Source organism: Streptomyces sp. NPDC005408 (assembly GCF_040606445.1).
GTDB lineage: Bacteria > Actinomycetota > Actinomycetes > Streptomycetales > Streptomycetaceae > Streptomyces.
Genome location: NZ_JBEXEX010000053.1, coordinates 1 through 48,368 on the forward strand (window position 1 = coordinate 1; position 48,368 = coordinate 48,368).

The 48,368-nt window shown below is 69.1% G+C and carries 48 protein-coding genes, 2 tRNA genes and 1 pseudogene; 25 read left to right on the forward strand and 26 right to left on the reverse strand.

What is annotated here, in order from left to right; all coding sequences use genetic code 11:
* Nucleotides 1–111: 111 nt before the first annotated feature.
* From ABZS64_RS32320 to ABZS64_RS32350, 7 genes are all read right to left on the reverse strand, one after another.
* On the reverse strand, nucleotides 112–990 hold the full coding sequence (locus ABZS64_RS32320) for a carbohydrate kinase family protein (protein ID WP_355837488.1): 879 nt from the start codon (nucleotides 988–990) through the stop codon (nucleotides 112–114).
* 119 nt (nucleotides 991–1,109) lie between these two features.
* A complete protein-coding gene (locus ABZS64_RS32325) occupies nucleotides 1,110–1,730 on the reverse strand; it encodes a TetR family transcriptional regulator C-terminal domain-containing protein (protein WP_355837404.1) in 621 nt (206 codons plus the stop codon).
* 4 nt (nucleotides 1,731–1,734) lie between these two features.
* Nucleotides 1,735–4,035, reverse strand: coding sequence for an acetate--CoA ligase family protein (locus tag ABZS64_RS32330; protein ID WP_355837406.1), 2,301 nt, complete (start codon nucleotides 4,033–4,035; stop codon nucleotides 1,735–1,737).
* Nucleotides 4,032–5,213, reverse strand: a complete 1,182-nt coding sequence (locus tag ABZS64_RS32335) for a Glu/Leu/Phe/Val dehydrogenase dimerization domain-containing protein (RefSeq protein ID WP_355837408.1) — start codon at nucleotides 5,211–5,213, stop codon at nucleotides 4,032–4,034. The genes ABZS64_RS32330 and ABZS64_RS32335 overlap by 4 nt, the downstream gene beginning before the upstream one ends.
* Nucleotides 5,210–7,009 (reverse strand): thiamine pyrophosphate-dependent enzyme, encoded by a 1,800-nt coding sequence (locus ABZS64_RS32340; protein WP_355837410.1) that lies wholly within the window; start codon nucleotides 7,007–7,009, stop codon nucleotides 5,210–5,212. Before ABZS64_RS32340 ends, ABZS64_RS32335 begins: the two co-directional genes overlap by 4 nt.
* A 1-nt stretch (nucleotide 7,010) precedes the next feature.
* Nucleotides 7,011–8,168, reverse strand: a complete 1,158-nt coding sequence (locus ABZS64_RS32345) for an acyl-CoA dehydrogenase family protein (RefSeq protein ID WP_355837412.1) — start codon at nucleotides 8,166–8,168, stop codon at nucleotides 7,011–7,013.
* A gap of 148 nt (nucleotides 8,169–8,316) precedes the next feature.
* The gene (locus ABZS64_RS32350; RefSeq protein ID WP_355837414.1) at nucleotides 8,317–8,895 is read right to left on the reverse strand and encodes a carboxymuconolactone decarboxylase family protein; all 579 of its coding nucleotides are present in this window, start codon (nucleotides 8,893–8,895) and stop codon (nucleotides 8,317–8,319) included.
* A gap of 135 nt (nucleotides 8,896–9,030) precedes the next feature.
* Between ABZS64_RS32350 and ABZS64_RS32355 the strand changes: the two genes are divergently transcribed.
* The 7 genes from ABZS64_RS32355 (at nucleotide 9,031) to ABZS64_RS32385 (ending at nucleotide 16,007) form a co-directional block, all read left to right on the forward strand.
* The gene (locus ABZS64_RS32355; protein ID WP_355837416.1) at nucleotides 9,031–9,468 is read left to right on the forward strand and encodes a PPOX class F420-dependent oxidoreductase; all 438 of its coding nucleotides are present in this window, start codon (nucleotides 9,031–9,033) and stop codon (nucleotides 9,466–9,468) included.
* 51 nt (nucleotides 9,469–9,519) lie between these two features.
* Complete coding sequence (locus ABZS64_RS32360) at nucleotides 9,520–10,701, forward strand: MBL fold metallo-hydrolase (RefSeq protein ID WP_355837418.1); 1,182 nt, start codon at nucleotides 9,520–9,522, stop codon at nucleotides 10,699–10,701.
* A 1,044-nt stretch (nucleotides 10,702–11,745) separates the two neighbouring features.
* Nucleotides 11,746–13,128, forward strand: a complete 1,383-nt coding sequence (locus ABZS64_RS32365; protein WP_355837420.1) for an ATP-binding protein — start codon at nucleotides 11,746–11,748, stop codon at nucleotides 13,126–13,128.
* A gap of 54 nt (nucleotides 13,129–13,182) precedes the next feature.
* The gene (locus tag ABZS64_RS32370; RefSeq protein WP_355837422.1) at nucleotides 13,183–13,569 is read left to right on the forward strand and encodes a roadblock/LC7 domain-containing protein; all 387 of its coding nucleotides are present in this window, start codon (nucleotides 13,183–13,185) and stop codon (nucleotides 13,567–13,569) included.
* Nucleotides 13,566–13,937 (forward strand): DUF742 domain-containing protein, encoded by a 372-nt coding sequence (locus tag ABZS64_RS32375; protein WP_355837424.1) that lies wholly within the window; start codon nucleotides 13,566–13,568, stop codon nucleotides 13,935–13,937. The genes ABZS64_RS32370 and ABZS64_RS32375 overlap by 4 nt, the downstream gene beginning before the upstream one ends.
* Complete coding sequence (locus tag ABZS64_RS32380; protein ID WP_355837426.1) at nucleotides 13,918–14,541, forward strand: ATP/GTP-binding protein; 624 nt, start codon at nucleotides 13,918–13,920, stop codon at nucleotides 14,539–14,541. The genes ABZS64_RS32375 and ABZS64_RS32380 overlap by 20 nt, the downstream gene beginning before the upstream one ends.
* Nucleotides 14,538–16,007 carry a cytochrome P450 gene (locus tag ABZS64_RS32385; RefSeq protein ID WP_355837428.1) on the forward strand — a complete coding sequence of 490 codons (1,470 nt, stop codon included), beginning with the start codon at nucleotides 14,538–14,540 and terminating at the stop codon, nucleotides 16,005–16,007. Before ABZS64_RS32380 ends, ABZS64_RS32385 begins: the two co-directional genes overlap by 4 nt.
* 66 nt (nucleotides 16,008–16,073) lie before the next feature.
* On the opposite strand, the gene ABZS64_RS32390 is transcribed toward ABZS64_RS32385, so the two are convergent.
* The 4 genes from ABZS64_RS32390 to ABZS64_RS32405 form a co-directional block, all read right to left on the reverse strand.
* Entirely contained in the window at nucleotides 16,074–17,276 is a 1,203-nt protein-coding gene (locus ABZS64_RS32390; protein ID WP_355837430.1) for an aminotransferase class I/II-fold pyridoxal phosphate-dependent enzyme, read from the reverse strand.
* Nucleotides 17,277–17,281: 5 nt separating this feature from the next.
* Nucleotides 17,282–18,292: a tryptophan dimethylallyltransferase family protein gene (locus ABZS64_RS32395; protein ID WP_355837432.1), complete on the reverse strand. Its 1,011-nt coding sequence runs from the start codon at nucleotides 18,290–18,292 to the stop codon at nucleotides 17,282–17,284.
* 387 nt (nucleotides 18,293–18,679) lie between these two features.
* A complete protein-coding gene (locus ABZS64_RS32400) occupies nucleotides 18,680–19,831 on the reverse strand; it encodes an enolase C-terminal domain-like protein (protein ID WP_355837434.1) in 1,152 nt (383 codons plus the stop codon).
* Nucleotides 19,831–20,883: a LacI family DNA-binding transcriptional regulator gene (locus ABZS64_RS32405; protein ID WP_355837490.1), complete on the reverse strand. Its 1,053-nt coding sequence runs from the start codon at nucleotides 20,881–20,883 to the stop codon at nucleotides 19,831–19,833. Before ABZS64_RS32405 ends, ABZS64_RS32400 begins: the two co-directional genes overlap by 1 nt.
* A 188-nt stretch (nucleotides 20,884–21,071) precedes the next feature.
* On the opposite strand from ABZS64_RS32405, the gene ABZS64_RS32410 reads away from it, so the two are divergent.
* Genes ABZS64_RS32410 through ABZS64_RS32420 form a run of 3 tightly spaced genes read left to right on the forward strand, consistent with a single transcriptional unit; the run spans nucleotide 21,072 to nucleotide 23,824 of the window.
* Nucleotides 21,072–21,935, forward strand: a complete 864-nt coding sequence (locus ABZS64_RS32410) for an ABC transporter permease (RefSeq protein WP_355837436.1) — start codon at nucleotides 21,072–21,074, stop codon at nucleotides 21,933–21,935.
* A 36-nt stretch (nucleotides 21,936–21,971) separates the two neighbouring features.
* On the forward strand, nucleotides 21,972–22,991 hold the full coding sequence (locus tag ABZS64_RS32415) for an ABC transporter substrate-binding protein (protein ID WP_355837438.1): 1,020 nt from the start codon (nucleotides 21,972–21,974) through the stop codon (nucleotides 22,989–22,991).
* A 2-nt stretch (nucleotides 22,992–22,993) separates the two neighbouring features.
* Entirely contained in the window at nucleotides 22,994–23,824 is an 831-nt protein-coding gene (locus ABZS64_RS32420) for an ABC transporter ATP-binding protein (RefSeq protein ID WP_355837440.1), read from the forward strand.
* Here ABZS64_RS32420 and ABZS64_RS32425 read toward each other — a convergent pair.
* From ABZS64_RS32425 to ABZS64_RS32455, 7 genes are all read right to left on the reverse strand, one after another.
* Nucleotides 23,821–24,222 carry a DUF6087 family protein gene (locus tag ABZS64_RS32425; protein WP_355837442.1) on the reverse strand — a complete coding sequence of 134 codons (402 nt, stop codon included), beginning with the start codon at nucleotides 24,220–24,222 and terminating at the stop codon, nucleotides 23,821–23,823. The two genes, ABZS64_RS32420 and ABZS64_RS32425, sit on opposite strands and share 4 nt — an antisense overlap.
* Entirely contained in the window at nucleotides 24,117–24,560 is a 444-nt protein-coding gene (locus ABZS64_RS32430; protein WP_355837444.1) for an NUDIX hydrolase, read from the reverse strand. The genes ABZS64_RS32425 and ABZS64_RS32430 overlap by 106 nt, the downstream gene beginning before the upstream one ends.
* 53 nt (nucleotides 24,561–24,613) lie before the next feature.
* Nucleotides 24,614–25,372, reverse strand: coding sequence for a hypothetical protein (locus ABZS64_RS32435; RefSeq protein ID WP_355837446.1), 759 nt, complete (start codon nucleotides 25,370–25,372; stop codon nucleotides 24,614–24,616).
* Nucleotides 25,369–25,875 (reverse strand): hypothetical protein, encoded by a 507-nt coding sequence (locus tag ABZS64_RS32440; RefSeq protein WP_355837448.1) that lies wholly within the window; start codon nucleotides 25,873–25,875, stop codon nucleotides 25,369–25,371. The genes ABZS64_RS32435 and ABZS64_RS32440 overlap by 4 nt, the downstream gene beginning before the upstream one ends.
* Nucleotides 25,868–26,506, reverse strand: a complete 639-nt coding sequence (locus tag ABZS64_RS32445) for a thymidylate kinase (protein ID WP_355837450.1) — start codon at nucleotides 26,504–26,506, stop codon at nucleotides 25,868–25,870. Before ABZS64_RS32445 ends, ABZS64_RS32440 begins: the two co-directional genes overlap by 8 nt.
* Nucleotides 26,503–27,528 carry a radical SAM protein gene (locus ABZS64_RS32450; RefSeq protein ID WP_355837452.1) on the reverse strand — a complete coding sequence of 342 codons (1,026 nt, stop codon included), beginning with the start codon at nucleotides 27,526–27,528 and terminating at the stop codon, nucleotides 26,503–26,505. The genes ABZS64_RS32445 and ABZS64_RS32450 overlap by 4 nt, the downstream gene beginning before the upstream one ends.
* Before the next feature lie 337 nt (nucleotides 27,529–27,865).
* Nucleotides 27,866–28,084, reverse strand: a complete 219-nt coding sequence (locus ABZS64_RS32455; protein ID WP_355837454.1) for a hypothetical protein — start codon at nucleotides 28,082–28,084, stop codon at nucleotides 27,866–27,868.
* 239 nt (nucleotides 28,085–28,323) lie between these two features.
* Here ABZS64_RS32455 and ABZS64_RS32460 point away from each other — a divergent pair.
* The 3 genes and pseudogenes from ABZS64_RS32460 to ABZS64_RS32470 form a co-directional block, all read left to right on the forward strand.
* Nucleotides 28,324–28,506: pseudogene (locus tag ABZS64_RS32460) on the forward strand (helix-turn-helix transcriptional regulator); the annotation flags it as partial.
* Nucleotides 28,507–28,590: 84 nt separating this feature from the next.
* Nucleotides 28,591–29,580, forward strand: a complete 990-nt coding sequence (locus tag ABZS64_RS32465; RefSeq protein WP_355837492.1) for a transcriptional regulator — start codon at nucleotides 28,591–28,593, stop codon at nucleotides 29,578–29,580.
* A gap of 16 nt (nucleotides 29,581–29,596) precedes the next feature.
* Nucleotides 29,597–29,953 carry a hypothetical protein gene (locus ABZS64_RS32470; protein ID WP_355837456.1) on the forward strand — a complete coding sequence of 119 codons (357 nt, stop codon included), beginning with the start codon at nucleotides 29,597–29,599 and terminating at the stop codon, nucleotides 29,951–29,953.
* Nucleotides 29,954–30,046: 93 nt separating this feature from the next.
* Here the strand turns inward: ABZS64_RS32470 and ABZS64_RS32475 are convergent, their stop codons facing one another.
* Both ABZS64_RS32475 and ABZS64_RS32480 read right to left on the reverse strand, forming a co-directional pair.
* On the reverse strand, nucleotides 30,047–30,907 hold the full coding sequence (locus ABZS64_RS32475; RefSeq protein WP_355837458.1) for a sugar phosphate isomerase/epimerase: 861 nt from the start codon (nucleotides 30,905–30,907) through the stop codon (nucleotides 30,047–30,049).
* Between the two features lie 13 nt (nucleotides 30,908–30,920).
* Nucleotides 30,921–34,412 (reverse strand): ThuA domain-containing protein, encoded by a 3,492-nt coding sequence (locus tag ABZS64_RS32480; RefSeq protein ID WP_355837460.1) that lies wholly within the window; start codon nucleotides 34,410–34,412, stop codon nucleotides 30,921–30,923.
* Between the two features lie 175 nt (nucleotides 34,413–34,587).
* Here ABZS64_RS32480 and ABZS64_RS32485 point away from each other — a divergent pair, with 175 nt between their 5' ends.
* The gene (locus ABZS64_RS32485; RefSeq protein WP_355837462.1) at nucleotides 34,588–34,956 is read left to right on the forward strand and encodes an MmcQ/YjbR family DNA-binding protein; all 369 of its coding nucleotides are present in this window, start codon (nucleotides 34,588–34,590) and stop codon (nucleotides 34,954–34,956) included.
* Nucleotides 34,957–35,136: 180 nt separating this feature from the next.
* Here the strand turns inward: ABZS64_RS32485 and ABZS64_RS32490 are convergent, their stop codons facing one another.
* Both ABZS64_RS32490 and ABZS64_RS32495 read right to left on the reverse strand, forming a co-directional pair.
* Nucleotides 35,137–36,045 carry a transketolase gene (locus ABZS64_RS32490; RefSeq protein ID WP_355837464.1) on the reverse strand — a complete coding sequence of 303 codons (909 nt, stop codon included), beginning with the start codon at nucleotides 36,043–36,045 and terminating at the stop codon, nucleotides 35,137–35,139.
* A 31-nt stretch (nucleotides 36,046–36,076) separates the two neighbouring features.
* Nucleotides 36,077–36,781, reverse strand: a complete 705-nt coding sequence (locus ABZS64_RS32495) for a transketolase (RefSeq protein WP_355837466.1) — start codon at nucleotides 36,779–36,781, stop codon at nucleotides 36,077–36,079.
* A gap of 176 nt (nucleotides 36,782–36,957) precedes the next feature.
* On the opposite strand from ABZS64_RS32495, the gene ABZS64_RS32500 reads away from it, so the two are divergent.
* The 3 genes from ABZS64_RS32500 to ABZS64_RS32510 all read left to right on the forward strand — a co-directional run bounded on the left by ABZS64_RS32500 (nucleotide 36,958) and on the right by ABZS64_RS32510 (nucleotide 39,225).
* Nucleotides 36,958–37,034 (forward strand) — tRNA-Pro (locus ABZS64_RS32500).
* Between the two features lie 83 nt (nucleotides 37,035–37,117).
* The gene (locus ABZS64_RS32505) at nucleotides 37,118–37,873 is read left to right on the forward strand and encodes a sulfite exporter TauE/SafE family protein (protein ID WP_355837468.1); all 756 of its coding nucleotides are present in this window, start codon (nucleotides 37,118–37,120) and stop codon (nucleotides 37,871–37,873) included.
* 128 nt (nucleotides 37,874–38,001) lie between these two features.
* Nucleotides 38,002–39,225, forward strand: a complete 1,224-nt coding sequence (locus ABZS64_RS32510) for a cytochrome P450 (protein ID WP_355837470.1) — start codon at nucleotides 38,002–38,004, stop codon at nucleotides 39,223–39,225.
* A 106-nt stretch (nucleotides 39,226–39,331) separates the two neighbouring features.
* Here ABZS64_RS32510 and cobF read toward each other — a convergent pair whose 3' ends face one another.
* Nucleotides 39,332–40,087, reverse strand: coding sequence for a precorrin-6A synthase (deacetylating) (cobF, locus tag ABZS64_RS32515; protein WP_355837472.1), 756 nt, complete (start codon nucleotides 40,085–40,087; stop codon nucleotides 39,332–39,334).
* A gap of 72 nt (nucleotides 40,088–40,159) precedes the next feature.
* Between cobF and ABZS64_RS32520 the strand changes: the two genes are divergently transcribed.
* The 3 genes from ABZS64_RS32520 to ABZS64_RS32530 are packed head-to-tail and all read left to right on the forward strand — an operon-like array spanning nucleotide 40,160 to nucleotide 42,914.
* Nucleotides 40,160–40,870, forward strand: a complete 711-nt coding sequence (locus tag ABZS64_RS32520) for a (Fe-S)-binding protein (RefSeq protein ID WP_355837473.1) — start codon at nucleotides 40,160–40,162, stop codon at nucleotides 40,868–40,870.
* The gene (locus tag ABZS64_RS32525; RefSeq protein ID WP_355837475.1) at nucleotides 40,867–42,285 is read left to right on the forward strand and encodes a LutB/LldF family L-lactate oxidation iron-sulfur protein; all 1,419 of its coding nucleotides are present in this window, start codon (nucleotides 40,867–40,869) and stop codon (nucleotides 42,283–42,285) included. Before ABZS64_RS32520 ends, ABZS64_RS32525 begins: the two co-directional genes overlap by 4 nt.
* Nucleotides 42,282–42,914 carry an LUD domain-containing protein gene (locus tag ABZS64_RS32530; RefSeq protein WP_355837477.1) on the forward strand — a complete coding sequence of 211 codons (633 nt, stop codon included), beginning with the start codon at nucleotides 42,282–42,284 and terminating at the stop codon, nucleotides 42,912–42,914. The genes ABZS64_RS32525 and ABZS64_RS32530 overlap by 4 nt, the downstream gene beginning before the upstream one ends.
* Here the strand turns inward: ABZS64_RS32530 and ABZS64_RS32535 are convergent.
* Together ABZS64_RS32535 and ABZS64_RS32540 are read right to left on the reverse strand one after the other, a co-directional pair.
* The gene (locus ABZS64_RS32535) at nucleotides 42,903–43,376 is read right to left on the reverse strand and encodes a DUF309 domain-containing protein (protein ID WP_355837479.1); all 474 of its coding nucleotides are present in this window, start codon (nucleotides 43,374–43,376) and stop codon (nucleotides 42,903–42,905) included. The two genes, ABZS64_RS32530 and ABZS64_RS32535, sit on opposite strands and share 12 nt — an antisense overlap.
* 62 nt (nucleotides 43,377–43,438) lie before the next feature.
* A complete protein-coding gene (locus ABZS64_RS32540) occupies nucleotides 43,439–44,827 on the reverse strand; it encodes a DHA2 family efflux MFS transporter permease subunit (protein WP_355837480.1) in 1,389 nt (462 codons plus the stop codon).
* 124 nt (nucleotides 44,828–44,951) lie between these two features.
* Between ABZS64_RS32540 and ABZS64_RS32545 the strand changes: the two genes are divergently transcribed.
* On the forward strand, nucleotides 44,952–45,485 hold the full coding sequence (locus ABZS64_RS32545) for a helix-turn-helix domain-containing protein (RefSeq protein ID WP_355837482.1): 534 nt from the start codon (nucleotides 44,952–44,954) through the stop codon (nucleotides 45,483–45,485).
* 106 nt (nucleotides 45,486–45,591) lie between these two features.
* Nucleotides 45,592–45,665, forward strand: a tRNA-Pro gene (locus tag ABZS64_RS32550).
* An 83-nt stretch (nucleotides 45,666–45,748) separates the two neighbouring features.
* Here the strand turns inward: ABZS64_RS32550 and ABZS64_RS32555 are convergent.
* On the reverse strand, nucleotides 45,749–46,912 hold the full coding sequence (locus tag ABZS64_RS32555) for a hypothetical protein (RefSeq protein ID WP_355837484.1): 1,164 nt from the start codon (nucleotides 46,910–46,912) through the stop codon (nucleotides 45,749–45,751).
* Nucleotides 46,913–47,146: 234 nt separating this feature from the next.
* Between ABZS64_RS32555 and ABZS64_RS32560 the strand changes: the two genes are divergently transcribed.
* The 3 genes from ABZS64_RS32560 to ABZS64_RS32570 all read left to right on the forward strand — a co-directional run bounded on the left by ABZS64_RS32560 (nucleotide 47,147) and on the right by ABZS64_RS32570 (nucleotide 48,306).
* Nucleotides 47,147–47,335 carry a DUF6381 family protein gene (locus ABZS64_RS32560; protein ID WP_355837485.1) on the forward strand — a complete coding sequence of 63 codons (189 nt, stop codon included), beginning with the start codon at nucleotides 47,147–47,149 and terminating at the stop codon, nucleotides 47,333–47,335.
* Nucleotides 47,336–47,467: 132 nt separating this feature from the next.
* Nucleotides 47,468–48,001 carry a type 1 glutamine amidotransferase domain-containing protein gene (locus tag ABZS64_RS32565; RefSeq protein WP_355837494.1) on the forward strand — a complete coding sequence of 178 codons (534 nt, stop codon included), beginning with the start codon at nucleotides 47,468–47,470 and terminating at the stop codon, nucleotides 47,999–48,001.
* Nucleotides 48,002–48,129: 128 nt separating this feature from the next.
* Nucleotides 48,130–48,306, forward strand: coding sequence for a CsbD family protein (locus tag ABZS64_RS32570; protein ID WP_355837487.1), 177 nt, complete (start codon nucleotides 48,130–48,132; stop codon nucleotides 48,304–48,306).
* The last annotated feature ends 62 nt before the right edge of the window (nucleotides 48,307–48,368 follow it).

Genomic DNA, 48,368 nt, shown 5'->3' on the forward strand with positions numbered 1-48,368 from the left:
GCCTTCGGCGGGGGGACCCCCATCCTCCGGCCTGCGATGCACCACGCCAGACCCCGCTCACTGATCCAGCCTGATCGACCGGACAGGACCTAGCCGGGCAGCCCGCCGGTGTCAGGTCTGGGCCCCCTGGAGGTCCGCCGGGCCGATCAGTGCCGTGCTGCCCTCGCCCGTACAGGCGTGTGCGCCCGCCAGCGCGCCGAGCCGGGCGCTCTCCTCCAGGCCACGGCCTGCCAGCCGCCCGTACAGAAAGCCGCAGACATACGCGTCGCCCGCGCCGTTGGAGTCCACCACCGGAGCGGGCGGCACCACCGCCGGGACCGGGCGAGGGGTGCTGCTGCCGTCCCGGGTCAGCAGATACGAGCCTCCCGCACCGGCCGTCGCGACCACCGCCTCGGCCCGTCCGTCGCGCAGGATCTCCCGCATCACCGACGCTATCCGCTCACCCGCGCCCGCCGCGCTGAGGAAGACCAGGTCCGAGCGGAGCGCGAACTCCCGGTGGTGGTCGGCCAGTCCGTCCCAGTCGTGCAGATCGGTGGAGACCGGGACGCCCAGCTCCTCGATGTCGTCGAAGAGGAACCGCGCGAAGTTCACGATCGAGAGATGGACATGGCGGGCCCGCCGCAGATGGGGGAGGTAGGCCTCGCGCGGCATGCGCAACTCCCCCGGATCGCGGGCGTCGTAGAAGGACATCCGGCGGCCCGCGGGGTCGACGAGATTGACCGCGCGCCGGGTTCCGGCGGGGGATATGAGCGGCTCGAAGGCCACTCCGCCGGCGGCGAGCCGGTCCTGGACCTGGCGTCCGGGCCAGTCGTCGCCGACGTAGTCGAGGAGTCTGACCTTCAGTCCGAGAGCCCGGCAGCCGAGAGCGACATTGCCGCCGGTGTGGCCGGGCCATTCGCGGATGGGGCCGACCCCGACGGAGTCGGCGAGCGGGACGGGCAGGGAGTCGACGCGGACGACCGTGTCGACGCCGCTGCCGCCGACGACCAGTACATCGGGTGCGTCGTATTCGCTTTCGTCGTATTCGCGTGCGTCGTAAGGGAGTTGATCCGTCTGCTGTTGCTGCGACAGGTGAGACACAGTCGCCCAGTATGACTGCCGGGCCGTGTTCAGCGTGCGGCGGCGGTGAGCGCCGCGCGTTCCACGCCGAGCTCACGGGCGAGCGCCTCGTCGGTCCACTCCAGCATCGCGGCACGGGAGAGCGACCCGGCGTACGAGGTCATCTGCACGGCGAGCCCGTCCAGAAACGCCGTCAGGCGCCAAGCCGTTGCCGCCGGGTCCTCGCACGGGAACTCGCCCGCCGCCGCGCCCTCCGCGATGACCTCGGTCAGTGCGGCCTTCCACTGCTGGTCGAGATCGCGCGCCACCTCCCGCAGGGCGGGCTCACGCAGCGCGGCCGCCCAGCCCTCGATCCACAGGCGCCAGCCCTTGGCCGTCCCCGTGGGCGCGTACCAGCGGACCGCGGCGCGCAGCCGGCGCAGCGCGGTGGTGCGGCGCCCCAGCAGTTTGCGCAGATGGGCGAGATCGCCGTCGGCGGCGTGGGCGAAGGCCGCCGCGACGAGCTTCTCCTTGGTCGAGAAGTGGTAGAGGACCAGGGCGTTGCTCACCCCCAGCACGGAGGCGACATCGGCGATCCGCACGGCCGCCACCCCGTGCTCCTCGATCTGCTCAACGGCGGCGCCGAGCAGCTCCTCACGCCTCTCCGCCACGTTCAACCGGACTCTAGCCACGCCATCACCCTACACAGCCGATCTTGGGCGCGGTCCGTACACCGTGTGCGTCGAGCGCGACGGCCCCGCCGGGGTGCACGAGCAGCGGGTTCACCTCCAGCTCCGACAGCTCGGGGTGCTCGGCGGCGGCCCGGGACAGGGCGCACAGCGCGGCCACCGCAGCGTCCAGGAGTACGGGTGGAGCCCCGCGCCAGCCGGTCAGCAGTGGGGCGTGGCGCAGCGAGAGCAGCAACGCGCGGGCGCGTTCGGGGGTGAGCGGGGCGAGGGCGACGGCCGTGTCCGCGAGGAGTTCGGCGGTGACGCCGCCGATCCCGGCCATGGCGACGGGGCCGAAGGCGGGGTCCTGCCGTACGCCGACGATGAGTTCGACGGCGTACGGCGGTGCCGCCATCGCCTCGACGGCGTAGTGCTCGGCCCCGGTGGCAGCACTCATCCGCGCGAACGCGGCCCGCAGCGCGCCCTCGTCGGCAATGTGCAGGGCGACCCCGCCGGCCTCGGTCTTGTGGGCCAGACCCATCGCCTTGAGGGCCAGGGGATACCCGGTGCGATCGGCGGCTTCGACGGCCGCGTCGGCGCTGCGCACGAACTCCGCGGCGGGGAAGGTCAGTCCGTAGGAGGCGAGCAGCTCGCGCATCGTCTCGTACCCGCCGTCGGGCACGGTGTACCGGGCCGGAGTGGGGAGCGTCGGCGGGGGCGCCGGGCTCTGCCGCCGGGCCACGGCGGCGAGAGCGGTCGCCGCCTGCTCGATGCGCTCGTAGACGGGTATGCGCCCTTCCCGCAGGACGGCCAGTGCGGGGGTGTCCAGGGCCATGGTGTGGACGACGAGGGTACGGCCCGAATCATGTGCGGCGCCGATGAGTTGACGGGCTACGGTGCACTCGAGGTCGGCCTGGGCGGGGTTGGCGGTGGCGTAGTCGCCGAAGTATCCCGTCAGGACGACGGCGTCAGCGTCCTCACTGGACAGCAGGGCGCGGGCGATGCGTGCGTAACTGCCCAGATCGGCCTCTCCGGCGCCCGCCAGATCGACGGGGTTGCCGCACTCCGAACGCCCTGGGAGATGCCGGGCGACCTCGGCGGCGGTGGCGCCGGAGAGCGGGGATATCTCGACCCCGCTCACGGCAAACGCATCGGCGGCAAGGGCGCCTTGCCCGCCGCTGTCGCCGACGATAGCGACACGAAGCGGTGTGCGGTGCGGGGCTGCGGCCCGCGGTGCGCCGGTAGTTGGCGCGTCCCCGGCGGCGGGGCGGGCCGCCTTGCCGCCGCGTGCGGCGACGGGACCCGCTGCCGGGTGAGCCGTCCTCGGCTGCCCGAGCACCGGCTCGGGTGCCGCGCGGGCCGCCTCGGGCGGGTTGGCGACGGGGTCCCCCGTCGTGCGGGGCGTGTCCGGCTGGGCGGCTCCCGCCGCAGCCGGGACAGGCGTGCACGGCTGAGGTGGGACGCCGTCCGACAGCAACAGCACTGCCGTGTCCACCAGTTCCCCCGCCGTGTTCAGCAGCAGCGCCCCCGCGTCGCGGCAGACCGCCTCCACCGTCGCCCGTGCGCTCACCAGCGCGCCCGTGTGGGATGCCGCCGCGCGGCCCGCGGCCGCGCTCGCGCCCACTGTCAGCAGCAGGACCGGCTTTCCCGCCGCGCTCGCGGATGCGAGGACGCGGGCCAGTCGGCGGCCGTCGCGGAAGTCCTCCACGTACGCCGCGATCACCCGCGTCGGGACGTGCGCGATCAGCGCCTCCAGCGCGTCCGCCGCGTCGATGTCGCGCTGGTTGCCGAGCGAGACGAAGCGCGAGAAGCCCTGCCCGGCGCGGGCGAGCAGGCGGCCGATCTCCAGGGCGAGGTTGCCGCTCTGCGACACCAGGCCGACGTCGCCCGCCGGGAACTCGCCCCAGCTGAGCCGCAGTTCACTGGTGGTGTCCACGATGCCCATGCAGTTGGGGCCCAGCAGCCGTGCCCCGTGCGCCCGGACGAGTTCCGCCAGCTCCCGTTCCTCCGCTGCGCTCGTACCGCCCGAGGTGATGACCGTGAAACAGCGCGCCCCGGCCGTGAGCCCTTCGGTCACCACGGGCCGGACATGCTGCGGGGGGACGGCGATCACCACATGGTCCGCGCCTTCCGGCAGCGCGGCCAGGCCGGGGAGGAAGGGCACCCCGTCGAGTGCGCCGCCACGCCGGTTGACGAGGTGGACCGTGCGGCGGGCGCGCCCCGCAAGCGCCCCGGACGCCAGCCAGTAGCCCCACTTCTCCGGGTTGTCCGAGGCGCCGACGACGGCGACCGATCCCGGGTCGAAGAGAGCGTCGAGCGAAGCCGTCATCTGTACCAGCCGAAGCGCTCGGCGATGACCGGCAGCCGGTCCGCGACGATCGCGTGCGCGGCAGCCCGCGGAGTCGTCCCGTCCGCCTCGGCGCGCGCCAGCATCTGGTCGATCAGCGCGCGCATCGAGCGACGGGTGTACGCGAACGCCTCGTCCGCATCCGCGTCGATGTCGCCGAACAGCGTCCACCACCACCATGCGTTCGTACCGGAGTTGACGACCACGTCGGGCAGGACCGTGATCCCGCGCCGCGCGAGCATCTCCTCGGCGTCCGGCAGCACCGGCATGTTCGCCGCCTCGACGATCCAACGAGCCGTGATCTGCGCCTGGTTGGCCGTGTCCACGGCATACGAGACGGCGGCGGGCACCAGCACCTCCGCGTCGACGGAGAGCCAGGCGTCGCCCGGCAGTTCCAGGTCCTCGGGCCGCAGTGCCGTACGGTCGACGGTGCCGTACGAGTCCCGCGCGGCCAGCAGCGCCTCGACGTCCAGGCCGTCGGGGTTGGCCACCGTGCCCTTGATGTCGGCGACGGCGACGATCTTCAGCCCGGCCCGGGCGAGGAAGCGGGCGGTCGCGCCGCCCATGGTGCCGAGTCCCTGCACGGAGACCCGCGTTCCCTCGTACGCCGTCCCCGCCCGGTCGAGGGCGACCAGCACCGACTCGGCCACGCCGCAGCCCCCGACCAGCTCGTCGAGGCCGATGCCGTCGACTTCCACGGCGAAGGCGTCCGAGAGCCGCTGCCGGGCCGACGCCTCGTCGTCGAGCAGCCGGTAGACCGCCTGGATGGAGGAGACGAGACCGGCATCCGCGGCGGCGCGGTCGACGATGTCCTGGGTGAGGCCGAGGTCCTCGCCGGTGGTCCACATCGTCTCGATGTACGGGCGCACGGCGCGCAGATAGCGGACGAGGATCCCGTACGCCTGCGGGTCCTGCGGGTCGCAGTCGATGCCGCCCTTCGCGCCGCCGAGCGGGATGTACCGCCCGTCGGGGTTGTAGTGCAGGGCCTCCTTCATCGTCATCCCGCGGGCCAGCCCGGTCACTTCGTCCAGCGTGCAGCCCTCACGCATCCGCAGTCCGCCGCTGGACACCCCGCGCACGAGCCGGTCGACGACCAGATGGCCCTGGCGCCCGGTGACATGGTCGGTCCAGGTGAGCGACAGCAGGGGAGTGGTGGTCATCGGGCGGTCTCCTCGGGAACGGTGATCACGGTGGGGCCGGGGGTGGCCAGTGCCCGGGTGAGGGCGGTGGCGAGCGCGCCGGGGGTGGTGGCGTGCACACCGTGCCCGCCGTAGGCGCGGGCGAGGGCGGGCAGATCGACGGGCGCGAGATCGACGGCGGCGGGGGCGTCGCCGCGCGCGGCCATCTCGTCGCGGATTTCTCCGTAGCCGCCGTTGTCGAACACCACGATGGGCAGGGGGAGGTGAAGCTGGGCGGCGGTGGCGAGCTCCTGTACGGAGAACTGCAGCCCGCCGTCCCCGCTGAGCGCGATCACCTGACGGTCCGGGTAGGCGGTCTTGGCGCCGATCGCGGCGGGCAGCGCATAACCGAGGGTGCCGAACCCGGTGGGGTGCAGATAGCGGGCCGCGGGGCCGATGGGCAGATGCGGCAGGGCGCCGTAGTAGCAGCACTGGGCGCTGTCGGAGGTGATGACCGCGTCGGCGGCGATGACGGTACGGATCGCCCGGAGGTACGGCAGCCAACGCGCGTCCCGCTCCCGGGTCTCGGCGTCCCGCGCGAGCCGCAGGGCGGCGACCTGCTCTTCGACGGCCGCGGCAGGCGCGTCGGCGCGGTCATCGTCCGCGTCGTCCGCGTCGTCCGCGTCGTTGGCGCCTTCGGCGTCGTCCGCGAGGCGCAGCTTGGCGGCACCGGGCGTTACGCTGCCGGCGCGCGCTTCGCCGCTCTCCGTGTCCCGCACGAGATGCAGGCCCACGGCACGCGCCGACGCACCCGGTCCGGCGCCGACCTGGGCAGCGCCTGCGTCCCCGAGCTCGTCCACCAGCACATCCAGCACCTGCCGCGCGTCGCCCACCAGGGCCACGTCCGCCGGGAGTGCCGCGTACATCTGCGCGGGGTCCACGTCGACACGCACCAGCGTCCCGCCGAGCGACGGCGGCGCCGACGACCACAGGTCGGACTCGGCCAGCTCCGTCCCCACGGCCAGCACCACATCGCGGTCCGCCAGCCACTTCTGTACGGCCGGGCTGTGCAGTGAGACGCCCAGCGACAGCGGATGGGACTCGTGCACGATCCCCTTGCCGTTGGCGGTGGTGACGACGGGTGCGCTCAACTCCTCGGCCAGCGCCAGCAGTTCAACGGCGGCGCCGCGCGCGCCGCCGCCGAGCACGAGCGCGGGCCGGCTCGCCGCGCGCAGGGCGTCGACGGCCTGCCTGAGATCGCTCGCCGGGGGAATCTGCGGCCCGGTCGGAGGGGCGCTGCGTACCTCACGCACCTCCTCCGCGGCCTCCAGCAGATCGAGGGGAATCTCGATGTGCACGGGCCGCGGCCGTCCGGTGGCGAAGAGCGTGAAGGCCCGCGCGACGGCAGCGCCGATCTCGTCGACGCTCGACACCCGGTGGCTGAACGCCGCCACGCCCCGCAGCGCTTCGGTCTGGCTGCGCATCTCGTGCAGCAGCCCGGTCGACTGGCGTGGGTGGCGCAGCGGCATTCCGGGCGAGACGACGAGCAGCGGCACGCTGTCGGAGTACGCCTGGCCGACCGCAGCGGCGATGTTCAGCAGTGCGGGCCCCGTGGTGGTGATCGCGACCCCGGGCCGCCCGCTGACCCGTGCGTACGCATCGGCCGCGTACCCCGCGCCCTGCTCATGACGTGGCGTCACATGGGCGATTCCGTAGGCCGCGAGATGCCGGTAGATCTCCAGGTTGTGGGTGCCGGGAATCCCGAAGGCCTGGGTGACGCCGTGCGCCGTCAGCGCCCGGACGACGGCCTCGCCGCCCGTCACAGCCGTCGACGCCATGTCACATGCTCCTGGAGATGATCAGCCGCATGATGTCAGATGTGCCTTCCTCGATCTCCTCCAGCTTGGCGTCCCGCATCCACTGCTCCACGGGGAACTCGCGGGAGTACCCCCATCCGCCCAGCGTCTGGACCGCCGCCCAGGTGCAGTAGGCCGCCGTCTCCGACGCCGTCAGCTTGGCCATCGCCGCTTCGGTGGTGGCGTCCAGGCCCGCGTCGAGCCGCTTCGCCGCTCGCCACGTCATCAGCCGTGCCTGCTCGATACGGGTACGCATGTCGGCGAGCCGGAAGGCCACGGCCTGGTGCTCGATGATCGGCTTGCCGAACTGCACCCGCGTCTTGGCGTAGTCGCGCGCGTACTCGTACGCGGCCCGGGCCACGCCCGTCGCCGCCGCGCCGAGCACCGCGCGCGAGATGTCGAATGTGCGCATGAGGCCGTGGAAGCCCTCGCCCTCGCCGCCGAGCCGGTCCGCCTCGGGAACGAAGGCGTCGGAGAAGAAGATCTCCCGGCAGACGATCGCCCGCTGGCCCATCTTGCGCATGGGCTCGCCGAAGGTGACCCCTTCCGTGCCCTTGCGGAAGAGGAAGGCGCTCACTCCGCGCGAGCGCTCCGCCGGGTCGGTCTTGGCGAAGACGACGTACTGCTCGGCCTCACCGGCGTTGGAGATCCATGCCTTCTGGCCGCTGAGCAGATAGCCGCCCCCGGTCCTCGTCGCCGTCGTCACGATGGAGGCGGCGTCCGAGCCCGATCCCGGTTCGGTGGTCGCCAGCGCCGTCATCGGGGTGTCAGGTCCTGCGAGCGGGGTGAGCCAGGTCCGCTTCTGCTCCTCGCTGCCGAGGGCGAGCAGCGGGTCCGCGAAGAAGCCGTTGGAGCAGAGCAGATTGCCGATGCCGAGATCGCCGACGCAGAGCTCCTCCTGGACGAGGCACTGCGTGAAGACATCGGTGTAGCCGCCGCCTCCGTACTCCTCGGGGAGCATGAAGCCGGTGATGCCGACCTTCGCGGCCTTGCGCCACAGGTCCCATGGCGTCTCGGTGTCCGCCTCGTCCACCGCGCGCGCCCGTGGCCGGATCTCCTCGCGGGCGAACGCGCGGCCGAGCTCGACGATGTCGCGCTGTTCGGTCGTGAGCGGGACCAGCTCGGTGGGGAGCTCGGACATGGTGCCTCCAGGCACGACGACGGTGGAGTAACTGAACCGTCAGTCAGTATCTGGAGGCGCGGACTCCCCTGTCAACATGATCGTCAGCATGTCCGGCCCGGACGTCCGGCGGCCGCTGAGGGCTCGGCGGAGGGCCGGGGCGGAGGGCTCAGGCGGACGCGGACCTCGGCCGGGCCTCGCGGACCGGGATCTCGCAGTTGTCCTTGAAGCCCTGGCTGGTCAGGCCGAGCGCGGAGTTCATCCGCGAGCGCAGATTCTCCACCGCCACGATCGCCGTGAGCTCGACGAACGCGGCCTCGCCCAGCGTCGTGAGCAGCCGCTCGGCCTGCTCGTCCCCGACCTCGGGCGGATTGGCCGTCATGGCCTCCGCGTACTCCATGACATCGCGTTCCAGCCGGGTGTACACATCGCTGTCGCGCCACACCGGCACATCGCGCAGCTTGCGTACGTCCATGCCGCGCTCCTGGCTCTCCCAGTGACCGAAGTCCATGCACCAACTGCATCCGATCGACGCGGCCGACGCCATCACGGCCAGCGCCTTCAGATCGGCGTCGAGATGCTTCCACTTGGCCACCGACAGCTCGAAACGCAGGTCGCTCCAGAGCACCCGGGGGTTGTGGGCCAGCGCCCGGGCGGGGTCGAGGACCTTTCCGTACGTGCGCTTGGAGTACCAATCCGTGAAACGGAGGAGCAGCGAACGGCGCGGGGTGAGGGAGATACGGGCCATGACGGGCCTCCTGAGCTCTGGACGGTGCCCTTTCACGCGTACGACGGACGGGGCGCCCCCGGATGTGACATCGGGAACCACGGGCCAGGAAAGAATCTTCAGGAACACCCGCACCAGGACGCGCGTTGCCTGGTCATGACGGAAAGTGCGCAGCAGGACGCCTTGCTCAAGCTTGTCGCCGAGCAGAGCGGCGGGGTGCTGGTCACCCTCAAGCGGGACGGCAGGCCCCAGCTGTCCAATGTGAACCACTTCTACTACCCGGACGAGCGGACCATCCGGGTGTCGATCACGGACGGCCGCGCCAAGACCGCGAACCTGCGCCGTGACCCCCGTGCCTCGTACCACGTCACCAGCCACGACCGCTGGGCCTGGACGGTCGCCGAGGGCATCGCCGAGCTGTCCCCGGTCGCGGCCGATCCGTACGACGCGACGGTCGAGGAACTGATCACCCTCTACCGCGACGTCCAGGGCGAGCACCCGGACTGGGACGACTACCGCGCTGCCATGGTCCGTGACCGGCGCATCGTGCTGAGGCTGCGCGTGGAACGGGCCTATGGCCAGCCCCGCGGCTGAGCCGGACCCCACGCACATAATGAAGAGACCACACCGACACCAGGAGGTGCCGTGACCAGCACTGGTCCCCACAGTCCGCTGAGTTCCCGGCTGCGCGCCCTGCGTCCGGCCGCGTTCGGCGCCGACCCGTCCGGAGAGCGGTGGGAGCGGATCCAGCGCTCGCCGAACTTCTCCGAGGGCACCTTCCAGAACCCCGTGGGAGCCAGGACCAGGCCATCCGGCGGTTCCATGATCGAGTTCGCCAAGATCTATTTCCGCAAGGAGGCGCGGGCCCGGCGCTCCCCGATCGGCCTGGTGCCCGTGCATGCCACCACCCTCGCCGACTGGGCCAAGCCGCCCGCCTCCGGGCTGCGGCTCACCTGGATGGGACACTCCAGCGTCCTGGCCGAGATCGACGGCCGGCGGGTGCTCTTCGACCCGGTCTGGGGCGAGCGCTGTTCACCCTTCCCCTTCGCCGGTCCCAAGCGGCTGCACCCCGCTCCCGTCCCGCTCGCGGCCCTCGGTCCGGTCGATGTCGTCGTGATCTCCCACGACCACTACGACCACCTCGACCTGCCCACCATCCGGGCCCTGGCCTCCACCGACACGGTCTTCGCGGTTCCTCTCGGCGTCGGCGCGCACCTCGAGTACTGGGGCGTGCCCGCCGACAGGCTGCGCGAGCTGGACTGGAACGAATCGACGGAGGTGGCGGGCCTCCGGCTGACCGCGACCCCCGCCCGGCACTTCTGCGGCCGCGGTATCCGCAACCAGCAGCACACGCTCTGGGCGTCCTGGGCCGTCGCGGGCCCCGATCACCGCGTGTACCACAGCGGTGACACCGGATACTTCCCCGGCTTCACGGACATCGGCGCCGAGCACGGCCCGTTCGACGCCACCATGATCCAGATCGGCGCGTACAGCGAATACTGGCCCGACATCCATATGACACCCACCGAAGGCATGCGCGCCCACCTCGACCTTCAGGGCGGCGAGCCGTCCGGCGCGATGCTGCCGATCCACTGGGGCACGTTCAACCTCGCGCCGCATCCGTGGGCCGAGCCCGGTGAGGGCACGGTCGCAGCGGCGGCCGCGGAAGGCGCGCGTATCGCGGTGCCGCGGCCCGGCGAGCCCTTCGAGCCGACGGCCGAGAGTGTTCCGTCCGAGTTGTGGTGGCGGGCGGTGGCGACCGCTCCCGCCCAGGGCTGGGCCGCCTCCGGCGGCAAGGGCAGCCCCGAGGTGGCGCCGACCGCCTGATCGCCAAACGCGTCCCTGGGGCCGTCGGCCCCAGCCCCGGCGCCGTCCGGACCCGGCCGAAAGCACCACCGCGGGTCAGGGCGGCGGTTTCGGGCTGCCGTGCGAAGCCTCATACCACAGCGGGATTAATAGTGGGCAAGTTTGTCAACTGCCCGTCGCACGTGCCCGATTGGCGACTACCGTCTGTGCCTGGTGATCGACGATGGGCTCTTCCTGTGTGAGCCGAGCCTGTCGCCGAGCCGAGCTGCCCGTTTGCAGTACGCCGATTCCTGGGGCCCACGTACCAAGGACGCTGATGTCTCAATTACGCGCACCCGCCGCACGGTGGGACCGCCGGGAGGGCGGGCGGCATGGCCGGCCAGGCGCCCGCTCCCCGTCACCGCCGCCTCGCCACCCGCATCCGAAGGCACGCGGAGAACCTCGCCATCGTCGGCGCGGCTTGCTGTCCGGCCTCGGCGAATTCCCAGACGGGCCCGCGTAATTGTGGCCCTGCCCATGGGCCGGCACTCCTGGACGAGGTCAACGGCACCTTTTTGCTGTCGGGGCATCAAATCGCCCAATTCCCAATTCCGTTGAATATCCTGGGGTAAACGATTCTGCTGAATTTCGCACATGAGTACGTTCATGTGATATATGCATTCAGGCCGCAGAATCACTCCGACCCCGCTATGCTCGCTGTCGCGCAGCGAGTTGCGGCAATTACCACACGTCGCCACTGGCTGTCGTGGTGCCGCAGATCGCACGAGGGCTCGGGCGTCCTGGGACCCGGCTCCATGCGCGCGGAACGCCGCCTTGGAATGCGCTGCGGCCAAGCATTGGTGAGCGCGACCCGACGGTCGGCGTTCTGGTTCACGCGGCCCTTCTCCTGGTGCCCAAATATGCCATGTATGTCGCCCTATTCCTTCCATTAGCGCTCTGAGGATGCCGATGGTTCATGCTGATTCGTCACCCAGAGGGTCGGGGCCCGCCTCCACCCGAATGTGGCTGCTGCCACCCGCACTACTGGCCGCGTGTACGGCTGTTGCCGTGTCGTTGACGCCTTCAATGGCCCGTGCCCAGGTCGCCTGGATCGGCATCGTCGCGACGGCGGTAGCGGCCGTCGCAGCCGCGGAGGCGGCACGCCGGGGACGCGCGATCGGCGAACTGCGCAGGCAGTACGCCGAGAGAGAGGCAATCCTGCATCAGCATCTGGCCGAGCAGGAGGCCGCAACAGTACGGATGGCCAAGGAGACTCTGCCGGCGGCCATGGCCGAGCTTCAGCAAGGCGCACCGGCCGAGGAGGTGCTGCGCGGCATCGTCCATGTGGCCCGCGTCAGCCCCCAGTTCGAAGCCGCGCACCAGGCAGTGCTGCGCTACGTGCTGCACGCGGTGGAGGCCGAGGAGGATCTGCGTGACTCCGCCCAGCGGGCCTTCGTCAACATCGCCCGACGCGTCCAGGCCATCGTCCACCAACAGGCCCAGGAACTGCGGGAGATGGAGGACCGTCACGGTCAGGATCCCGAAGTGTTCGGCGACTTGCTGCACCTCGATCACAGGACCGCACTGATCGGCCGGCTTGCGGACAGCATCGCCGTACTCGGTGGGGCCCGGCCAGGCCGTCAATGGCAGCAGAACGTACCGCTGTTCAATGTGCTGCGCGGTGCCATGTCCCGGATCATCGACTACCAGCGTGTCGATCTGCACTCCGTGGCCGAGGTCGGCGTTCTCGGCCGAGCGGTCGAACCGCTGATCCACGCCCTGTCCGAGCTGCTGGACAACGCCACTCGCTATTCACCGCCGGAAACAAGTGTCCATCTGACTGCGATCGAGATCCAGTCCGGTGTGGCCATCGAGATCGAGGATGCCGGCGTCGGTCTGACCGACGAAGCCCGCGCCCGGGCCGAGCGGGCCCTGGCGCAGAACTCCTCCAGCGGACTGGACCTCGACGACCTCGGTGAGTCACCACGACTCGGCCTGGCCGTGGTCGGCCGGCTTTCCCACACAAACAACTTCAGGGTCTCCCTCCGTCCGTCCGCGTACGGCGGCGTGCGCCTCGTCCTGATCGTCCCGCCGGACCTGATCACTCCGACTCCGGCGCCCGGCGGAGCGCTGGCAAAGGCCGCCGTCCTGCCGCCGCCCCGGCGCAGCGCCGGGCCGAGGCACCGCTCCCCGGTGACCGTTGAGGAGCCTGTGCCCGCCGCCGCTCCGCGCGGCGCCAATGGGCTCCCGCAGCGCAGGCGCCGTATGCGCGACGTGGGTCCCCCCATGCGGCCGAAGCCTGCAGTTTCGACCACCACCACTGACTCCACGTCCCCGGTGTCAGCTGATGCACCCCCACAGGCCGGGATGTGGCTGGCCGCCTTCCAGCAGGGCGTGTCCGGCGAGTCCCGAGCCGAGTCCCCGGCGCATCGTCCCCATGGCCTGAGCGACAAAGAGTCCGAGCAGTAACTGAGTCATTAGGTAAGGAAGAGTAACTAAGTGGTGACACAGCAGCGGCTCAATATGGACTGGATGCTGGAGGGCCTGGCGTCCAGTGTTCCGCAGACCCGTGAGGTCGTGGTGCTGTCCTCGGACGGTTTGTGTATGGCGCAATTCGGTACGGACGAGGACACTGCAGATCGCCTCGCTGCCGCCTGTGCCGGACTACAAAGCCTGTCGGCGGCCATCGCCGCGGAATTCCCGCACGGCAACGGCCGGATGAAACTCGTTGTCATCGAGGTCAACGGCGGCTTCTTCTATCTGATGGCGGCCGGCGCCGGAGCATATCTGGCGGTGCTGGCCGACGATGACGTGGATGCCGGGCTCATGGGAGAGCGTATGCGGGACCTGGTCGCCCGGATCGGTCAGCACCTCACCAGCCCGCCGCGGGCCGACCGGCAGGTCCCATGAGCGACCCGAACCAGGAACAGCCCAGGGGCTGGCAAGAAGGCGGTCCCGAAAGGCTCTACGTCATTACGTCCGGCCGGGCTACGCCCGCCGAAAAATCCCGCCTGGACATGGTCACGCTCATCGTGACCCGGCACGGGTCCAGTTCGAGCATGCAGCCCGAACAGGCGGCCATCGTCCGCTTATGCGACTACCCGCTGTCTGTCGCCGAGATCTCCGCGTACCTTCACCTGCCCATCAGCGTGATCACGGTACTGCTCGCGGATCTGCTGGAGAGCGGCCATGTCGAAGCCCGGGCACCGATCCCGTCCGCGTCGTTGCCCGATGTCGAACTCTTGGAGGCGGTGATGCATGGACTCCAGAATCTCTGAACCCGTAGTCGGTCCCCGGATCGAGGACACCCTGCCGGCATCGGTCACCACAGCGGTCAAGGTGGTGATCGTCGGCGGCTTCGGTGTCGGGAAGACCACCCTGGTCGGATCGGTCAGTGAGATCCGGCCGTTGACCACCGAGGAGACCATGACGCAGGCCGGGGTCGGGGTGGACGACATCGCCGGAGTCGAGCGCAAGACCGAGACCACCGTGGCCATGGACTTCGGCCGGATCAGCCTGAATGACGAACTGGTGCTGTATCTGTTCGGCACCCCGGGCCAGCAGCGCTTCTGGTTCCTGTGGGACGGCCTCTTCGAAGGCGCGTTGGGCGCGGTGGTCCTGATCGACGCACGGCGGCTGGAAGACAGCTTCGATGTGATGGGCCGGCTGGAGGAACGCGGCGTGCCCTTCATCGTCGCCATCAACGCCTTCCCGGACGCTCCCTCGTACCCGTTGTCCGAGCTCCGGGCCGCCCTGGATGTTCCCGAGACCGTCCCCATGATCGATTGTGACGCTCGCAGCCGCATTTCCAGCCGCGATGCCCTGCTGACCCTTGTGCGCTATCTGCACACCCTTACCACCACAACCCCGGAGTCCTGGTGACCGCCTCTTTCCCCGACCAGCCCCACACCACGTCTGCATCCGGTCCGCCTCCGGGGTGTCCGGCGCACGCCCAGTTCGGGAGCGCTGACGGACTGGCGCGCCTTTTCGGGCCCGAGGCGGCCGAGGACCCCATGGGCTTGTACGAGCGGCTGCGCGCCCAGCATGGTCCTGTCGCGCCCATTTTGCTGGACGGCGACCTTCCGGCCTGGATTGTCCTCGGCTACCGCGAGATCCTCCAAGTCGCAGGTACACCCTCCCGGTTCAGTCGCGACTCCCGCACCTGGCGCTGGTTCAGGGAAGGCAAGGTCCCGCCGGATTCCCCACTGCTCCCGATGATCGCCTGGCAGCCGGTCTGCCTGTTCCTGGACGGTGAGGAACGCAATCGTCTGCGCCTGGCGGTCACCGATGGTCTGGAGCGCTTCAACCGCCGTGGAATTCGACGCCATGTCACCCGCTTCACCCACCAGTTGATCGACGGCTTCGCCGCCCGGGGAGAAGCAGATCTGGTCGCCGAGTTCGCGGACCACCTGCCCATGCTCGTCCTGACGCAACTTCTGGGCATGCCCGACGAGTACGGTCCGCGGCTGGTCGAAGCCAGCAGAGACATGGTGGCGGGCACAGAGACGTCGGTAGCCAGCAACCAGTTCATTGTGGAGACGCTCCAGCAGCTCGTGTGGCGCAAGCGTGCAAACCCCGGCCACGACGTCACGTCCTGGCTGATTGAACACTCCTCCAAGCTGACCGATGAGGAGGTCTGGAATCACCTGCGGGTCATTCTCATCGCCGCGAACGAAACCACGGTCAACCTGCTCAAGAGCACCCTGCGGATGGTGCTCACCGATCCCCGTTGCCACGCGTCGCTGGCCGGCGGTCAGATGACTCTGCCCGACGTGGTGGAGCAGGTGCTGTGGAGCGAACCGCCCCTCATGACCATCCCTGGGCGCTGGGCTTCCGTGGACACGGAGGTCGGCGGTCAGAAGGTCCAGGCGGGGGACATGTTGCTGCTTGGTCTGGCCGCCGGGAACCATGACCCGGCCGTCAGGCCCGACCTCACGGTTCCCCTGCACGGAAACCGCTCCCATCTCGCCTTCAGCAGCGGTCCGCAGGAGTGCCCCGGACAGGACATCGGCCGCGCCATCGCCGACACCGGCATCGACATCCTGCTCACGAGGCTGCCTGACGTACATCTGAGCATCCCCGAGGAGGAGTTGCGCTGGAAGTCGGGCTGGATGACGCGGCATCTGACAAGCCTCCCGGTGAAGTTCACCACGCGTCGGTCCGGGACGTTGGCCCCGTCTGCCGGGCCGGCCGGCGTCCACGCAGAGACCGAGCGTCCCCTCGGGGACGTCGCGTACGGCGGCTCGATGCCCAACTACCAGCCCGCCGTTCCCTCTCCGCCGGTCCCGGTTCCCAGGGCGCGCACACCCTGGTGGGACTCTCTGAAGGCTTGGCTGCGAGGGCGATAGTCCGGTTTTGGAGGGAGCACATCACAGCCTTCCGGTGGAACGCCTGCCGGGCACCGGCTCCTTGAGTCAGGTGCCCGGCGCAAGTCTGTGTACAGCCGTTTCTATGCGATTCAGTGCCTCTTTCATCATCCCCCGGGAAGTGGCATAGCTGATACGGATATTGCCTTCGGCGGCTGGGCCGAACCACTCAGGTGTGCCGGCCACCACTGCCACCCGGGCTTCCGTCAGGAGGAATCCGGCCATGGCGTGACTGCTCAACCCGGTGGAAGATATGTCAGGGAACAGGACGAACGTTCCGTCCGGACGGCTGCACGATATTCCGGGCATCGCGTTCAGCCGTTCCACACAGTAGTCCCGTGTCTCATGCAGATGTTCTAAGAAAGCATTCCGCCAGGGCCAGCCGTGACGCAGCGCAGCCAATGCGCCGACCTGGGCGAAGGGCGTCAGGCTGTACGCAGCGCCGAGACGCTGGAAGGTGAGTTGGAGATTGACCGCTTCTTGTGCACTTGGGGCGATCACAAATCCCATTCTTAGCCCAGGCAGTGCGAAAGTCTTGGAAAGCCCGGTCACCGTATAGGTCCTCCCGCTGGTTGCCGGGTCCAGGCTTGCCATGCTGACATGCGCTGCGGGAGGATACACGATTTCGTTCCAGACCTCGTCGGACAGAATCGGTATACCTCGTGCATCGGCTATGTGCGCTACCGCACGCAGCGTCTCTTCGGTAAAGACTGTGCCCAATGGGTTGTGCGGATTGCACAGACAGATCAGGGCGGTGCGGGGCGATATGAGAGAGGCGAGTCGGTCCGGGTCGAGCCGCCCTGTGTTCTTGTCTATCGGGCAGTACACTCGCCGCGCCCCCGCGGCATCGATGGCCTGACCGAACAGCAGGTCGACCGGATCGAGCAATATACACTCGTCGCCTTTCTGGCAAAGCAGGTGCACCACACCCCAGAGCGAAGCTGCCGTGCCGGAGGCCAGCACCACACAATCGGGGCCTGCATTGATCCCGTAACGAGCTTTCGCCACGGCGGAGAACGTTTCGCGGAGTTCGCTGAGTCCCTCGGGCGACGCATAGGGAAAATAGCCATCGGCAAGGGATGACATGATGGCATCCGTGACAGCCTGGGGCGCAGGGAAGTCTGGTTCCGCCGCGGTCAGCGGGATGACATCCGGCGGGTAGGCACCCCACCTGATATTTGATCGTCCCCGCAGTAACTCGGGCCGGATCTGCGAGTCATCGAAGAGCGATCCGGTCGCCTGAAGCGACATGGTGATCAGCCTCTCTGATAACGGGCAGGCGGGTATCGGTCGTACAGTTCCGATGACCAGTACGTGGTCATACGAGGACGGCCCTGCTGCACACGCACCGATGCGTACGTGTGAATCCCGCACCCCTCCGTCAGCGGGCGGCGGGCCACGCAGTTCAGAAGTGACTCATAGGAATCACTGGGGAGCCCGATATCGGCCATGACGGAGCTGACGCGGTCCCGTATTGTTCTGTCGCTCTCCGCGTACAGCCACAGCGGGACATAGGCCGTGGCGGATAAGGGGACATGCCCGCCGGTATCCGTAAACGTCAGATTGCTGACAATGGGTTGATCCGTGAGCTCACCGGCCCTGCCGGTCAGCTTACGGCAGAATTCGCCAAGGAGGCCGGCCTCGTGGTGGGCTGAAATCTCCATGCAGGCGTCAAGGTCGGCCGGGGCAATATCGTAGTGCCGGAAGTACACCTTCACCCGCGACTCGGGACTGTCGCTCAGGTCGAGGCCGAAGTAGACGATTCTGTCGAGGTCGAATCCCCGGCGAGCGTATGCGGTGATAGCCTCCCATGCCTTACCGAACCCCAAGCGGTCCAGCGCCTCGCGTGTCCTCTCGGAGCGGCTCATGCCATTATTGGCGTACGGGTTCAGATAGACTTTGAATTCGGGCCCTGACGTTGGCGTGAAGATGGCGGCATGCATCATGGCGAAGCCGGTCGGATCCTCGTTCGGCAGGAACAAATCCTCTACTGCTGCCAGTCGGCCGCCGGCAGCTCCAAAGTTTTCGATAAGCGCGTGAGTCAGACCGAGTGCCGACTTTTGTGCGGCGGGAGTGCTCGGCTCTTCGGGAAGCGCCTCCACGAGCACTCGGATTTGCGCACCGTGATCCGAAATGGCGGCGGAAAACTCGATCGGTGAACCGTCGGCACACACATCCGAGGACCATTCGGGATGGTCCGTGATCTTCCTTTCGCCCCATGGTGAAAGCATGGTGCGGAGAACCCTTGCCCCCTGTTCGCCATCCATGCCTGCACTGTCAAGGAGACGTGTGGCGGTGGCGATTCCGTAATCCAAGAACGTCGCACCGGTAGACACCCGTATTTCCGACTGCAGAGACAACTCCGTCCCCTTCTCTCACTGGATCTCCTCGTACGTGATCCTTCTACCCTGGCGCAAAACAGCCCTGTGCTCGCTGTGAGCATTACCCAGATGCTGAGCCCTGCATTCCTCGATGTATGCCGCTTTCGTGCATGTATGCGGGTTATCGGGGTTATGGCGTAGAAAAGGCGCAGGGGGCTGGTGAGGCATTCCCCGTCGGCGAGATGCGCCCTTGCCTGATTGATGTGCATGCTGTCGCCCAGAGCGACAGGAACAGTCTCATCGGGTTCCTCGCGCGCCCGACGCGCGCTGCTGTCAGCGGTGCTCCAGCACATCGACGGCCAACTCCCGCACCACCGTCTCGTCCACCTCGACCCCGAGCCCCGGCCCCTCGGGCACCTCGGCGACGCCGTTCACCACCCGTACCGTCTCGCCCGCGTAAGGGGAGTCGATGAACTGCCGGCCATTGAGATCGACCGGGGTGTCGATCCCGTACGCGGCGAACAGATGCAGCGAGGCGGCCAGGCCCAGATCGGAATCGGTCAGCCCCGAGCCCATCAGCCGTACCCCGCAGTCCTCGGCCAGCGAGCACAGCCTCCGCGACAGCGTGAGCCCGCCGCTGCGCTGCACCTTGGCGATCGCCACATCGACCGCCTCCAGCCGGACGAACGTCGCGAGATCCGTGGGGTGCCGCAAGCTCTCGTCGAGCGCCACCGGTACGGGGGAGTGCTCGCGCAGCCGCCGCAGCCCCGCGATGTCATTGGCGGGCAGAGGCTGCTCGAAGGCAGTGATCCCGATCGCGTCCAGCCGTCGCGCCATACGCAGCGCGGCATCCACGGTGTACGCCTGGTTGGCATCCACCCAGACCGGCGCACCCGGCGCATGCTCGCGCACCGCGGCCACCACGGCGGCGTCGGTGTCCTCGTCGTGCAGCCCGATCTTGACCTTGAACGCCCGGTATCCGGCGTCCGCCCCCTCGGCCACGCTGTCGCCCACCTCGGCGGGCGACTGCCCGGAGACGATCCACCCCAACTCGATGGCCTCCGACCGCCGTTGACCCCACAGCACACCCACCGGAACCCCGGCGGCCCGCCCCAGCAGATCGTGCAGCGCCACATCCACCGCGCTCTTGGCCAGCGGCGCGCCAATGGTGAACCCGCGGTTGACCGCCCGGTCGAAGGCGCTGTCCACGGCGTCCAGATTCCACGCGGGCATGCCGATGACCGCCGGGGCGAGATAGCGGTCGATGGTGGTGACGATGGACTCGGCGGTCTCGTACGTCCAGGCAGGGATGGGCGTGGCCTCGCCCCAGCCGTGCACCCCGTCCGCGCTGACCTTCACCAGGATCCGGAGTGACGGCTGCCCGGCGACGGCCACCGCGCCGCCCGAGACGCCGAAGGAGCGGCGGGTGGGCAGGGCGACCGCGAAGGTCTCGATGCGCTCGATCCTCATCGACTCGAACTTCATCAACAGGTCCTTTCCGTAAGGGAGTCCGCACGGGACTCGGGCGGAGGCGGTGCGACACTGGCGCGCAGGACGACCTCGCCACCGACCCGCAGCACCCGCGAGCGGGGCCCGCGCGGCTCGCGCAGGGCGAGGGCCATGACGTCCTGCCCCATGGCCGTGAGCGGCAGGGCGACGGTGGTGAGCGGCGGGGAGAGCTCCCGTACGAGAGGGATGTCGTCGAAGCCCGCGAGGGAGACGTCATAGGGCACCCGGACGCCTTCCTCCCGGAAGGCCGCCAGCGCGCCCACGGCCATCACGTCGGTCACCGCGAACACACAGGTGGGCCTGGTGGACCGGGTGAGCAGCTCACGGGCCGCCGCATACCCGCCGTCCCGTGTGAACGCGCCGCGCACGACCCGCTCAGAGGCCAGCGCGATCCCCGCTTCGGCCAGCCCTTCCCGGAATCCGGCCAGCCGGTCGGAGACGGTGGTCAGCTCGGGCGGCCCGCTGAGCACCGCGAACTCCCGGTGCCCGAGGGCCAGTAGGGCGCGCGCCAGTGCCGCCGCCCCCGCCCGGTTCTCGGGAAGTACGGCATCCACCCGCAGGCTGCGGTGCCGGCTGACGACCGCGACCCGCCCGCCCGCGCGCACATACGGCTCGAGCTCCGCCGCCATCGCCCGCTCCCAGGCCCGGTCCTGGAAGCCCGAGCCGATCAGCAGGATCGCGCGGGCCCGCTGGGCGCGCAGGGTGGAGACGTACGCGATCTCCCGCGCCGGTTCGCGGAAGGTGCTCGCCAGCATGACGAGCAGCTCCTGCTCGGCGGCGGCCCGCATGACCCCGCCCGCGATGGCGGCGAAGTAGGGATCGCCGACGTCGTGGCAGATGAGCCCCACGGTGTTGTTGGAGGCGCTGGCGAGCGCCTGGGCATGGGCGTTGGGGATATAGCTGAGCAGATCGGCCGCCGCGCGCACGCGCTGACGCAGATCCTCGCGGACCCGGGTGGTGCCGTTGAGCGCTCTGGACGCCGTGGCCAGGGAGACCCCCGCTCGGCGGGCGACGACGTCCAGCGTCACATGGGCCGGTGTTGCTTGCCGTTCACTCACTGCACCTCCCGAAACTTCGGGACGACCTATTGACCGTGCGTACAGGCAGTCATTAGCGTGGCGACACCTTATCAGAAAGCGCTTTCTGAAAGCGTTTTCCAGACAGCGGGATCCCAGACAGCTCTTCTTAACCGCTCCGAAGCCCAGAGGAGTTGACCGTGAGCCAGAGCGCCATCAAGGCAACACCGCAGAAAGTGGCGGGAGTTGACCGGCGAGACCGACCGGGAACGGGGGAGCGCGCCGTCCGGGCCATCGAGCAGAGCTGGCGGCCCGTCGCCCTGCTCCTGGTCTGCTTCGGCGCGTGGTGGGTGATCGCCGCGGCCGAACTGGTCGAGCCCTATCTCGTCCCCTCGCCCGGCGCGACGCGGGACGTGCTCACCGGGAAGACCGACTACATCTGGCAGCACAGCTGGGTGACCACCTACGAGACACTCCTCGGCTTCGTCATCGCCGCCGGAGTCGGCGTGTTCGCCGCGGTGATCATGGTCTACTCCTCGACCGTCGAGAAAACGCTCTATCCGATCCTGCTCTTCGCCCAGGTCGTGCCCAAGATCGCCATCGCCCCGCTGTTCGTCGTCTGGCTCGGCTTCGGCATCGCGCCCAAGATCCTCATCGCCGTACTGATCGCCTTCTTCCCCGTCGTCATCTCGATGGTGACCGGACTCAAGGCCGTCGACCCGGAGATGCTCCAGCTGTCGTCGACCATGGGCGCCAGCCCCTGGCAGACCTTCCTCAAGATCCGCTTCCCCGCCTCGCTGCCGCATCTCTTCTCCGGCCTCAAGGTCGCCGTCACGCTCGCCGTGACCGGCGCGGTCGTCGGCGAGTTCGTCGGCGCCAACGAAGGCCTCGGCTATGTGATCCTCCAGGCCAACGGAAACCTCGACACCCCGATGCTCTTCGCGGGACTGCTCGTGATGTCACTGATCGGTGTGATCCTCTTCGTCCTCGTCGAGATCGCCGAGAAGCTCCTGCTCCCGTGGCACGCCAGCCGCCGGGACGCGGGTGTCACCACCACCTACTGACCCCGGCACGACCCACGCTGACGAGAAGGACCAGCCATGACTGCGCGCAGAGTACTGATCGGCCTCGTTCCGCTGCTTATGGTCGCCACCGCCTGTGGTGAGGGCGGCTCGGACACGACCACCAGCGACTCGGGCAAGAAACTCGACAAGGTCACGCTGACCCTCAACTGGTATCCGTACGGCGAACACGCGCCGTTCTACTACGGCAAGCAGCAGAAGATATTCGAGAAGCACGGCATCGACCTCACCATCCAGGCCGGGCAGGGCTCGCAGAAGACGGTCCAGGCGACCGGCGCGGGACAGACCGACTTCGGCTGGGCCGACACCCCCGCCGTGCTCTCCGGCGTCGACTCCGGTGTGAAGGTCAAGAGCCTCGGCGTCTTTCTGCAGACCACACCCTCCTCTGTGCAGTTCTTCGAGTCGAAGGGCATCAAGACGCCCGCCGACCTCAAGGGCAAGACCATCGCGGGCACCGCGGGCGACGCGCTCTCCAAGACGTTCCCGATCTTCCTGAAGAAGAACAACCTCAAGGAATCCGACGTCAAGGTCCAGAACACCGACCCGGCGGGCAAGATCGCCGCGGTGATCTCCGGCAAGACGGACGGGCTCCTCGGTTACGCCAGCGACCAGGGCCCGACGATGCAGAACAAGGCCAAGAAGGACGTGGGCTATCTGCGCTTCTCGGAGAACGGGCTCAACTTCTACTCCAACGGCCTCATCACGGGCCAGAAGTACCTCGCCGCCAAGAAGGACATCGCGGCGCGCATGGTGAAGGCGGTCAGCGAGTCCTTCGCCGCCGCCGAGAAGGCGCCCGAGCCCGCGGTCGCCGCGATGCAGGGCGCCAGCGAGCAACTCCCGCCCGAGGAGGTCCTGTCGGAGCAGTTCAAGACAACGCTGACGCTGCTGCACACCCAGGCGACCCAGGGCAAGGCACCCGGGGTCAACACCGACGCCGACTGGCAGCAGACCATCGACGTCTTCGCCGAGGCGGGCCTGGTCAAGAGCCCCAAGTCCGTGACGGACTACTGGGACAGCGCCACCGCACTGAAGGGATGACGATGGCCGACGACACGACGGTGCGGGAGCGGGCAGTGACGAGCGAGGACAGCCAGGGGCCCACGGCGGCGGTCGGCCTCGACGACGTCGCCGTCCGGTTCCGCACCAAGAACCGCGATGTCACCGCGCTGAGCGGCGTCTCGCTCGATGTTGCCGCGGGGGAGTTCGTCGCCATCGTCGGCCCGTCCGGCTGCGGCAAGTCCACCCTGCTCAAACTGGTCGCCGGACTGCTCAAGCCCTCCGCGGGCGATGTCCGTCTGAGCGGCGAGCGGGTGCGCGGACCGCGGCACGACATCGGATACGTATTCCAGCGTGCGGCCCTGCTGGAGTGGCGCTCGGCCCGGCGCAACATCCTGCTGCAGGCCGAGATGCGGAAGATGCCCGGCGAGCTCGCCCGCAGGCGCGCTGACCAACTGATCGCCATGACCGGGCTCGAGGGCTTCGAGGACGCCTATCCGTACGAGCTGTCCGGCGGTATGCAGCAGCGGGTGGCCCTGTGCCGCGCGCTGCTGCACGAGCCGCCGGTGCTGCTGATGGACGAGCCGTTCGGGGCGCTGGACGCGCTGACCCGTGAGCAGATGAACATGGAGCTCAACCGGATCTGGCGGGAGACCGGCACCACCGTGCTGCTGGTCACCCACTCCATATCGGAGGCGTGCTATCTCGCCGACCGGGTGGTGGTGATGAGCCCGCGGCCCGGCACGATCACCGAGATCATCGAGGTGGGGCTGCCGGCGGAGCGCGACTATACGGAGACGATGGGGCGGCCGGAGTTCCGCGAGGCGACGAGCCATATTCGCGGCTTGCTCGGCGCGGCATCCGCCAACGACTAGCCGTGCCCGGCGGTGGGGGGTCGCCTGCGGCGGCATGTTGCCCTTCCCGCCCTTCCCGCTGTATCGATTTGCGTATGCCGCCGCGTGGGGGGCAAGCCCCCAGACCCCGTACGCGCGCCCAAGGGCTGCCACGCAAAGCCGTCCCATTCGACGATCAGGCGCGGGGCGTCGGGGTCGACATGCGCGGCGTGCTGGGGACCGGCGCCGAGGGTGACGGCCTTCTTCTCGTCTACAGGACGGAGCCGCTTCTCGCGGCACCCCGTCCAGCGGTCCAGGGGTCCGTCAGCAGTTGTCAACCCCTGAGTGCTCGTTCGGCGAGCAGCAGAGCGAGAGGGCCGCCGGGGAGGAGGAAACGGCCGCCTTCGGCGGCCTGGAAGGCGTCCGCCATGGGCCACCACATGAGCTTGAAGTCCTGTTCCGTCTCGGTGAGCCGCTGGGGCCCGCGAGTCAGCCCCTCCGCCAGGAAGAGGTGGATGCGGGCGGTGGAGGTCAGCGTCATGGCGTACGAGCCGAGGGAGCGCCAGGAGGTGGCGGTGGTGCCTGCTTCTTCGAGGAGTTCGCGCTGTGCGCATTCTTCGGGGGCTTCACCCTCCTCGCGCCGGCCACCGGGGAGGAAAAGGTACTCGCCGCGGTGCTGGGGGAAGTCTGCACTCAGGATGGCCACCAAGCCGCTGTCGTCTCGTGCGACTACCACGGAGGCGTCGCGTGTGGGCCCACGGTCGTACGTGTCGTCCATGGGCCCGGAGCGTAGCCCCTACGGCAGGAGCATTGCGGCGAACGGCACGTTCATCACAGCAGGGTGGGCGATTCCGCGCCCGTGGTAGCCGTCCTCTCCGAAGGCGTCGCCATGGTCGGCGCACATGATGACCAGCCACCGGCCACTGCTGACAAGGCTGTCGAGGAGCCGCCCGAGGTGTTCGTCCGCGTAAGCCAGGGCCGCGCTCTGGGACCGCCACGTATCGGTCGATTCGTCGAGGTAGTGGCCGTGGGGGACGTGGGTGGCGCTGACGTTGACGAAAAGGAGCAGGGGCGGTCGTCGTACCGGTCGGCGACCTCCAGGGTCTGGTCGACCTGGTGCCGGGTGGAGTCGAGTTCGTGCGAGCAGAATTCCGGCCGCCAGTGGTCCTCTTGGAACATGTCGGGGAGAACGGAGCCGAGTGGCGTTTCCCGCGAGAAATAGGTGACGCCTCCGACGCACACCGTGCGGTAGCCGTGCTGGACGAGCCCTTCGAGAAGGTTCGAAGCGTCGAAAACGAACGTGCCTGGGTCGATGGTCTTGAACGCCGGCGGGCGGCACTCCCACAAACGCGGCGGTTGGACGGGCTGCGGGAGCTTGGGCAGGAAGCCGGAGAAGAACGCGATGTGGGCGGGGAGGGTGAAGGTGCCGAGGGCGCGCCGTTCCTCCCACTGGCCGCCGGGGAGGAATGCCGCCAGGCGCGGTGTCTGTCCGGCGTGGGTGGTGGCGCGGGCCACGTCGTGGCGCAGGGAGTCCAGCGTCACGAAGAGGATGCTCGTGCCGGAGCGGATGATCTCGGCGGCGTCGATCATGCGCCCCCTCCCAGTGTGATGAGGAGTCCGCTGTGGTCTTCGACCCGGCCCTTGGCGGCGGCGTTGACGGGGATGGGGACCTGGTCTCGGGCGATCATGTCGCGGATGCGGGCGAGGCCGGTGTCTTCGTCGAGGAGTTCGCCGTCCGCTTCGTACAGGCGGATGGTGGCCACCAGCACGTCGTCGACAGGCGTCGTGGACAGGTGGGCGCCCGGGGCGCCGAGGTGCTTCATCGCGTGGAGAAGCTGGGTTTCGTCGGCCTGGCCAAGGTCGTGGATGTGGCACGCGAAGTGCTGGGCGTTGATGGCGCCCTGGTGGAAGTGGCGGCGGAACTGCTCGGTGGACTCGCGGCCGTCGTAGGCGACCGCCATGCGGTGAGTCTTGGCGGCGGCGACGAAGCAGGCCGCGACCCACCAGGCGACACCTTCGTGTAGGTCGCCTGGGAAGCGGCCGGAGACCTGCCGGTCGCGGATGACGCGTTCCGCGTCGATGGGCTTAAGCATCGCTCTCCCTCAGGGTGTTGAGGACCTGGGCGGCGAGTTCGTCGGGGGTGTGGTCGTCGGTGTCGAGGACGACGGCGGTCGGGTCGCCCACGGCCACAGTGTCGAACTGCGCGAGCAGCGCGGCGAGGCGGCCGGGGACGGTGAACAGGTCGGTGTCGTCCTGCTTGGTGTCGGTCTTGTGCCGCAGCCGCTCGCGCAGCGTGTCCTCCCTTGCCCGCAGGTAGAAGGTGCGGGCGGGCGGGACTAGGTAGGGGCGGAAGGGGGCTAGGAGTCCGGTCACTTGGTCCACGCCGAGGCCGTGGACGGCGGCGTGGCAGGCGATGACGGAGGAGGCGTAGCGGTCGGCGACAACGTGGCCGTGGCCGAGTCCGTCCCGTATGAGGTCTGAGGCGTGCAGAAGGCCGGAGAGGTAGAAGGCGAACTGCGGCAGCGGCCGAAGGGCGATGTTCATCGTCCTCGACCAGGACGCCAGCGGTTCGGGGAGGGTGTGCAGGGTGGTGGCGTCCAGGCGCTTCGCGAGCAGCGCCGTCAGCGTCGACTTGCCGATGCCGGAGACGCCTTCGAGGACGTACAACCGCCCTTTGGGAAGATCGTCGTCGACGGGGGCGTACGGGGCGCGCAGCAGGGTCATAGGGTCCCCTCGGTGAACGCGGTGATGTGGGTGGCGACGGCCTCGGCGAGGCGGTCCGGCTGGTCCAGGAGGTCTCGTACGTCCATGCGGAGGTCGTCGCGCAGGAGACAGGGCTGGACACCGCCTGCGTGGTCGAGGCGCAGCGCCCAGAACCCCTCGATGCATTGGGCTCGTACGGGGCAGGCGCCGCATTGGCCGACGTGATGGCGGCCGAGTTCGCGCTGGATGACGTCGATTTCGATGCCGTCGATGCGGAAAACGCGGCGGCCCTGGCCGACGCCGGCGATCTCGCTGTGTTCCTCGGTGGTGAGGGTGCGCAGGTAGTCGATGAGGCCCTGGGCGGAGACGGCCGACGACTGGCGGTCGGAGTTGAAGTCGGTGTCCACCAGCTCGATGAACTGCACGGGAAGGCGGCGGTCCAGGGCGAAGTCGAGGATGGGCCGGATTTCGTGCTGGTTCTCCCGCTGAAGCAGGGTGTTCAGCTCGACGCGCTCGAACATCTCGCGGGCCGCCTCGATGCCGTCGAGCACGGCGGCAATGCCGACTCGGGTGTGGGCGATGGCGCGCAACGACTCGTCGGAGAAGTAGTGCAGCGACACCTTTACCTTGTCCAGGCCGGTCTCGGCGAGCCAGTCCTGATGCGTGCGTACGCGGGTGCCGTTGGTGATGAGCGTGTACGACACGTCCGGTGCCCCGGCGGGGAGGCTGGTGAGCACTGGCCGGGCGAGTGGGGAGGCGAGGGGTTCCCCGCCGGTGAAGTGCAAGCGTTTGAGGCCCGCGTGGATCATTTCGCGAAGGATGGTCGTGAAGTCCTCGGCGGTCAGCTCCCGCTGCCGAGGCTGCGCGTCGCGGTGCAGGTGTGTGAACGGCGGGGGGACATCGCCCTCGTTGTGGCAGAACCAGCACTTGAGGTTGCACCTTGGGGTCAGCGAGACCCTGAGCTGACCGCGCAGCATCGCGAAATTCCGTAACGCGGTCCAGTCGATGCTCGGTTCAGCGAGTGGAACGGAGTGAGTGTCCACGGTGGGCTCCTCTCGTTCGGATTCGAGTTCTGCGTGGTGTGGGCGCCCGCCGACCTCGGGGGAAACCCACGGACGCCGGCCGCCTCCCCGCCGACTGCCTAAGAAGGACTGGAGGCGGAGTCTGTGGCCGCTTATGCGGGCGGCGAGTTCGTGTCCGGCGCAGCACGGCGGCGGGGCCGCGGGGCGTCCGGAGCTCATTTTTTCGCCGCCCCCTTCGTGGTCCGCTGGGGGTGGGCCACGGCCTCGTGCAGGGCCACGCGCTGGAGGAGGTCCGGGAGGTTGCAGCCGCACCTGGCGTACTCGCGTCGTAGTGCCTCGCACTGCGGGCAGCCGCGCTTCACGGGACCACCGTCACGTTATCGGCGGCGGTCGACCACTCGATGCCGGACTTCGACTTGATGAACGCCACCCGTACGTACCGCTCGCTCCCCGACTTGTCCTTGACCTTCTCGTGGACCACGGCCGTAAGTTCGCCTTCGCCCTTGGACGCGATATCGCGCACCGTGTGACCGATCCGCGGGTCTCTCTCATGAAAGAAGGCGTCGAGCGTGCTCATGAGGACTGCTCCTCAGACTGGAGGTGGAAGGCGGCTTCGGCCCGACGGGGGACGTGGGGAGGGAGCCGCCGCTCTTGGGGGCTGCCGCCGGACGTGGGGACCTTGGCCCGTGCGGCAGCATGTGACCAGTGAACGACGATCAGTTACCGTCTCCCAGAGCGGAGTTCAGGCGTTTCCCAGGCATTTTGCACGCATTAGTGGCCTGACCTGCGGCGATACCTTCGGGGAGTGAGGTCGTCATGACGGTCAGACGCAGGCGCTTAGCGGAGCGGCGGACAACGCTGGGCTACTCTCAAGAGGAGTTCGCCGAACTGCTCCGCGTCGCTCCTTCTACGGTGGTGCGCTGGGAGAACGGTAGGGGCACACCGCGGCCCTACCAGCGGCCAAAGATCGCGAGGCTCCTGAAGGTCAACCCCTCAGAGCTCGACACCCTCCTGAACTGCGATGTCCCATCTGCCAGTCCGGCGGCCCCCGAAGCCCTCCTAGCCCCTGGTGATGCTGACGACATGAAGCGCCGCGATGTCCTGGGCCTGCTTGCCATAACCGGAGCGCTGATCACACTTCCGGGCGACGACGTCGAGCCCAACGTTCGAGGGCGCATGGCCGCCTCGCTGCTCGAGAGGGGCCCTGAGCTGAACCGTCAGCTCTGGAGCGTCTTCTCCCTGTCGGACTCAAAACAGGCCGTCTACCCCCCGGTGCAACAGCACCTTGGCCGCCTTGCCAAGGGCCTGGAGGAAAGCCAGACCGAGGGATCACGCAAGCAGCTCTGCACACTCGTCGGAGACCTCTACCAGCTCGCCGGGGAGATCTTCTTCGACGGCAACCAGTACACGGAGGCGGCTCACTGCTACATGCTCGCGGCCAGTGCCGCGAAGGAGGCCGGGAGCTTCGACCTGTGGGCATGCGCGATGACGCGCCATGCATTCATCGAGCTGTACGAACGCCGGTTCGCCGTGGCTGCGCCCATACTGTCGGCCGCCTCGCAGGTCGCCCGAAGAGGCGACAGTCACCTGTCCACGCGGTACTGGGTGGCAGCCGTCCAGGCGGAGGCGTACGCCGGCCTCGGCGACCTCGATTCCTGCAAGCGCGCCTTGGAACTGGCCGACCAGGTGCACGCCCTGGGGCACGAGAACCGTAACAGCGGGTGGCTGCGCTTCGACGGGTCGCGGCTCGCAGAGGAACGCGGAACGTGCTACCTCCAACTCGGCCGCCCCGACCTCGCCGAAGAGGCGCTGACGACAGCCCTGGAACAGAAACTGTCCCTGCGGCGCCGCGGGGCCGTCCTGGCACAACTCGCAGCACTCGGCGCCCAACGGGGCGACGTCGACCACGTCATGCAGTACAGCAACGCCGCGCTCGCGCTTGCGGATCAGACCGGCTCGGGTTTCATCGGGAAGAAGCGCAAAGGGCTCCAGGCGCGCCTTGCCCCGCTGATGGGCGATGGACGAGTCTCAGACCTACACCACCAGATCTCGGCGCTTTCCGGTGCCGCCTGACGACAAGGACGACTGCATGAGCGACGACGGCCGGATCTTCCGTGAGGCGTGGATCGCCGGCGTGAAGCAGCACTACCCGGGCGAGCCGAAGCCCAGCTACATCACCCCGTGGGGAGAGACCCCGGAGTGGGAGCGGCAGGCCGCCGCTGCCGTCTGCGTCCAGGTGCGCGACTTCATCCAGATCAGCGACGGGCACACGGCCAAGCTCACTCGGGAGCAGAAGGGCCGGTTCGTCGCGACGTGCTGGATCGCCCAGATCCACAAGCACATCGAGAACCCGAAGCCGGGCTACGTCGCCGACTGGGACACCCTGCCCGAGTGGCAGCGTGAGACGGACGCCGACATCTTCGAGCACATCGAGCAGACCGCCTGACATAGAGGTGTGCGGCCCCACTCCTCCCGACGGCGGGGGAGTGGGGCGGAGTGGGGAAATCCGCCGGGCACGGCGGACGAGGCAACGCGCGCCTCAGTACCTGAGGCGCGACAGGTACGTGTAACTGGTGAGCGCGCTCGCGAACGGATCCGGTGGCGAGTCGTGTTCGACCAGCCACTGCTTCACACCGCCCTTTCGGGCCGTGTCGAACATCGACGGGAAGTCGAGGATGCCGGAGCCGACGTCGGCGAAGTCGCCGTTCGGGGCCATGTCCTTGACGTGCAGGGCGGGGAAGCGGTGCGGCTCGCGCACGAAGAGCGAGCGTGGATCGGCCCCGCCCTTCGCCGCCCAGTACAGATCCAGCTCGAAGGCCACCAGATCGGGGTCGGTCTCCTGAAGCAGGATCTCGTACAGATTCTCGCCCTCGACGACCTGGTGATCGAGGCCGTGGTTGTGGAAGAGCAGCGGCCCGAGACCGGATTCGCGGGCGGCGAGCCCGGCCTTGTTGAACTCCCTTGCCGCTTCCCGGAATCCGGCCGGATTGTGCATCGCCCCGGGCAGGCTCGGCACCACGATCCACCGCGCGCCGAGCGTATGGATGTCCTCCAGCGCCTGGGGCAGACCGCTGCCCCTGACGATGTCGTAGCCGACATGTTCGAGTACCGCCTTGAGGCGGGTCTCGTCCAGCATGCTCCGGATCGCCGCCGCGCTGTTGCCGTGCCGGCCGCTGACTCCGACGGTCGCGTACCCGATCTCGGAGAGGCGGGCGAGCGTCCCCTTGAAGTCCTGCGCCAGGGGTGTGCGCATCGTGTAGAGGTGCATGCCGAGGCCGGACGGCGGGATGCGCCGCCGGCAGCTGCCGCTCTCGGCGGCGGACGCGGTACCGCTCATGGCTGCCGCCGCCGCGGCGGCGCCCAAGGCCGTGCACAGGAACGCGCGTCGTGTGCCGTCCATGTCTGCTCCCCTCTCAACTCACGGTGATCCGGACGTAGGAGGACGTCGTATCGCCGTTGTTGTCGGTGACGGTCAGGTGGGCGGTGTACGCACCGGGGCGGGCATAGGTGTGCGCCGCCGTCGCTCCCTCCGGAGCGGTGGGCTTGGAGTTGTCGCCGAAGTCCCAGTGGTGCGAGGCGATGGTGCGGCCCGGCAGCGGCCTGACCGTGCTCGCCAGCTGTACGGCCAGCGGCGCCGTCCCGGTCGAAGGTGTCGCCGTCAGCGAGACCTTGGTCGACGGGTGCTTCTCGACGCCCCGCCCGTTGAAGTGCAGCCAGTCCAGGGCGAACAGGTCCGGCTTCTCCGCGGACCACTGCGGATTTGTGAAGACCGCGTACAGCTTCACGGTCCCGCCCGGATTCACCAAAGCGGTCGTCGGCGAGACGACATTGCCCCAGTCCCCGGTGTTCGGGATCGTCACCTTGCCCAGCAGTGGGCCCGTCGGCGAACCGGCGCGGAATTCGACATCCCCGCCGAGCCCGCCCGACGCCACTCCGACCGTCACCGAATCGATCCCCTTGAGATGCACGGGATCGAAGCTGATCCAGTCGCCGTCCTCGATCTCGGCCAGCCGCTTCCCGCCCGAGGCGTCGGCGCGGGTCGCCACGATCGCCCCTGCATGGGCGCCGCCCGTGGCCGTGAAGTGTTCGGCCTCGCGGTAGGTCGTACGCAGCGTCAGCGAGCTGGATCCGGTGAGCGCGGGCACGCCCGGGGCGCCCTTGTCCTCGTACTGGGCGCTGATCCCGTAGTACAGATTCTGGCCGGGACCGTGGCTGTCGCCCGCGTCGGTCACGATCTCGCCCGTGCAGCCGGTGTAGTTGTCCAGCGGGTGCAGATGGCTGTCATGGCCGAGCTGCGACTGGACGACCACCCGTGAGCAGTCGATCCGCCGCCCGTCCTCCTTGTCGGTGACCTTGATGGTGAAGGGGATGGTGTCGCCGAAGCTGAACATCCCGCCGTTCGGGGGCTGTTGAACGGTCACCACCGGCCGGGTGTTGCCGACGGTGATGTCCTGGACGGCGAGGCCCGTCAGATCCCCGGGCCCGCTGACCGTGAGCCGGGCGGTGAAGCGCCCCTTGGTCCGGTAGACATGGGTCGGGTTCGCCTCGGTCGAGTCGGTCGTGCCGTTCCCGTCGAAGTCCCAGGCGTACGTCACCGGCTTGCCGCCCGGCAGTCCGGAGCCCGCGCTGGAGAACTTCACGGTCAGCGGCACCGAGCCCGTGTCGGGCGCGGCCGTGACCTTGGCGTCGGGAAGCCGGCCGTCGCCGACGTAGTCGATGCGGTAGATGCCCGAGCCCTCGTTGCTGCCGCCCCGGCCGGTACCGCTGCCGAGCCCGAAGTCGATGACGTACAGCGCTCCGTCGGGTCCGAAGTCGGCGTCGAAGGGCTGGTTCCACTTCATGTCGCCGAATATGGAGTTGATCGACTGCAGATCGCCCGCCTTCGCCGGCGCGAACCGCGGGTCGGTGAAGGTCTGGTCGTGCTGCTGGATGGAGAAGGACTTGAAGTATCCGCGGGTCAGTTCGTAGTTCAGCCACTTCCCCTCGAAGTACTCGGGGAACTTGGTGCGGTAGGTGTTCGCCGGGTCGTAGTCGTAGACCGGGCCGCTCATCGGCCCGCCCCCGCCCGTGCCCAGCTCGGGGAACTCCGCGGACGCGGAATACGCGTACCAGACCGTGGCGGGCTGAGCGGGCGGCAGCTCGGTCAGGCCCGTGTTGTTGGGCGAGTCGTTGGCCAGCTTCGCGCAGTCGAACTTCGGGCCCGAGGTCTTGGTCGTGAAGTTGTAGTCGTTGAAGGGGGTGTTGTTGCCGATGCAGTACGGCCAGCCGAAGTTGCCCGCCTTGGTGATACGGGTGTACTCGACGGTGCCCTCGGGACCGCGGTCCGGCTTGGCGGCGCGGGCGTCGGGTCCGTAGTCAGCGACCAGCAGCGCGCCGCTCAGCGGATCGGTGGTGATCCGGAACGGGTTGCGCATCCCCATCGCGTAGACCTCGGGGCGCGTCTTCCCGGTGCCGGGTGCGAAGAGATTGCCCTCGGGGACGCTGTACGTACCGTCGTCCTTGGGCGTGATCCGCAGGATCTTGCCGCGCAAATCGTTGGTGTTGCCCGCGGTGCCCTGGGCGTCCCAGGCGCGGCGTCCCTCGCCCTCGTCGATCGGTGCGAAGCCGTCCGAGGCGAAGGGATCGGTGTTGTCGCCGGTCGCGACGTAGAGATTGCCGCTCTTGTCGAAGGTGATCGAGCCGGCCATATGGGAGTTGGCGCGGCCTTCGCCCCGCCAGGTGGGGATGGCCAGCAGCCGCTTCTCGGAGGCGGGGGCGATCGTATTGCCGGTCACCGTGAAACGGGAGAGGTTGATGCGTTTCTCGGTCTTGTCGGAGTTCAGCAGATAGAGCCAGTTGTTCTTCCCGAAGTCCGGGTCGAGCGCGAGGCCGAGGAGTCCGTCGGACTGGCTCGTCATCTCGGGCGTGTACGCGAAGTCCAGCGCGGTGGTGACCTTCAGCGTCTGCTGGTCGATCACCTTGACCTTGCCGGTGCGCTGAATGAAGAAGACCCGGCGGTCGGGCGCGACGGCGATCTCGAAGGGGTCGGCGAGATCACTCGTGGCCAGTGGAGTGCGCTGGAAGGCACCGGTCCTGGTCGCGGTGCAGTCGCCGGGCTTGTTGCCCGCGGCCCACTGGATTCCGCCGAGGATGTGCTTGAGGAAACCCTCTTCCTGGAAGGCGGACTTGGCGTGGCCGCCTGCGGTGAACCAGGAGCGTCCGCCGTCGTAGTTCTGGCACCAGGACCACGGGTGGTCGACACCCTCGTCGAGACCGGTGACGCCGTCCCGCACCTTGATCTGGGCGAGGGTGTGCACCTTTCCAGTCGGATTGGTGCGCCAGTTGTACCACTCCTCCGTACGCTCCCAGAGCTCGGGCAGCCCGATGGTGGAGGGATGGGCGTGGTCGAGCACCTTGATCCGCCCGGTCTGCACGGCGGGGTGCTGGTCGAAGATCGCGCCGACCAGGCCCTCGTACCAGCCCCAGTCGCGCTCGCTCGCGGACGCGGCATGCAGACCGACCCATCCGCCGCCGGCCCGGATGTACTTCTGGAGCGCGGCGCGCTGCTCGGCGTTGAGCAGATCGCCCTTCTCCGGCGTGGAGTTGGTGTTGTTGAAGACGATCGCCTGGAAGCGTGCGAGGTTCGTGTCGCTGAACGCAGCGGCGTCGTCGGTGGCTTCGACCTCGAAGCCGTTCTCGCTGCCGAGCTTCTTGATCGCGTCGATCCCCGCGGGGATGGAGTCGTGGTAGAAGTTCGTGACCTTGGAGAAGACCAGGACGCGGAAGGACGCTGCCTGGGCGTGGGGCGGTAAGGCGACGGCGAGTGCCAGGACGAGCGCCAGCAGGGTGGTCAGGACGGTGACGGGGGAGAGAACTATTCGGCCGAGCCGAGCTCTTGGGCCTCTTCGGCTGCTTCGACTACTCATTGCGCTCCCGGTGCTGTGGGCGGACCGCGATGTAGAAAGCGCTTTCTGAATACGTCGCACAGCGTAGGTCCCGCTCCACAGGGGGTCAATGGGTCGGAAGCGCCGGCTGTGGCAGCGGCGGGGCGGCTGTGACAGCGGCCCCGCGAGTGTCAGTGCAGCGTCGTACCGTCTTCGTATGGCCACTGCCGACGACGTACGCAGACTTGCGCTCTCGCTGCCCGGGGCGATGGAGAAGCTCGCCTGGGGCATGCCGACGTTCCGTCTGGAGAGCGGGGGGAAGATCTTCGCCTCACTCGACGACGACGACAGGGCGATGGGTGTGAAGTGCCCGAAGGAGGACCGGGATGAGCTGATCGCCTCGGAGCCGGAGAAGTTCTTCATGCGGGCGGGGCACGACGACAACTACGCGTGGTTGCGGGTGCGGTTGGGGGCGCTGGAGGACGACGAGGAGCTGTACGCGATCCTGCTCGACTCGTGGCGGCAGGCGGTGCCGCGGAGGTTGTTGGACGCGCATCCGGACTTGGCGGGTCCGCGGACGCCTTGAGGGGCGGGCGGCGCGGGTCGCCTGCGGCGGGCTTGGCGGGCGTGGCTCCTGCGGCGGGCGTTGCCCCCACCCAGCCCTCCTCCCACGGTCTGGCGGCCGTGGGAGGTACCCCCATCCCGTAACTGGGGCTCCGCCCCGGACCCCGCACCTCAAACGCCGGCGGGGCTGGACAGGACACCCCTACCGCGTACCTCCCGGCAGAAACGCCGTGATCCGCTCCCTCAATCCCCGCGCGTCCAGGCCGTGCGCCGCCAGGTGCTCGTCCATCTGACCGTAGCGGCGCAATTCCTGGCGGGCCACGCCCAGGCCGAGCACCCGGTGCGGGATGTCCACGAGGGCGTCGTTCGCGGCGGTCGTGGACGTGCCCGCCAGGTACGGCTCGACCAGGACGACGTCCGCCGCCCCCACCGCGCCGACCGCGGTGCGGAGGGTCGCCGCGTCGAAGGGGCGCACAGTCGTCGCGTACAGCACCGTCACGTCCAGCCCCTCCGTCGCCGCGAGGACGTTGTCCAGCATCGGTCCGACCGCGATCACGACCCCGCCGGTCCCCTCGCGCACCGTGAGGAACCTCGAACCGTCGACCGGGAGTGCCTGCGCGTTGGACTGCAGCGACAGTCGTACGTACACCCGGTCGTCCCCGGCCGCCGCCTGCCGCAGCAGTGCCTCGGCCTCGTCCGGGTGGCCCGGCACATGGACCGTCCAGCCGTCGAGGGTGTCAAGCAGGGCCACATCGCCCGGTGACATATGGGTGAAACCTCCCGCCGGCCAGTCGTACGACCCGCCCGCGCTCACCAGCACCCCGCCCACCCCCTGGTGGCCGAGGTCCAGCTTCACCTGCTCGAAGGGGCGCTCGACGAGGAAGCTGGCGAACGTGTGCATGATCGGCCGCATCCCCGTGAGCGCCATACCGCCGCCCACGCCGAGCAGCAGTTGCTCCCGGATCCCCACATTGATCACCCGGTCCCGGTGTCGTCGCTCCGCCGGGATGAAGCCGTCCCTGCTGATCTCGGCGAGTACGAGGGCGAGCCGCGGGTCCTCGTCCAGCAGTCGCGTCGTCGTGGAGATGAACCGGTCGCGCATGGTGTCCATGATCAAAGTCCCCTTGTTGAGATGTGAGAGTTCAGGCGTTCTTGGGCTCGACGCGGGCGACGACGGCCCGTGCCCGCCCCGGATGCGGTGCGCTGAACGCGGCGTACAGGGCCTCGTGGTCCCGGCCGTCGACGGTCTCGGCCGACCATCCGGCGGCCTCGAAGCGGGACGCGATCCCACCCGGCCAGCCGTAGCTCGCGGAGGAGTTGTCGATCACCAGCGTGTGCAGCTGGTCGAGCCCGGCGGGACCGGCGTAGGCGATGGCCTCGTGGTTGCTGCCCTCGTCCAGCTCGGCGTCCCCGATCAGCACCCACACCCGCGGGTCGGTCAGCCCGCGGGCCCGCAGCCCGAGCGTGGTCCCCACGGCCAGCGGCAGCCCGTGCCCGAGCGATCCGCTGCCGATCTCGGCGCCCGGTACGAGTACCCGGTCGGGGTGATGGCCGAGAGGGGAGTCGTACGAGCCGAAGCCCGGCAGCCACTCCTCGGGGAAGAAGCCCTTGGCGGCGAGGACGGCGTAGTACGCCATGGGCCCGTGGCCCTTGGAGAGCAGGAAGCGGTCCCGGCTGGGCGCGTCGACGGTCGCAGGCGTGACCCGCAGTACCCGGTCGTAGAGGACCCACAACGCGTCGAGCGTGGAGGTCGCGGCGGGCCCGTGCTTCTCGTCGCCCGTCATCAGGGCCATCAGCCGGTGCAGATTCTGGACGTCGTGGTCGGAGGTGACCGCTGTGTTTGTCATGGCACACACCGTGCAACCTCAAGTTTGATTGAGGTCAAGTGTGATCGGGATCGCAATCCGGGGCGCGCTCGGAGCGACCCGTTGGCGGCGCGGAAAGCGGTTCGTGACCACCGGTCGAAGTGCGGTATTGTTCTCATGCGCGTTCGGCCGGGGGAAACCCCAGGTCAGACGGGCATCGGGACGTGGCGCAGCTTGGTAGCGCACTTGACTGGGGGTCAAGGGGTCGCAGGTTCAAATCCTGTCGTCCCGACCAGCGTTTACGCAGGTCGGAGGTCGTATCGGAGTCATCCGATACGACCTCTCCGCATGTCCGTGGGCTTAGCATCAGTTCCTGGCATGGACATAGTCATCAGCTGGGACCTGGCCGCGCTCGCCGCGGCAGCCGCACTCGTCGGCTTCTCCAAGACCGCCGTGAGCGGTGCGAACACCGTCAGCCTCGCGATCTTCGCGGCGGTCCTGCCTGCGCGCGAGTCCACGGGCGTGCTGCTGCCCGTACTGATCGTCGGTGACGTGGTCGCCGTACTCACCTACCGCAGGCACACCCACTGGCCGACCCTGCTGCGACTGTTTCCCGCGGTCGCCGCCGGTGTGGTCGTCGGGACAGTGTTCATGTTCTGGGCCGACGACGACGTCGTACGCACGTCGATCGGGGCGATCCTGCTGCTGATGGCCGCGGCCACCGTGTGGCGCAGACGGCCGGGGGCGGACGAGGCGCTCACCTCGCTGGAAGGCCGGCGAGGTCGGCTGAAGGCACGCTCGTACGGGGTGCTCGGCGGATTCACCACGATGGTTGCCAACGCGGGCGGGCCCGTCATGTCGCTGTATCTGATCTCCGCGGGCTTCCGGAAGCTCGGCTTCCTGGGGACTTCGGCGTGGTTCTTCCTGATCGTCAACACCTCGAAGGTGCCGTTCAGCGTTGGCCTCGGTCTGATCGACGGGCGCTCGCTCCTGCTGGATGCGGTGCCGGCTCTATTCGTGCTGCCCGGAGCGTTCATCGGGAAGGCATGTGTGGACCGGATCGACCAGCGGCTCTTCGAGCGGCTGGTCATCGCGGCGACGGTGCTCGGCGGTCTGCAACTCCTGCTGTTCTAGCGGGTCCAGAACGGCAGCGGCGGGCGGGCGCCCTATCGGGCGCGGCGGGGCTGGGGCACGATGGCCGGACGAACAAGCGTGCCCACTGTCCAGAATCCTTCCGGCCCGGAGTCATCTGGAGGCGCTGCGTGGCGAGCAACGATCACGCCAGGCTCGACGAGCTGCAACGCGATCCCTATCCGCTCTACGCGAGGGCGCGCAGGACCGAGGGCCTGACCTTCGTTCCCGAGCTCGATGCCTGGCTGGTCGCGCGGGACGCCGATGTACGGGAAGTCCTGCGGCGGCCCGAGGAGTTCTCGTCCGTCCGCGCCCTGCTCCCCGATGTGATGCCCTCGCCCGCCGCCCTGGAGGTGCTGTCCAAGGGCTTCGGCAAGCGGCCCACCGTCGTCTCCACGGACGGCCCCGCACATCAGCGCCACCGTGCCCCGCTCAACAGCGGTCTGTCCGCGGGCCGGATCGCGGCGCTCGTCCCGTACGCCGCCGAGCGCGCGGAGGAGCTCGTCGACGGCTTCGCGGAGGACGGCGGCGTCGAGTTGATGGGGGCGTACGCGCGCCGCTTACCCGGCCAGGTCATAGGGCGGCTGATCGGCTTCGACCCGGCGGATGTGCCGCTCGCCGTGCACGGCGGCTACCGTGCCGAGGAGCTGTTGTTCCGGCCGCTGGAGCCGGAGGCGCAGGTCGGCGTGGCCGAAGACGTCGTCGCGATGCAGCGGCTGCTGGACGAGTACATACGCGACCGGCGCCGGAGCCCGCGCGACGATCTGCTGTCCGGGATGGTCGCCGCGCTCGCTCCCGGCAGCGGCGAACTCACCCTCGACCAGCGCCACGAGCTGGTGTCCAACCTCCAGAACTTCCTGATCGCCGGGCATCTGACCACCACGGCTCTCATCGGCTCGACACTGCTGCACCTGCTGAGCGACCGGCGGCAGTGGGAACTGATCTGCACGGACCCCGAGTTGATACCGGCCGCCGTCGAGGAAGCTGCGCGCTACGACACCGCGGTTCAGGGCTTCCGCCGCACCACCACCCGGCCGGTCACGATCGCCGGGACCGATCTCCCCGCCGGGGCCACCGTGTTCGTGGCCTACGGATCGGCCAACCGTGACGAGGACCGCTACGACCGGCCCGACGTCTTCGACATTACCCGGCCTCTCTCGCGGCAGCATGTGGCCTTCGGCAATGGCACTCACGGCTGCCCGGGATCGCAACTGGCCCGCGAACAACTGCGCCTGACCCTTGAGTTGTTCGAACGCAGGCTGCCCGGCCTGCGGCTCGATGTGGACCGGCTGCCGGTCGTGATGAGGCCGACGCTCATCCACCGCTCGCCCGAAGCTCTCCACCTCGTCTGGTGAGCTGATCGATCCGGAACAGAAAACGGTGTCCGCAACGCGATCTCTGGGCGAAGTAGGCGCAGCGGGAGGGGAGCCGCTCAGCCGAGTCGCAGCAGGACGGGGCCCCTCAGCCGCGCCGCAGCAGATAGGTGTCCATGATCCAGCCCTTGCGGGCCCGTGCCTCGGCCCGCAGGTCCTCGATCCGCCCGGACACCTCAGCAAGCCGCCCCGACACCAGGATCTCGTCCGGCGTGCCCACGTAGGCGCCCCAGTAGATGAACAGATCCTGGTCGAGATGGCGGGTGAAGGCCTGCCGCGCGTCGAGCATCACCACCACGTCGTCCACACCCTCGGGCCAGCCCTCGGCGAGCCGCCGGCCCGTGGTGATCTGCACTGGGCGGCCCACCCGGTTCAGACCGGTGCGGTGTCTGGCAAGCAGCGCCGAGACACTGCTGATGCCCGGCACCACCTCGTGCTCGAAGGCGACCGTGTCCCGTTCGAGGATCTCCTCCAGGATGGCGATGGTGGAGTCGTACAGCGCGGGATCGCCCCACACCAGGAACGCGCCGCACTCGTCCTCGCCCAGCTCCTCGGCGATGAACCGCTCGTACAGATCGGCACGGCGGCTGCGCCAGTCGTCGACAGCAGGGGAGTAGTCCGATGTTTCCCGGTCCCGCTCCGGATCGCGCGCCTCGATCAGACGGTACGAGGGGTTCTCGACATGGGCGTCGAGAATGTCCCGCCGCAGCCGCGTCAGATCCGACTTCTCCTCGCCCTTGTCGAGGATGAAGAACGCATCCGCCTTGTTCAGCGCCTTGACCGCCTGCAGGGTCAGCTGGTCGGGATCGCCCGCCCCGATGCCGATCACATAGATCTTTCTCACCCCGTCGAGTCTGCCCCATCCGGCTGATCGCGAGACCTACCGGGGCCGCCGGTCGCGGCATATCCTCCGACCATGCGTGTCGCACTCTTCGTCACCTGCGTCAACGACGCGGTGTATCCGGCCACGGGCATCGCGACCGTCAGACTCCTGGAGCGGCTCGGGGTGGAGGTGGACTTCCCGGCCGCGCAGACCTGTTGCGGACAGCCGCAGTTCAACACCGGCTACCGGCGGGAGACCGAACCCCTGGTGCGGCGGACCACACGGGCCTTCGAGGGCTGCGACTATGTCGTGACCCCGTCCGGGTCGTGTGCGGCGATGGTGCGGGAGCACTACCCGAAGTTCGGAGAGACGGCGCTGCCGTCCCGTATGTACGAGCTCACAGAGTTCCTGGTCGACGTCCTCGGTGTCACCGATGTCGGCGCCTACTTCCCGCACACCGTCACCTATCACCCCTCCTGCCACGGGCTGCGGGCGCTGGGCCTGGGGGAGCGGCCGCGCAGACTCCTCGAAGCGGTCAAGGGCCTGGAGCTGCGGGAGCTGCCCGGCGCCGAGGAGTGCTGCGGCTTCGGTGGCACCTTTGCCGTCAAGAACCCCGACGTGTCTGCCGCCATGGGCCAGGACAAGGTCCGCAACGCCCTGTCCACCGGCGCCGATGTGCTGTGCGGCGCCGACAACTCCTGTCTGATGCACATCGGCGGCATCCTGCGCCGCCAGGACGCCCCGCAGCGCGCCCTGCACATCGCCGACATCCTCGCCAGTACCGAAGAGGAGCCCCTTCTGTGAGCGGTACGTATCTCGGCATGCCGTCCTTCCCCAGGGCCGCCAGGGACGCCGTCCACGATGTGACGCTGCGCGCCAATCTGCGGCACGCCACCCACACCATCCGCGACAAGCGAGCCAAAGCGGTTGCGGAGCTGGCGGACTGGGCGCAGCTGCGCGAGGCGGGCAAGCAGATCAAGAACCACACGCTCCGCCATCTCGACCGCTATCTGGAGCAGTTGGAGTCGGCGGTCACCGAGGCCGGGGGCACCGTCCACTGGGCCGCCGACGCGGACGAGGCCAACCGCATCGTCGCCGATCTGGTCAAGGCCACGGGAGAGAGCGAGGTCGTCAAGGTCAAGTCCATGGCGACCCAGGAGATCGGCCTCAACGAAGCCCTGGAGGCCGAGGGCATCTCGGCGTACGAGACCGACCTCGCCGAACTCATCGTGCAGCTCGGCCGCGACCGGCCGTCGCACATCCTCGTCCCGGCCATCCACCGTAATCGCGGCGAGATCCGCGACATCTTCCGCAAGAAGATGGGCAGTTGGGGCAGAGCCGCGCCGGAGGGACTGACCGACACCCCCTCCGAACTCGCCGAGGCCGCACGTCTCCACCTCCGTGAGAAGTTCCTCCGCGCCAAGGTCGGCATCTCCGGTGCCAACTTCATGGTCGCCGAGACCGGTACTCTCGTCGTCTTCGAGTCCGAGGGCAACGGCCGGATGTGCCTGACGCTCCCCGAGACCCTGATCTCCGTCGTCGGCATCGAGAAAGTGGTGCCCACCTGGCGCGATCTGGAGGTCTTCCTGCAGACGCTGCCGCGCTCGTCGACCGCCGAGCGCATGAACCCGTACACCTCGATGTGGACCGGCACCGCCGACGCGGACGGACCGCGGACCTTCCATCTGGTCCTGCTCGACAACGGCAGGACCGAGACGCTCGCCGACGAGGTCGGCCGCCAGGCGCTGCGCTGCATCCGCTGCTCCGCCTGCCTGAACGTCTGCCCGGTGTACGAGCGGGCCGGCGGCCATGCGTACGGCTCCGTCTACCCCGGCCCGATCGGCGCCATCCTCAGCCCCCAACTGCGCGGAATCCAGAGCGAGATCGACGCCTCACTGCCCTACGCCTCGTCGCTGTGCGGCGCCTGCTACGAGGTGTGCCCGGTCGCCATCGACATCCCCGAAGTCCTCGTCCACCTCCGCGAGAAGGTCGCGGACCGGGGCGGCAAGGGGCACCGCCTCGAAAAGGCCGCGATCAAGGCGGCGGGGTGGGCCCTCGACCATCCGGCCGCGCTCGCCGCCGGGGAGCGCTTCGCGTCCAGGACCCGCAAGCTGCACCCCAAGAGGCCGCTGGGCGCCGGTGCCTGGACCGCCAACCGCGAACTGCCGGAGCTGCCGGCCCAATCCTTCCGTGCCTGGTGGAAGAAGAACCGCACATGAGCGCCTCACGCGAGCGCATCCTCGCGCGTGTCCGTGCGGCTGTGGCCGACGCCCCCGAGGCGCCCGAGCCAACCCGCGACTACCTGACCACCCACACCCGGGACGATCCGGCCGCGATCCTCGACCTGCTGCACGAAAACCTCGCCGACTACCGGGCGATCGTGCACCGCGCCACCGAGGCCGAGCTGCCCGCTCTCATCGCCGAGTTGCTCACCACGCACGGCGCGCGGTCGGTCGCTGTCCCCGACGGGCTGCCCGCGGCCTGGCTCGACGCCTCGGACGCCGAGCAGCACTCGGACGACGGCCCGCTCACCCCGTACGAACTCGACGCCGTCGACGCCGTGGTGACCGGCTGCGCCCTCGCGATCGCCGAGACCGGCACGATCGTCCTGGACGCGGGCCCAGGACAGGGGCGCCGGGCGCTCACCCTCGTTCCGGATCTGCACATCTGCGTCGTACGGGCCCCTGAGCAGGTCGTCGCATCCGTACCGCAGGCGATGCCGCGCATCGATCCGACCCGCCCGCTGACCTGGATCTCCGGTCCGTCGGCCACCAGCGACATCGAGCTCGACCGGGTCGAGGGCGTCCATGGCCCCCGCACCCTGGAGGTCGTACTGCTACGCGACTGAGGTCAGCCGGGGAGCCTCGGTGCCCGCGTCCACGGGTCCGTCGAGCCGGGCGGCGAGATCCTGTGCCCAGGCCGTCAGACCGGCCACATCGATGGCGTACGGATCGTCGTACGCCGCGATCCGGTCCGCACCCCGCAGGAGCAGGCGCGCGCCGCCCGCCGTGTTGCCGCGGGCGGCGTGCGTGAGCCCCACCGCCAGCTGTGCGAGTCCGCGCCACAGCTCGCGCTCCGCCTCGGGCCCGGTCTTCCAGGCGTCCTCGAAGACCTCATGGGCGTGGAAGGGTTTCCCCCCGTCGAGCAGCCGCTGCGCCTCCGCCAGCGTCTGGCCGGGGGAGCGCACCACGCCCTCGGGCTGCCGTTCCACACCCTGCGTCCCGTACGGGAGCGGGCGCCCCAGTCCGTCGCGCGGCCGTGCGTTGCGTGCGCGCCCCTCGGCGTCGCGGTCCCTGCGTGCCTTGTCCACGCACCGATTGTCCCCCGCCTGTCCCCCGTGCCGCGGTCCGGGCGTCTGGGCCGGGCCTTGGCTCAGGCGTCGGCCCGGGCTGCGGGCCTGGTGTGGGGCAGGAGCAGGCAGCACGCCACCGCGGCGGCCACCGTCGCCACCAGCGTGAAGATCCAGCCATGACGGAAGGCGTCGATCACGGCCGCGCCGTGGGGCCTGCCCAGGACGGCGACCAGGCCCGCCACACCCACCACGCTGCCGGTCTGCCGCGTCATGTTCACCACACCCGAGCCGGTCGAGAAGCTCGCCGGCGGAACTCTGGTGACTGCCGCGCCCACCAGCGTGGGCAGCGTGAGGCAGACCCCTATACCGGTCAGCACCATGCCGGGCAGCAGCCCCCGTACATAGTCGTGGTCATCGACGCTCAGGGCAGCGACCCACCAGCCAAGACCGGCCGCGAACAGCGCACAGCCGGTGGCGGCCACGAGAGCCGCACCGAAGCGCTGCACCAGGATGCCCGCGTACGGGGACAGCAGCGGCACCATGAGCGGCCCGGGGCTGATCGCCAGACCCGTCTGGAGTGCGGACCAGTGCCATACGTTCTGGCACCACAGTGCGGCCGAGAGCAGCATCGCGGCGAACGCCACCGCGAACAGTAGATTCGCCAGCATGGCGGGGCCCATGGCCGGGAGCCGCAGCAGATCCAGCGGGAGAACCGGTGAAGCATGCTTCGCCGAGCGCCGGACGAACAGACTCAGCACGATCACAGCGGTTGCCAGCGTGATCGCCACCGGGCCCGAAGTCCAGCCCCAGTCAGGGGCTTTGACCAGGCCGAGGGCGAGCGTGCCGATTCCGGCGGTGAGCAGCGCCGCGCCGATGAGATCGCCGCGGCCCGCATCCGTACGGCGGCTGGAGGGCGCGATCGCCCGGCGCCCGACGACGACGGTGGCGATGCCGACAGGCAGGTTGATCAGGAAGATCCAGCGCCAGTCCGCCTCGGCGAGCGCCCCGCCGATGACCGGGCCGAGCGCGGCGGCGAGCCCGCTGATCGCCGCCCAGTTGCGCACGGCCGAGACGCGCCGCTCGGGCGGGGCCGCGGCCAGCAGAATGCCGAGCGATGCCGGGATGAGCAGCGCCGCACCGGCCGACTGGGCGACCCGCGCCGCGACGAGGAACCAGACGCTCGGCGCGATGGCGCACAGCACCGAGGCCACGGTGAACACGCTGACGCCCAGCAGATAGGCGCGGCGCGGGCCGTTGCGGTCGGCGAAGCTGCCCGCGGGTACGAGCAGCGCGGCGAACACCACGGCGTACGCATTGAGCACCCAGGACAGCGAGGACAGCGATGCCTCGTCGAAGTGGCTGCTGATGTCCGGGATCGCCACGTTCACGACGAAGAGATCGAGGTTCGACATCGCCACGCCCGCGGCGACGACGGCGAAGATGAGGCGGAAGCGGGTGCGAGCCGTCATGTCATCGACGGTTGGGGCCTGTTGAACCATGGTCTGCACGTCCGATCCCGAGGCATGGTTTGGATGTCAAACTAACTAGACCGGGATGCTAGAGGGAGTGAGTTGGATGTGGCAACCTAGTGACATGAAGGCACGCACCACCGAGGACGGCACGCCCCCCGCACTGGCCCTGGACTCGCGCGGCAGGCCCTGCTCGATCGCCGCCTCACTCCAGGCCGTCGGCGAGAAGTGGTCGCTGCTTGCGGTCCGGGAGATCAGCTTCGGGAATCGCCGCTTCGCCGCGATCGCGCGCAACACCGGTGCTCCCCGCGATGTCCTCACCGCACGTCTGCGTCACCTGGAAGCCGTCGGCGTTCTGGCCCGGCAGCAGTACAGCGAGCACCCTCCCCGTTTCGAGTACCACCTCACCGAGGCGGGACGGGACCTGCTGGTCGTGCTGACCTCCCTGCGCGTGTGGGGGGACCGCTGGCTCGTCGACGAACCCCCCGCGGTCTTCGGCCACTCGTGCGGCGAGGAACTGGACATGGTCCACAGCTGCCGTCACTGCGGGCAGGAGGTCGTGCCGGAGGATCTGCGGCTCGACGTCCGTGCGCCCGGCTGGAATTCGTCCGGACCGGTCGAGTCCCCGGCGGCCCGCTCATCGTCCGAAAGCGCATGACCGCAGGCGGGAGCGCATGACCGCAGGCGGGGCGTCCGGCGGCCCTGCGGGGGTGAGGTAGTGTTCTCTTGCGCGCTCGGCCGGGAAACCGGGAGGAACCGCGCAACGGGACGTGGCGCAGCTTGGTAGCGCACTTGACTGGGGGTCAAGGGGTCGCAGGTTCAAATCCTGTCGTCCCGACTTTTCGAAGTCGCAGAAGAATTCGCAGTGCAAGAGGTCGTGCCGGAGGAATCCGGCACGACCTCTTGCGTTGGTTCAGTCGGTCAAGGCGTAGCCCAGCGCAGCACCGCCCCCAGTCCGCCCGCCGGGCCGTGCATGCCCTGAGGGACCAGCAGCACCTCGGCGTCGGAGGCCGCCGCGGACCGCAGCAGCGCGTCGTCCGCGCGTGCCTGCACCGGCTTGGCGACGCCCATCGCCTGCGCCTGGCCGCGCTGTACGGCAACCTCGTCCACGCCGGGGCCGATCCACACATCGCGACCTGCGTCCGAAGCGTCCTGCGCGAGCAGGAGCGTGGCCACCTGGTGGCTGCGGGCCGCGTCGACGACCGCGGGCACCCCTTCGGCGGCGTCCCCGAGGCCGGTGTCGATAGAGGCTTCTCGGTGCTCGCCTCCCCTGCCGCGTCCGATACGGAAGCGCTCCAGGGCACTCTCGAGCCGGTCGTGTGCGTACGCCTCGCAGGCCTGGGCGATCTGCCGGTCGAGCACGCTCTTGGAGGCGCCCGGTGACCTGCTGCCGTTCCCGGCCTCGACGGTGACGACCTTGATGCGCTCGGGCAGCCGGTTGTGCACGGCCCTGCGCTCGCGGGAGTCGCCGGTCAGCACCAGCAGCTGGGCGCCGCTCTCGGGCCACTGCCGCGCGATCTCGCCAGCGATGATGTCGGCGGTCTCGTTCCAGTTGTTCTCGACCTTGTTCCGGTAGTGCCATTCGTGACGGTCGGCCGGGGTGGTGCGATGCCCCCGGCCCTGCCACTCCTTGCCGGTCGCCTGGCCCAGGCTCTCGCGGTGGTGCGCGTCGCGCAGCTCCAGATCGGCGCCGGTGCGGTCGATGTACGCCACCAGGCAGGGCGGCTCGTCGCCGCGCAGTCCGGCCAGCGGGGCGACGTGGGGCAGGATCGACCAGGTCGCGTCGGTGCCGGCGGGGGAGAGGGCGAGCGGTACGTCGAGCTCGACCTCGGCGCCCGCGGCGAAGAGCGCCCGGCCGGGAGGTGCCCCGGAGACCGGCTCGTGGGTGAGCCTGTCCATCACGGCCCTGACGGTATACGGATCGGCACTCGCGTCGATGAGCTGCGCTGCGACAGAACGCTCACGGAGCCTTTGGATCTTCGCCCCGTCCTCGGTCGCGCGTGTGGTGTCGATGTAGACGGAGGCCCAGGGGCCTGGACGGTCGAAGAGCGGCTTGAGAAAAGCAAGTTCCATGATCTCCCCCATGCTTGGGAGGGTGATTGCTACCAGATTACGACGACGTGCCCAAAGTGCCCCATGGAACCGAGCAAGTTGAGACCGCAACCGATGAACGGCGTGGCCGCGCAGCCGTCCGTCGAACGGGACCACTCGTGGCGCGGAATCCGCTTTGGTTGCAGTGCGTGACGGTTCGGATTGCGAGCGTGTCGGCGCGCTGTTTCGCTGAGGGAGTCCGCTCTACCCGACGTCCAAGGAGTGACGATGAGCGTTGCAGGTGAATCCGGTGGCCGAGTCCGTCAAATGCGCGAGAAGGCCAAGCAGATGAACGAGGCCGCGGAGCGCATGACCGACCCGCAGGAGCGTCAGCGGCTCCAGGAGAAGGCCCGGAAGCTGCAGGAGCAGAGCGAGCAGGAAAGCGGCATGGACACCGGGGACAACTACCCCCAGTAGGTGCCCGCACCACGTGAGCGGCTGGCGGCCTGTCCTTCCGGAAGGTCGCCAGTCGCCGCTTTGTGTGGCGCGCTGCGGGTACCCGGCCACGGAGACCGCAGGGGAGAGGGCGTACGAAAGGACGTGAGCCAGATGAGAGTGGCGTTCCTCATGGCCCCCGAGGGGGTCGAGCAGATCGAGCTGACCGAGCCCTGGCAGGCCGTCGCCGACGCCGGCGGCGAGCCGGAGCTGCTGTCGACGAAGCCCGGCCGTGTGCAGGCCTTCCATCACCTCGACAAGGCCGACACCTTCGCCGTCGACCGGACGGTCGCCGAGAGCGACGCGGAGGACTACGTGGGTCTTGTGCTCCCCGGAGGCGTCGCCAATCCGGACGCGCTGCGCATGGACGAGGCGGCCGTCGCGCTCGTCAAGCGCTTCTTCGGTCTCGCCCTGCCGGTCGCGGCGATCTGCCACGCCCCCTGGACGCTGGTTGAGGCGGATGTGGTCCGCCACAGGACGCTGACCTCGTGGCCCAGTCTGCGGACCGATATCCGCAACGCGGGCGGGACTTGGGTCGACGAGGAGGTCGCGGTCTGCCGCGCCGCCCCCGCCACGCTGATCACGAGCCGTAAGCCGGCCGATCTGAAGGCCTTCTGCTCGACGTTGGTGGCGGAGTTCGGCGGCTGAGCCGAGCGGCCCTTCAGGCGCGAAAACAAGATCGTTAAATGTCACAGAAAGTACCCATTTGCGCACCTGGGGTGATGGGCGCAAGGTGGTTAACGCCGATCCACCCACCGAAGTCGGAAGGACACGTCATGGGTAAGGCAAAGGCCAAGGCCAAGCAGGCCAAGGGTCAGATGAAGGAAACCGCAGGCAAGGCCATGGGCGACCGGGACATGCAGGCGGAAGGCCGTGGCGAGCACATCGCCGGCCAGGCCCAGGAGGCCATGCACAGGACCGCCGACCGGATCAAGAAGCCGACCGGACGGTAGGCCCCTGCTGTGCGGACGGGGGGGGGCGGGGCCCGGCGCCCCCGGCCCCCCCGGAACCCCGC

Excerpts from the sequence above, each read along its gene's own strand:
- ABZS64_RS32330 (WP_355837406.1), bottom strand. The coding sequence starts at position 4,035 with ATGACGGCTTCGCTCGACGCTCTCTTCGACCCGGGATCGGTCGCCGTC.
- ABZS64_RS32335 (WP_355837408.1), bottom strand. The coding sequence starts at position 5,213 with ATGACCACCACTCCCCTGCTGTCGCTCACCTGGACCGACCATGTCACC.
- ABZS64_RS32340 (WP_355837410.1), bottom strand. The coding sequence starts at position 7,009 with ATGGCGTCGACGGCTGTGACGGGCGGCGAGGCCGTCGTCCGGGCGCTG.
- ABZS64_RS32345 (WP_355837412.1), bottom strand. The coding sequence starts at position 8,168 with ATGTCCGAGCTCCCCACCGAGCTGGTCCCGCTCACGACCGAACAGCGC.
- ABZS64_RS32350 (WP_355837414.1), bottom strand. The coding sequence starts at position 8,895 with ATGGCCCGTATCTCCCTCACCCCGCGCCGTTCGCTGCTCCTCCGTTTC.
- ABZS64_RS32355 (WP_355837416.1), top strand. The coding sequence starts at position 9,031 with ATGACGGAAAGTGCGCAGCAGGACGCCTTGCTCAAGCTTGTCGCCGAG.
- ABZS64_RS32365 (WP_355837420.1), top strand. The coding sequence starts at position 11,746 with ATGGCCCGTGCCCAGGTCGCCTGGATCGGCATCGTCGCGACGGCGGTA.
- ABZS64_RS32370 (WP_355837422.1), top strand. The coding sequence starts at position 13,183 with ATGGACTGGATGCTGGAGGGCCTGGCGTCCAGTGTTCCGCAGACCCGT.
- ABZS64_RS32375 (WP_355837424.1), top strand. The coding sequence starts at position 13,566 with ATGAGCGACCCGAACCAGGAACAGCCCAGGGGCTGGCAAGAAGGCGGT.
- ABZS64_RS32380 (WP_355837426.1), top strand. The coding sequence starts at position 13,918 with ATGGACTCCAGAATCTCTGAACCCGTAGTCGGTCCCCGGATCGAGGAC.
- ABZS64_RS32390 (WP_355837430.1), bottom strand. The coding sequence starts at position 17,276 with ATGTCGCTTCAGGCGACCGGATCGCTCTTCGATGACTCGCAGATCCGG.
- ABZS64_RS32395 (WP_355837432.1), bottom strand. The coding sequence starts at position 18,292 with ATGGATGGCGAACAGGGGGCAAGGGTTCTCCGCACCATGCTTTCACCA.
- ABZS64_RS32400 (WP_355837434.1), bottom strand. The coding sequence starts at position 19,831 with ATGAAGTTCGAGTCGATGAGGATCGAGCGCATCGAGACCTTCGCGGTC.
- ABZS64_RS32415 (WP_355837438.1), top strand. The coding sequence starts at position 21,972 with ATGACTGCGCGCAGAGTACTGATCGGCCTCGTTCCGCTGCTTATGGTC.
- ABZS64_RS32420 (WP_355837440.1), top strand. The coding sequence starts at position 22,994 with ATGGCCGACGACACGACGGTGCGGGAGCGGGCAGTGACGAGCGAGGAC.
- ABZS64_RS32430 (WP_355837444.1), bottom strand. The coding sequence starts at position 24,560 with ATGGACGACACGTACGACCGTGGGCCCACACGCGACGCCTCCGTGGTA.
- ABZS64_RS32435 (WP_355837446.1), bottom strand. The coding sequence starts at position 25,372 with ATGATCGACGCCGCCGAGATCATCCGCTCCGGCACGAGCATCCTCTTC.
- ABZS64_RS32440 (WP_355837448.1), bottom strand. The coding sequence starts at position 25,875 with ATGCTTAAGCCCATCGACGCGGAACGCGTCATCCGCGACCGGCAGGTC.
- ABZS64_RS32445 (WP_355837450.1), bottom strand. The coding sequence starts at position 26,506 with ATGACCCTGCTGCGCGCCCCGTACGCCCCCGTCGACGACGATCTTCCC.
- ABZS64_RS32455 (WP_355837454.1), bottom strand. The coding sequence starts at position 28,084 with ATGAGCACGCTCGACGCCTTCTTTCATGAGAGAGACCCGCGGATCGGT.
- ABZS64_RS32465 (WP_355837492.1), top strand. The coding sequence starts at position 28,591 with ATGAAGCGCCGCGATGTCCTGGGCCTGCTTGCCATAACCGGAGCGCTG.
- ABZS64_RS32470 (WP_355837456.1), top strand. The coding sequence starts at position 29,597 with ATGAGCGACGACGGCCGGATCTTCCGTGAGGCGTGGATCGCCGGCGTG.
- ABZS64_RS32475 (WP_355837458.1), bottom strand. The coding sequence starts at position 30,907 with ATGGACGGCACACGACGCGCGTTCCTGTGCACGGCCTTGGGCGCCGCC.
- ABZS64_RS32480 (WP_355837460.1), bottom strand. The coding sequence starts at position 34,412 with ATGAGTAGTCGAAGCAGCCGAAGAGGCCCAAGAGCTCGGCTCGGCCGA.
- ABZS64_RS32485 (WP_355837462.1), top strand. The coding sequence starts at position 34,588 with ATGGCCACTGCCGACGACGTACGCAGACTTGCGCTCTCGCTGCCCGGG.
- ABZS64_RS32490 (WP_355837464.1), bottom strand. The coding sequence starts at position 36,045 with ATGGACACCATGCGCGACCGGTTCATCTCCACGACGACGCGACTGCTG.
- ABZS64_RS32495 (WP_355837466.1), bottom strand. The coding sequence starts at position 36,781 with ATGACAAACACAGCGGTCACCTCCGACCACGACGTCCAGAATCTGCAC.
- ABZS64_RS32505 (WP_355837468.1), top strand. The coding sequence starts at position 37,118 with ATGGACATAGTCATCAGCTGGGACCTGGCCGCGCTCGCCGCGGCAGCC.
- ABZS64_RS32520 (WP_355837473.1), top strand. The coding sequence starts at position 40,160 with ATGCGTGTCGCACTCTTCGTCACCTGCGTCAACGACGCGGTGTATCCG.
- ABZS64_RS32530 (WP_355837477.1), top strand. The coding sequence starts at position 42,282 with ATGAGCGCCTCACGCGAGCGCATCCTCGCGCGTGTCCGTGCGGCTGTG.
- ABZS64_RS32540 (WP_355837480.1), bottom strand. The coding sequence starts at position 44,827 with ATGACGGCTCGCACCCGCTTCCGCCTCATCTTCGCCGTCGTCGCCGCG.
- ABZS64_RS32545 (WP_355837482.1), top strand. The coding sequence starts at position 44,952 with ATGAAGGCACGCACCACCGAGGACGGCACGCCCCCCGCACTGGCCCTG.
- ABZS64_RS32555 (WP_355837484.1), bottom strand. The coding sequence starts at position 46,912 with ATGGGGGAGATCATGGAACTTGCTTTTCTCAAGCCGCTCTTCGACCGT.
- ABZS64_RS32560 (WP_355837485.1), top strand. The coding sequence starts at position 47,147 with ATGAGCGTTGCAGGTGAATCCGGTGGCCGAGTCCGTCAAATGCGCGAG.
- ABZS64_RS32565 (WP_355837494.1), top strand. The coding sequence starts at position 47,468 with ATGAGAGTGGCGTTCCTCATGGCCCCCGAGGGGGTCGAGCAGATCGAG.
- ABZS64_RS32570 (WP_355837487.1), top strand. The coding sequence starts at position 48,130 with ATGGGTAAGGCAAAGGCCAAGGCCAAGCAGGCCAAGGGTCAGATGAAG.